This window comes from Janthinobacterium lividum (genome assembly GCF_034424625.1).
Taxonomy (GTDB): Bacteria; Pseudomonadota; Gammaproteobacteria; order Burkholderiales; family Burkholderiaceae_D; genus Janthinobacterium; species Janthinobacterium lividum.
In genome coordinates this window covers 4,914,533-4,971,760 of the sequence record NZ_CP139976.1, presented here as the reverse complement: position 1 = coordinate 4,971,760, position 57,228 = coordinate 4,914,533, and the positions used below count along the sequence as shown (strand labels likewise).

The 57,228-nt window shown below is 64.1% G+C and carries 49 protein-coding genes, 1 tRNA gene and 1 pseudogene (2 of these 51 only partly in view); 37 read left to right on the top strand and 14 right to left on the bottom strand.

The annotated features are described in order from the left end of the window. Positions 1–1,457, bottom strand: the 5' portion of a protein-coding gene (locus U0004_RS22505; protein WP_115057558.1) for a sensor histidine kinase. 49 nt of this gene lie to the left of the window's left edge; the window shows 1,457 of its 1,506 coding nt (coding positions 1–1,457); the start codon lies at positions 1,455–1,457; its stop codon lies off the left edge, out of view. Then, positions 1,454–2,176, bottom strand: coding sequence for a response regulator (locus U0004_RS22500; protein WP_070260636.1), 723 nt, complete (start codon positions 2,174–2,176; stop codon positions 1,454–1,456). The genes U0004_RS22505 and U0004_RS22500 overlap by 4 nt, the downstream gene beginning before the upstream one ends. A gap of 214 nt (positions 2,177–2,390) precedes the next feature. Here U0004_RS22500 and U0004_RS22495 point away from each other — a divergent pair, with 214 nt between their 5' ends. The 5 genes from U0004_RS22495 (at position 2,391) to U0004_RS22475 (ending at position 8,560) form a co-directional block, all read left to right on the top strand. Beyond that, positions 2,391–3,452 carry a porin gene (locus U0004_RS22495; RefSeq protein ID WP_034785482.1) on the top strand — a complete coding sequence of 354 codons (1,062 nt, stop codon included), beginning with the start codon at positions 2,391–2,393 and terminating at the stop codon, positions 3,450–3,452. A gap of 3 nt (positions 3,453–3,455) precedes the next feature. Then, positions 3,456–4,451: a Bug family tripartite tricarboxylate transporter substrate binding protein gene (locus U0004_RS22490; RefSeq protein ID WP_070260558.1), complete on the top strand. Its 996-nt coding sequence runs from the start codon at positions 3,456–3,458 to the stop codon at positions 4,449–4,451. Between the two features lie 43 nt (positions 4,452–4,494). Continuing rightward, complete coding sequence (locus tag U0004_RS22485) at positions 4,495–5,592, top strand: ABC transporter substrate-binding protein (RefSeq protein ID WP_070260560.1); 1,098 nt, start codon at positions 4,495–4,497, stop codon at positions 5,590–5,592. A 68-nt stretch (positions 5,593–5,660) separates the two neighbouring features. Further along, positions 5,661–7,451 carry an ABC transporter permease gene (locus tag U0004_RS22480; RefSeq protein WP_070260562.1) on the top strand — a complete coding sequence of 597 codons (1,791 nt, stop codon included), beginning with the start codon at positions 5,661–5,663 and terminating at the stop codon, positions 7,449–7,451. Positions 7,452–7,486: 35 nt separating this feature from the next. Beyond that, complete coding sequence (locus U0004_RS22475) at positions 7,487–8,560, top strand: ABC transporter ATP-binding protein (protein WP_034785487.1); 1,074 nt, start codon at positions 7,487–7,489, stop codon at positions 8,558–8,560. Positions 8,561–8,608: 48 nt separating this feature from the next. Here the strand turns inward: U0004_RS22475 and U0004_RS22470 are convergent, their stop codons facing one another. Genes U0004_RS22470 through U0004_RS22460 form a run of 3 tightly spaced genes read right to left on the bottom strand, consistent with a single transcriptional unit; the run spans position 8,609 to position 10,260 of the window. Then, complete coding sequence (locus U0004_RS22470; protein ID WP_034785488.1) at positions 8,609–9,394, bottom strand: DUF2145 domain-containing protein; 786 nt, start codon at positions 9,392–9,394, stop codon at positions 8,609–8,611. Positions 9,395–9,399: 5 nt separating this feature from the next. Continuing rightward, positions 9,400–9,813 (bottom strand): hypothetical protein, encoded by a 414-nt coding sequence (locus U0004_RS22465; RefSeq protein ID WP_070260564.1) that lies wholly within the window; start codon positions 9,811–9,813, stop codon positions 9,400–9,402. A 24-nt stretch (positions 9,814–9,837) separates the two neighbouring features. Then, complete coding sequence (locus U0004_RS22460) at positions 9,838–10,260, bottom strand: hypothetical protein (RefSeq protein ID WP_052140399.1); 423 nt, start codon at positions 10,258–10,260, stop codon at positions 9,838–9,840. 160 nt (positions 10,261–10,420) lie between these two features. On the opposite strand from U0004_RS22460, the gene U0004_RS22455 reads away from it, so the two are divergent. Continuing rightward, positions 10,421–11,164, top strand: coding sequence for a helix-turn-helix domain-containing protein (locus U0004_RS22455; RefSeq protein ID WP_034785491.1), 744 nt, complete (start codon positions 10,421–10,423; stop codon positions 11,162–11,164). Positions 11,165–11,188: 24 nt separating this feature from the next. Here U0004_RS22455 and U0004_RS22450 read toward each other — a convergent pair whose 3' ends face one another. Continuing rightward, positions 11,189–12,646, bottom strand: a complete 1,458-nt coding sequence (locus U0004_RS22450) for a DUF3999 family protein (RefSeq protein ID WP_070260566.1) — start codon at positions 12,644–12,646, stop codon at positions 11,189–11,191. Then, complete coding sequence (locus U0004_RS22445) at positions 12,643–15,849, bottom strand: DUF2339 domain-containing protein (RefSeq protein WP_081345925.1); 3,207 nt, start codon at positions 15,847–15,849, stop codon at positions 12,643–12,645. The genes U0004_RS22450 and U0004_RS22445 overlap by 4 nt, the downstream gene beginning before the upstream one ends. A 245-nt stretch (positions 15,850–16,094) precedes the next feature. On the opposite strand from U0004_RS22445, the gene U0004_RS22440 reads away from it, so the two are divergent. Then, complete coding sequence (locus U0004_RS22440) at positions 16,095–17,981, top strand: MFS transporter (RefSeq protein WP_070260569.1); 1,887 nt, start codon at positions 16,095–16,097, stop codon at positions 17,979–17,981. 3 nt (positions 17,982–17,984) lie between these two features. On the opposite strand, the gene U0004_RS22435 is transcribed toward U0004_RS22440, so the two are convergent. Next, a complete protein-coding gene (locus U0004_RS22435; protein WP_070260572.1) occupies positions 17,985–19,526 on the bottom strand; it encodes a hybrid sensor histidine kinase/response regulator in 1,542 nt (513 codons plus the stop codon). A gap of 7 nt (positions 19,527–19,533) precedes the next feature. Further along, positions 19,534–21,045 carry an ATPase domain-containing protein gene (locus U0004_RS22430; RefSeq protein WP_081345926.1) on the bottom strand — a complete coding sequence of 504 codons (1,512 nt, stop codon included), beginning with the start codon at positions 21,043–21,045 and terminating at the stop codon, positions 19,534–19,536. An 86-nt stretch (positions 21,046–21,131) separates the two neighbouring features. Between U0004_RS22430 and U0004_RS22425 the strand changes: the two genes are divergently transcribed. The 7 genes and pseudogenes from U0004_RS22425 to U0004_RS22395 form a co-directional block, all read left to right on the top strand. Beyond that, positions 21,132–21,365 (top strand): hypothetical protein, encoded by a 234-nt coding sequence (locus U0004_RS22425; RefSeq protein WP_139144300.1) that lies wholly within the window; start codon positions 21,132–21,134, stop codon positions 21,363–21,365. Positions 21,366–21,600: 235 nt separating this feature from the next. Continuing rightward, positions 21,601–22,677, top strand: coding sequence for an efflux RND transporter periplasmic adaptor subunit (locus U0004_RS22420; RefSeq protein WP_275527819.1), 1,077 nt, complete (start codon positions 21,601–21,603; stop codon positions 22,675–22,677). 15 nt (positions 22,678–22,692) lie between these two features. Beyond that, the gene (locus U0004_RS22415) at positions 22,693–25,857 is read left to right on the top strand and encodes an efflux RND transporter permease subunit (protein WP_070260574.1); all 3,165 of its coding nucleotides are present in this window, start codon (positions 22,693–22,695) and stop codon (positions 25,855–25,857) included. A gap of 1 nt (position 25,858) precedes the next feature. Continuing rightward, the gene (gene adeC, locus U0004_RS22410; protein ID WP_070260576.1) at positions 25,859–27,307 is read left to right on the top strand and encodes an AdeC/AdeK/OprM family multidrug efflux complex outer membrane factor; all 1,449 of its coding nucleotides are present in this window, start codon (positions 25,859–25,861) and stop codon (positions 27,305–27,307) included. 62 nt (positions 27,308–27,369) lie between these two features. Further along, a complete protein-coding gene (locus U0004_RS22405) occupies positions 27,370–27,984 on the top strand; it encodes a TetR/AcrR family transcriptional regulator (RefSeq protein WP_070260578.1) in 615 nt (204 codons plus the stop codon). A gap of 102 nt (positions 27,985–28,086) precedes the next feature. Continuing rightward, positions 28,087–28,163 (top strand) — tRNA-Pro (locus U0004_RS22400). Between the two features lie 499 nt (positions 28,164–28,662). After that, positions 28,663–28,989: pseudogene (locus U0004_RS22395) on the top strand (helix-turn-helix domain-containing protein); the annotation flags it as partial. Positions 28,990–29,185: 196 nt separating this feature from the next. Here the strand turns inward: U0004_RS22395 and U0004_RS22390 are convergent. Then, positions 29,186–30,232, bottom strand: a complete 1,047-nt coding sequence (locus tag U0004_RS22390) for a CDP-6-deoxy-delta-3,4-glucoseen reductase (protein ID WP_070260580.1) — start codon at positions 30,230–30,232, stop codon at positions 29,186–29,188. A gap of 124 nt (positions 30,233–30,356) precedes the next feature. Next, positions 30,357–31,067 carry a LuxR family transcriptional regulator gene (locus U0004_RS22385; protein WP_070260582.1) on the bottom strand — a complete coding sequence of 237 codons (711 nt, stop codon included), beginning with the start codon at positions 31,065–31,067 and terminating at the stop codon, positions 30,357–30,359. 456 nt (positions 31,068–31,523) lie between these two features. On the opposite strand from U0004_RS22385, the gene U0004_RS22380 reads away from it, so the two are divergent. Both U0004_RS22380 and U0004_RS22375 read left to right on the top strand, forming a co-directional pair. Then, the gene (locus U0004_RS22380) at positions 31,524–32,366 is read left to right on the top strand and encodes a helix-turn-helix transcriptional regulator (protein ID WP_070260584.1); all 843 of its coding nucleotides are present in this window, start codon (positions 31,524–31,526) and stop codon (positions 32,364–32,366) included. Between the two features lie 82 nt (positions 32,367–32,448). Continuing rightward, positions 32,449–32,988 carry a YbhB/YbcL family Raf kinase inhibitor-like protein gene (locus U0004_RS22375; protein ID WP_070260586.1) on the top strand — a complete coding sequence of 180 codons (540 nt, stop codon included), beginning with the start codon at positions 32,449–32,451 and terminating at the stop codon, positions 32,986–32,988. 46 nt (positions 32,989–33,034) lie between these two features. On the opposite strand, the gene U0004_RS22370 is transcribed toward U0004_RS22375, so the two are convergent. Beyond that, positions 33,035–34,144 (bottom strand): citrate/2-methylcitrate synthase, encoded by a 1,110-nt coding sequence (locus U0004_RS22370; RefSeq protein WP_070260588.1) that lies wholly within the window; start codon positions 34,142–34,144, stop codon positions 33,035–33,037. Positions 34,145–34,505: 361 nt separating this feature from the next. On the opposite strand from U0004_RS22370, the gene U0004_RS22365 reads away from it, so the two are divergent. From U0004_RS22365 to leuB, 19 genes are all read left to right on the top strand, one after another. Then, a complete protein-coding gene (locus tag U0004_RS22365; protein WP_167468690.1) occupies positions 34,506–35,729 on the top strand; it encodes a homocitrate synthase/isopropylmalate synthase family protein in 1,224 nt (407 codons plus the stop codon). Between the two features lie 32 nt (positions 35,730–35,761). After that, complete coding sequence (locus tag U0004_RS22360; protein WP_081345929.1) at positions 35,762–36,454, top strand: Sua5/YciO/YrdC/YwlC family protein; 693 nt, start codon at positions 35,762–35,764, stop codon at positions 36,452–36,454. Between the two features lie 27 nt (positions 36,455–36,481). Continuing rightward, the gene (locus U0004_RS22355) at positions 36,482–37,690 is read left to right on the top strand and encodes an amidohydrolase family protein (RefSeq protein ID WP_070260595.1); all 1,209 of its coding nucleotides are present in this window, start codon (positions 36,482–36,484) and stop codon (positions 37,688–37,690) included. A 1-nt stretch (position 37,691) separates the two neighbouring features. After that, entirely contained in the window at positions 37,692–38,435 is a 744-nt protein-coding gene (locus U0004_RS22350) for a TenA family transcriptional regulator (RefSeq protein WP_070260597.1), read from the top strand. A gap of 20 nt (positions 38,436–38,455) precedes the next feature. Next, positions 38,456–39,172 (top strand): L-threonylcarbamoyladenylate synthase, encoded by a 717-nt coding sequence (locus U0004_RS22345; RefSeq protein WP_070260599.1) that lies wholly within the window; start codon positions 38,456–38,458, stop codon positions 39,170–39,172. Then, positions 39,169–40,362, top strand: a complete 1,194-nt coding sequence (locus U0004_RS22340; protein ID WP_070260601.1) for an MFS transporter — start codon at positions 39,169–39,171, stop codon at positions 40,360–40,362. Before U0004_RS22345 ends, U0004_RS22340 begins: the two co-directional genes overlap by 4 nt. Next, positions 40,359–42,461 (top strand): 3-isopropylmalate dehydratase large subunit, encoded by a 2,103-nt coding sequence (locus tag U0004_RS22335; protein ID WP_070260603.1) that lies wholly within the window; start codon positions 40,359–40,361, stop codon positions 42,459–42,461. The genes U0004_RS22340 and U0004_RS22335 overlap by 4 nt, the downstream gene beginning before the upstream one ends. 14 nt (positions 42,462–42,475) lie before the next feature. Continuing rightward, on the top strand, positions 42,476–43,147 hold the full coding sequence (gene leuD, locus U0004_RS22330; protein WP_070260605.1) for a 3-isopropylmalate dehydratase small subunit: 672 nt from the start codon (positions 42,476–42,478) through the stop codon (positions 43,145–43,147). After that, on the top strand, positions 43,144–43,452 hold the full coding sequence (locus U0004_RS22325; protein ID WP_070260607.1) for a (2Fe-2S) ferredoxin domain-containing protein: 309 nt from the start codon (positions 43,144–43,146) through the stop codon (positions 43,450–43,452). The genes leuD (U0004_RS22330) and U0004_RS22325 overlap by 4 nt, the downstream gene beginning before the upstream one ends. A 53-nt stretch (positions 43,453–43,505) precedes the next feature. Further along, on the top strand, positions 43,506–44,579 hold the full coding sequence (locus tag U0004_RS22320; RefSeq protein ID WP_070260610.1) for an ABC transporter substrate-binding protein: 1,074 nt from the start codon (positions 43,506–43,508) through the stop codon (positions 44,577–44,579). Positions 44,580–44,593: 14 nt separating this feature from the next. Beyond that, positions 44,594–46,777 carry an ABC transporter permease gene (locus U0004_RS22315; RefSeq protein ID WP_167468689.1) on the top strand — a complete coding sequence of 728 codons (2,184 nt, stop codon included), beginning with the start codon at positions 44,594–44,596 and terminating at the stop codon, positions 46,775–46,777. Positions 46,778–46,788: 11 nt separating this feature from the next. Beyond that, on the top strand, positions 46,789–47,841 hold the full coding sequence (locus U0004_RS22310) for an ABC transporter ATP-binding protein (RefSeq protein WP_070260613.1): 1,053 nt from the start codon (positions 46,789–46,791) through the stop codon (positions 47,839–47,841). 36 nt (positions 47,842–47,877) lie between these two features. Beyond that, positions 47,878–48,930: an ABC transporter substrate-binding protein gene (locus tag U0004_RS22305; protein ID WP_081345932.1), complete on the top strand. Its 1,053-nt coding sequence runs from the start codon at positions 47,878–47,880 to the stop codon at positions 48,928–48,930. After that, positions 48,923–49,780: an ABC transporter ATP-binding protein gene (locus tag U0004_RS22300; RefSeq protein WP_115057557.1), complete on the top strand. Its 858-nt coding sequence runs from the start codon at positions 48,923–48,925 to the stop codon at positions 49,778–49,780. Before U0004_RS22305 ends, U0004_RS22300 begins: the two co-directional genes overlap by 8 nt. Continuing rightward, positions 49,777–50,637 carry an ABC transporter permease gene (locus tag U0004_RS22295; RefSeq protein WP_070260619.1) on the top strand — a complete coding sequence of 287 codons (861 nt, stop codon included), beginning with the start codon at positions 49,777–49,779 and terminating at the stop codon, positions 50,635–50,637. Before U0004_RS22300 ends, U0004_RS22295 begins: the two co-directional genes overlap by 4 nt. A gap of 56 nt (positions 50,638–50,693) precedes the next feature. Further along, positions 50,694–51,686, top strand: coding sequence for a porin (locus U0004_RS22290; RefSeq protein WP_070260622.1), 993 nt, complete (start codon positions 50,694–50,696; stop codon positions 51,684–51,686). Between the two features lie 51 nt (positions 51,687–51,737). Continuing rightward, positions 51,738–53,138 carry a 3-isopropylmalate dehydratase large subunit gene (leuC, locus tag U0004_RS22285; protein WP_070260624.1) on the top strand — a complete coding sequence of 467 codons (1,401 nt, stop codon included), beginning with the start codon at positions 51,738–51,740 and terminating at the stop codon, positions 53,136–53,138. A gap of 80 nt (positions 53,139–53,218) precedes the next feature. Then, entirely contained in the window at positions 53,219–53,866 is a 648-nt protein-coding gene (leuD, locus tag U0004_RS22280) for a 3-isopropylmalate dehydratase small subunit (RefSeq protein ID WP_070260626.1), read from the top strand. A 10-nt stretch (positions 53,867–53,876) separates the two neighbouring features. Further along, positions 53,877–54,953, top strand: coding sequence for a 3-isopropylmalate dehydrogenase (gene leuB, locus U0004_RS22275; RefSeq protein WP_115057556.1), 1,077 nt, complete (start codon positions 53,877–53,879; stop codon positions 54,951–54,953). A 13-nt stretch (positions 54,954–54,966) separates the two neighbouring features. On the opposite strand, the gene U0004_RS22270 is transcribed toward leuB, so the two are convergent. Then, complete coding sequence (locus U0004_RS22270; RefSeq protein WP_070260280.1) at positions 54,967–55,608, bottom strand: acyl-homoserine-lactone synthase; 642 nt, start codon at positions 55,606–55,608, stop codon at positions 54,967–54,969. 198 nt (positions 55,609–55,806) lie between these two features. Here U0004_RS22270 and U0004_RS22265 point away from each other — a divergent pair, with 198 nt between their 5' ends. Beyond that, positions 55,807–56,103, top strand: coding sequence for a hypothetical protein (locus U0004_RS22265; RefSeq protein WP_070260281.1), 297 nt, complete (start codon positions 55,807–55,809; stop codon positions 56,101–56,103). 50 nt (positions 56,104–56,153) lie between these two features. Here U0004_RS22265 and U0004_RS22260 read toward each other — a convergent pair whose 3' ends face one another. Continuing rightward, on the bottom strand, positions 56,154–56,663 hold the full coding sequence (locus U0004_RS22260) for a DinB family protein (protein ID WP_256608857.1): 510 nt from the start codon (positions 56,661–56,663) through the stop codon (positions 56,154–56,156). 340 nt (positions 56,664–57,003) lie between these two features. Here U0004_RS22260 and U0004_RS22255 point away from each other — a divergent pair, with 340 nt between their 5' ends. Further along, a protein-coding gene (locus tag U0004_RS22255) for a S9 family peptidase (RefSeq protein ID WP_070260283.1) crosses the window boundary here: on the top strand, positions 57,004–57,228 show its 5' portion. It continues 1,788 nt past the right edge of the window; 225 of the gene's 2,013 nt are visible here — the first part of the coding sequence; the start codon lies at positions 57,004–57,006; its stop codon lies off the right edge, out of view.

Here is a 57,228-nt window from a genome sequence, read left to right as displayed (position 1 = left end):
GCCGCCGTCGCCAGTTCCAGCCGGGCGCCGTGCAGGGCCGCGATGTCGCGCACGATGGCCAGGCCCAGCCCGGCGCCGCCAGGATTGCTCTCGAGCGCCGCGCCGACCCGGTAGAACGGCGTCAACACGCGCTCGCGCTCGGCCGGCGGGATGCCCTTGCCGCTGTCTTCCACTTCCAGCACGGCGCCGTGTTCGTGTCCGATCCCCGTCTGCGCCGCGCGCACGCGCAGGATCACGCTGCCGCCCTGCGGCGTGTAGCGCAGGGCGTTGTCGACCAGGTTGGCCACCAGTTCATGCAGCAGCAGGGCCTGGCCATGCACGGGTGCCTCGTCGGGCGCTTCCAGCGACAGGTCGATATGTTTGGCGACCGCGGTCATGGCCATTTCCAGTCCCACCTGCTGCGCCACGTCGCGCAGCGCGACGGTATCCATCGCCAGATTCTCGCCGCCATGCTCGATGCGCGCCAGGGTCAGGAGGCGGTTGGCCAGTAGCACGGTCGAATCGGTGGTGGCGGCGATCGAACGCACGATGTCGCGCAGGGCGGCGATGTCCGGCGGCGCGCCCGCCTGGCGGTCGCACTCGCGCATGGCCAGTTCGGCCTGGGTTTTCAGCACCGTCAATGGCGTGCGCAGCTGGTGCGAGGCGTCGGCGATGAAGCGGCGCTGGCTGGCGATCAGCTGCTGCAGGCGCGACATGGAGCCGTTCATGGCACTGACCAGCGGGCGCATTTCCTTGTGTACCAGCGTGGGATCGACGTCGGACAAATCGGACAGGGTGCGCGTCTCGACTTCCGTTTTCAGGCGCATCAGCGGGCGCAGCACCAGGCGCACGGCAAACCACACGAGGGCGCCCATCACCAGTATCATTGCCGCCTGCCAGATCAGGGTGTCGAACAGGATCTGGTTCGACAGGCCGCGCCGCGCGTCCAGCGTCTCGGCCACCTGGATCAGGGCGATGCCGCGCATCGAGTCGTCATACACGGGTTGCAGCAGGGCGGCGATGCGGATCGGCTTGCCGTGGTAGTCGGCGTGGTAGAAGCGCACCAGGGCCGGATAGTTCTGCGAGCGGGGCACGTTTTTCGGCACGGGCGGCAAGTCGCCATAGCCTGACACCAGCTCGCCATTGATGCCCGTCACCTTGTAGTAGATGCGGCCCAGGGTGTCGGTCTCGAAGCTGTCGAGCGCCACGTAAGGCACTTCGGCGACGACCTTGCCGCCGACGATGGAGACGCGCTCGGCCAGCGCCCGCGTCGATGCCAGCAAGGAGCGGTCGTAGGCCATGTCGGCCGCGTCGAGCGCGTTGCGGTAGACAAAAACGGCATCGAGCAGCACCAGCATCACCAGCGGAATGAGCAGCCAGCGCAGCAGCTGGCTGCGCAGGCTGCCCAGCGGCCGGCTCTGCGCCCAGCGCCGGCGCAGGCGTTCGAGCAGCGGCAGGCGGGGGGCGCGCACGGTCATTTTGGCGCGGCCGGCGCCATCGCGCTGCGCGGCTGCAGCAGGTAGCCGATGCCGCGCAGGGTGGTGATGACGGCGCCGTCGGGCGAGCCGCTTTCCACGCCGTTCTCGAGTTTTTTGCGTACGCGGTGGATATACAGTTCGATGGCGTCCAGGTTGGCGTCGTCGGCCAGCGCAAAGACTTCGTCAAACAGCTTTTCCTTCGACACGGCCCGCCCCGAGCGCGTGATCAGCGCTTCGAGCACCGCGTGTTCGCGCGGCGTCAGCGCCAGCGCCGCTCCGCGATAGCTGAACATGCGCGTGACGGTGTCGAAACTGAGGGCGCCGCAGGTGTGCACGAGTGCCTCGTTGCCCTGGCTGCGGCGCAGCAGGGCTTTCACGCGCGCTTCCAGTTCGGCCAGCTCGAACGGCTTGGCCATGTAGTCGTCCGCGCCCAGGTTCAGGCCCTGCACTTTTTCATCGAGGCCGCCGCGCGCCGTGAGTATCATGACGGGAGTCTTGCCGCGCGTGCCGCCGCGCGCGCGCAGGCGGCGCAGCACGTCCAGGCCATCCATCTTCGGCAGGGTCAGGTCGAGCAGCACCAGGGAATATTCCTGCGTATGCAGCAGGGCGTCGGCATCGGCGCCGTTGTGGGCGGTCTCCACCGTCAGGTGCGCGTCGCGCAGGGCCTTTGCCAGCCAGTGCGACAGCTCCAGATGGTCTTCCACTAATAATATGCGCATGGTCTCCGCCATTCGTTTGAATTGGTGCAGTGTAAGCCTGCCGGCGCCGCGCCGACAGGGGCGGCGATGAATATGTTTGCCCGCCTTGTGGCTGGCGGACGACACCTGTCAGTCTGAAAGCGAATTGAAAGGATCGCGCTCATATAGTGTGATCCTGATTCATGAAAATGATCAGGCATATCACTAATAACTATATCTAAGGGAGACACTCTACATGAAGAAAACTGCATTCTCGCTGGCCGCCATGGCGCTACTCGCCGCAGCCGGCAGCGCCCACGCCCAGTCGAACGTCACCCTGTACGGTCGCCTGGACGCCGGCATCAGCAACACCAGCAACGCCGGTCCGAACAAAAGCTCGATGACGCAAGTCAGCTCGGGCGGCATGAACACCTCGCGCTGGGGCATCCTGGGCAGCGAAGACCTGGGCGGCGGCCTGAAGGCCGTCTTCAATCTGGAAGGCGGCATCCTGGTCGACACGGGCGCGGCCGACGGAGCGCTGTTCAAGCGCCAGGCCAACGTGGGCCTGGAAGGCGCGTTTGGCCGCGTCGTGCTGGGACGCTCGTTCACCACCGTGTATGACTTCGTGCTGCCATTCGATCCGATGGCCTATGCGCCGTTCTACTCGTGGGCCACTTCGGCCCACGCGACGGGTCCGAGCAAATACGGCATGACGACGGCCTTCGACAATATGGTCAAGTATTCGGGCAAGACGGGCGACTTCAGCTACGGCGCATCGTACGGCTTCGGTGAACAGTCGACGGGTAATTCGGACAGCGCCAAGCTGTCTACGGCCGTCACCTACAAGACGGGTCCTGTCAGCCTGCTCGCTACATATGAACAGGTGAACGGCAACACCATCGCCGGCGGCGCGCGCGACAAGACCACCGTCTACCACCTGGGCGCCATGTATGACGACGGCCCGTGGAAAGTGCAGGCGGCGGCGCGCGACTACAAGCTCGATCCGGCTGCCGCCGGCAAGGCCGACGTGCGCGGCACCCTGTACTGGGGCGGCGTCAGCTACAAGACCACGCCGGTCGTCACCCTGACGGGCGTGATCTACTACCAGGACGTGAAGAACGTGGCCGCCAACCTCGATGCCGATCCGATCATGTACGTGGCGCGCGTGCGCTATGCCCTGTCCAAGCGCACAGACCTGTACGTGGCCGGCGCCTACGCCAAGGCCAAGCACAAGCAGCTGGTCAGCCTGTCGCGTGACGATGCCGGTTTTGGCGACACGCAGCGCGGCCTGATTGCCGGCATCCAGCACCGCTTCTAAGGCATGACCATGCTGCGCACCGTGTTCCTGTCGCTGCTGCTGTTGTCCGCGCTGCTGCCCGCGCTGGCAAATGCTGCCGCGCCTGAAGTTGACTGCGTGGTGCCGTCCAAACCGGGCGGCGCCATGGACCTGACCTGCAAGCTGGCGCAGAAAGGCTTGCTGCAGCCCGATCCCACGGCGGCGGCACCGTTCGCGTCCTCGGTGCGCATCAGCTATCTGCCAGGCGGCATCGGCGCGGTGGCGTGGCGCTCGATGGGCTCGCAGCGCCGGCGTGCCGAAGCAAACACCCTGGTGGTGTTTTCGGGCGGCTCGCTGCTGAACCTGGCGCAAGGCAAGTTCGGCAACGCCAAGACGGGCGACGTGCGCTGGGTGGCGGCGCTGGGCGCCGACTACGGCATGATCGCCGTGCGCAGCGACTCGCCCTACAAGACCCTGGCCGACCTGATCGCCGCGCTCAAGCGCCACCCCGACAAGGTGCTGATCGGCGTGTCCGGCACCATCGGCAGCCAGGACTGGGTGAAGATGGCGCTGGTGGCGCGCCGGGCCGGCATCGACCCGAAAGTGCTGCGCTTCGTCGCGCTGGAAGGCGGCGGCGAGATCTTCACGGCGATGCAGGCCAATTATGTGCAGGTGATGTCGGGCGACACGTCGGAAGCGACCTTGAACGCGGGCGACAGCCATGCGCGCGTGCTGGCGGTGCTGTCGGAAAAGCGCCTGCCCGGCGTGCTGGCCAGCGTGCCGACGGCGCGCGAGCAGGGCATCGATGTGGTGTGGCCCATCATCCGCGGCTTGTGGATGGGGCCGCAGGTGCCGGAACAGGATTACCAGCGCTGGGTGGCCACGTTCGACCGTGCCATGGCCACGCCGCAGTTTGCCCAGTGGCGCACGCAGGCGGGCATGTATCCGTTCGCGCTGACGGGCGACAAATTGACGCAGTACGTGAACCAGGCGGTCGAACGCTACTCCAGGCAGGCGGCCGAATTGGGCCTGATGCGCTGAATCCATTAGCCAACCATACAACAATCACAGACGGAGACAAACCATGCAAACCAAGACCATTCTCGCCATCGCCCTGGCCGCCGCTTTCGCCGGTACCAGCGGCGCCGCTTTCGCCCAGGTACCGGCAGGTTATCCGGCCGACTACCAGAAGATCATCGACGCGGCCAAGAAGGAAGGCAAGGTGGTGATCTACAGCGCCACCGACAGCAAGGCCGCCGCGCCGCTGATCAAGGATTTCAGCGCCCTGTATCCCGGCATCTCGGTCGAATACAACGACATGAATTCCACCGAAGTGTACAACCGCTTCATTTCCGAAGTGGCCGCCGGCGGCAACACGGCCGACGTGATGTGGTCGTCGGCGATGGACTTGCAGATGCGCCTGGCCTCGGACGGCTATGCGCTCAAGTACAAATCCGTGGAAGCGTCCAAGATCCCCGGCTGGGCCATGTGGGACGACCAGGCTTACGGCACCACGTTCGAGCCGGCCGCCATCGTCTATAACAAGCGTTTGCTCGATCCGAAGGAAGTGCCGAAGAACCACGACGACTTCGCCAAGCTGATCGCCACGCCGAAATTCAAGGACAAGGTCACCACCTACGACATTGAAAAGTCGGGCGTGGGTTTCATGTTCATGTCGCAGGACGCCAAGGAGTATCCGAAATTCCTGGCGCTGCAAAACGCGTTTGGCGTGGCCAAGGTGCGCGTGCAGTCGTCGACGGGCACCATGATGGAGCGCATTTCGTCGGGTGAAAACCTGATCGGCTATAACGTGCTGGGTTCCTACGCCCTGGTGCGCGCCAAGACCGACCCGTCGATCGGCGTGGTGCTGCCCAAGGACTACACCCTGATCCTGTCGCGCGTGCAGTTCATCAACAAGAACGCGAAGAACGTCAACGCCAGCAAGCTGTGGCTCGACTACATCCTGTCGCACCGCGGCCAGACCATCATCGCCAACGGCGCCAAGCTGTACGCGATTCGCGCCGACGTCACGGGCGAGACCACCTCGGCGGACCTGATCAAGGAAATCGGCGCGGCCAACGTCAAGCCGATTCCCGTGCATCCGATCATCCTGCAATTTTTGGGACCTGCCAAGCGCATGGCCTTCTTAAAACAATGGAAAGAAACAGCCGGCAAGAAATAACGCCGACTTAGCCGCCCGCGAGCCTGGCTCGCGGGCGCACGCCGCACCCTTCATTCATTGGATTCATCATGCAAACTGCTATCTTGCCGCTGCCTGCACGGTCGCGCTCTCCCTTGTCGCGCCTGAACTGGTCGCGCGGCGTGGTCGTGGCGATTACCCTGGTCGCCATTTTCCTGCCGCTGTTCCTGATTTTTTACCAGAGCTTTTTGAACGCGCCCTTCTTCATGCCCGTGCGCGAATTCGGCTTTGACTCCTACCGTTTCATCTTCGATGATCCCGATTTCGCCATGGCCTTCAAGAATGGCCTGATGCTGGCCTGCGGCCTGACCGTGATCGCCGTGCCGCTGGGCGGCATGCTGGCCTTCCTGATGGTGCGCACGGATTTGCCGGGCCGCGGCTGGGTGGCGCCCATGCTGCTGGTGCCGATCTTTGTGTCGCCGATGGTGATGGGCTTTGGCTACGTTGTGTCGATGGGGCCCGTGGGCTTCTATTCGATCTGGGCCAAGGAGCTGTTCGGCTTCGTGCCCTGGAATATCTATTCCTTCACCAGCATCGTCATCATCGCCGGCCTGACGCACGTGCCGCACGTCTACCTGTATGCCTCGTCGGCCCTGAAAAGCCTGGGCTCGGACGTGGAAGAAGCGGCCCGCGTTGCCGGCGCTTCGCCGATCCAGGTGATGCTGAACGTGTCGCTGCCGATGATCATGCCGGCGCTCGCATATGCGGGCGTGCTGGTGTTCTTCCTCGGCTTCGAAGTGTTCGGCCTGGTGCTGGTGCTCGGCGATCCGGAAGGCCACCTGGTGCTGCCGACCTATCTGTACAAGCTGACGAACAAGCTGGGCACGCCGTCGTACCACCTGATGGCCGCCGTCGCCGTCTGCCTGGTGATGGTGACCATGCCGCTGGTGATGATACAGCGCTGGCTGCTGAAATCGGCGAACAAGTATGTGTCGATCAAGGGCAAGGGCGCGCGCAGCAAGGCCATGCCGCTGGGCCGCTGGAAGTGGCTGGCGTTTGCCTTGCTGGCCGGCTGGCTGATCTTCACCATCATCCTGCCGTTGACAGGCATCGTGCTGCGCTCCTTCGTGCAGTACTGGGGCGAAGGCGTGCACCTGGCCGACGTGCTGACACTGCAGCATTTCCGCGACATTTTTGACCAGCCATCGCTGGTGCGCGGCATCGTCAACACCATCCTGATCGGCGTCGTCGGCGGCGCGCTGGCCGTGGGCTGCTACAGCTTCATCGCGCTGGCCATGCACCGCAAGCAGGACGGCATCACGCGCCTGCTCGATTACAGCGTGCTGGTGCCGCGCGCCGTGCCGGGTCTGCTGGCCGGCCTGTCGTTCCTGTGGGTGTTCCTGTTCGTGCCGGCCTGGCTCGACGGCATATTGAAAGGCATGGACAACGGCGTGGCCTTGTGGCTGAGCGGCCATGTGATTCCCGTGCTGCGTGAAGTGCGCTCGACGATCTTCGCCCTGTGGCTCGCGTATTCGGTGGTGTGGATGGCCTACGGCATGCGCCTCATTTCCACGGCGCTGCTGCAGGTGGGACCGGAACTGGAAGAGGCGGCGCGCGCCGTCGGCGCCAGCCGCGGCCAGGTGACGCGCGACGTGACCCTGCCGCTGATCAAATACGGCTTGCTGGGCGCCTGGCTGATGGTGTTCCTGATCTTCGAGCGCGAATATTCGACGGGCGTGTACCTGCTCTCGCCGGGCACGGAAGTGATCGGCGCCATGCTGGTATCGCTGTGGGCAGGCGGCTCGACCGACCTGGTGGCGGCGCTGTCCTTCATCAATATCACCCTGGTGGCCATCGGCCTGGGCATCGCGCTGCGCTTCGGCGTCAAGTTACACAACTGAGTTGCATAACTAAATACAAGAACTGAGACCACATCATGAATGAATTGACCGTCAATGAGCTGTACCTGGACTACGGCACCGGCGCCGCCGCCAACCAGATCCTGAAGGGTGTCTCGATGCACCTGAAAAAAGGCGAAGTGGTCGCCTTGCTGGGGCCTTCGGGCAGCGGCAAGACCACCTTGCTGCGCGCCGTCGCCGGGCTGGAAAGCCCGAAGGCGGGCACCATCCAGATCGGCGAGCGCAATGTCTTCGACGGCGCGCAGCACTTCGAGATGCCGGCCGAGCATCGCAACCTGGGACTGGTGTTCCAGTCGTATGCGCTGTGGCCGCACAAGACCGTGTTCGACAACGTCGCCTATGGCCTCAAATTGCGCAAGATGGGCAGCACGGAAATCGCCGCGCGCATCAAGGAAGTGCTGACGCAGCTGGGCCTGGGGCACCTGGGCGAACGCTATCCGCATCAGCTGTCCGGCGGCCAGCAGCAGCGCGTGGCGATCGCCCGTGCGCTGGTGTACAACCCGCCCGTGATCCTGCTCGACGAACCGCTGTCGAACCTGGACGCCAAGCTGCGCGAGGAAGCGCGCGCCTTCCTGCGCGAGCTGATCGTGCGCCTGGGCCTGTCCGCGCTGATGGTGACGCATGACCAGGGTGAGGCGATGGCCATTTCCGACCGCATCCTGCTGCTCAATAACGGCAAGATCGAGCAGCAGGGCACGCCGCAAAGCATGTATGAAACGCCGGACACCCTGTTCACGGCTGAATTCATGGGCAGTAACAACCGCCTGCCCGGCAAGGTGGTGCAGCGCGAAGGCAATCAGGTGCGCCTGCTGGTCGATGGCGCGTCCATGCAGGGCGTGGCGCGCGGCGCCAACGTGGGCACGGAAGTGACCACCATGATCCGCGTCGAGGAAGTGAAGATCAGCGCCACGCAGGTCGACAACGCCATCGAGCTGCCGCTGCTGACGTGCATGTACCTGGGCGACCGCTGGGAATGCCTGTTCGAGCGCGGTGGCGCCGAGAACATCAGCCTGCGCGCGTACTCGCGCCACAAGCTCGAGGCGGGCAAGTACTGGCTGCACATGCCGGCCGATAAGCTCTGGGTGTTTTAACGATGACGAGGTGGCCATGCTGGCCACCTCGTCCGTGCTGCCGCGTCCTTAATTCCCCCGCACGACGATTTCCTGCACCTTCGGTTCGCGCTGGCGCATGAAGCGCACGATGGAGTCGACGGTGACGACATCGATCTGGCGCGTCATGCGGCGTTCGAACGGGTGATCGTCAAAAGCGATATTGGCGCGGAACATGCGCGCGCCCAGGCGCGTGGCGGCGGGTATGCTGAGCGTTTGCGGCGCGTAGCTGGCGCTGCGCAGCCAGCCTTGCGCTTCGGCGCGCGTTTCGATCTTGCCCGGCTCGTTGCTGGCGGCGGCCAGGGTTTCCAGCACCCACTGATTCGAATTCTGGTACTTGGTGGAAAACGGGTAGGCCAGCATATTGTAGTGCGGCTCATGCAGACGCTTGGGCGTGTTCGACGTCAGCAGGCGCACCAGTTGCTGCTGCGTATCCTGGCCGGGAATCAGGATCAGGGTTTCATACATGAACACATCATCCATGAAGAAATTGCCCAAGCCTTCGTTGTACAGCGACGATTGCGCCGTGCCGCATTCATTGAGTTCATGCACCACCAGCCAGCGGCCCTTCGGGTGGTCGCGCCAGGCCAGCGCCATGTGCGAATAGCGCAAATTGTACTTCGACAGGTCTTGCCCGGCGCGCGCCACCAGCGCCACCTGCGCGCCCGAGCCATCGAGCGCCTGCAGGGTCTTTTGCGCCAGGTCCATCGATTTGACGAGGGTGCTCGCATCTGTTTGCTTTTCCTCGCACGAGCGTCCCGCATGGGCGGCGCCGGCCAGGGCCAGGCTGATGACAATCACGGTCAGGCGTTTCATGGGATTCACGCTTTCGAATGGTAGAGGATGGCGTGGCCGGCGGCGTTCGGCACATAGGCGATGGCCTTGCCCGACAGCACCAGCATGTGGCCCGTCGAGACGGCCACCACGTTGACGACCGTGCCGGCCGCCAGCGACAGGCCTTGCGTGGCCTTCTGGCTCAGCTTGACGGAGGCCGTGGCTGCCTGCGAGGCACCCTTAGCCGTGCTTTTCAGTACGAGGACGCTGCCGTCGGCCACGTCTTCCACCTTGTCGATGACAATTTCACCGGCGGCGGCCAGCACCGACATGGAGCCGACCAGGACGATGGCCGAGGCCATACTGGCGTTGTCGGACGCGTTGGTGGTGTCGGAATTGGCGGCCTGGGCCAGCGGCGCCATGGCGGCGCACAGCAGGGCGATGGCGAGCAAGTGTTTCATGGGATGTCCTTTCTTCATTGGTGCTTACGCTTTGGAGTGGTGCAGCAGCGCCTTGCCCAGTTCGTTCGGGATGAAGGCGATGGCCTTGCCGGACATGACCAGCATGTGGCCGGTGGACAGCGCCACCACGTTGACCACGGTGCCGGCTGCCAGCGACAGGCCCTTGGCCGCTTGCGCGCTCATCTGGATGGAAGCGCCGCCCGCTTCGGACGCGCCTTTCAGCACGATGACGATGCCTTCGCCCACCGTTTCCACGCTGGCGACGACCACCTGGCCGGAGGCGACCAGCATCGACATGGAACCCGCGACGACCACGGCGGAACCCTGGCTGAGGTTTTGCGAGCCTTTCGACAGGTTCTCGGAGGCGGCGGCGTGGACCAGGCCGGGAGCGGCCACGGAGAGCGTCAACAGCGACAGGGACAGGCAGAGGGGCAGCAGGCGTTTCATGTGTTTCTCCTTCAAGTGTGCCAAGTGGCAACGCCATCATTGTAGACTGTGGGCAATTGGTCAATGAAAACGCTACTCGTAGCGGGCAGGCATACCGCAGGTAGCGTATTGCGCTACTTTTTTGCCGCTGGAACCGATGCTATTTATATAAAGGAAGTGCATGCCGCAAACCCACGCCTTGATCGAAGCCTTGAAACGCCTGTTGAAAGCGCGTTCCGTCACGTATGCCGAGCTGGCCCAGCGCATCGGCGTATCCGAAGCCAGCGTCAAGCGGATGTTTTCGCAGAAGCAATTTACCCTGCAGCGGCTGGATCAGATCCTGGTGGCCATCGGCAGCGATTTCCAGCAGCTGGCGCTGGCCGTGCAGTCAGCCCAGGCCGCGCCCACCCTGATCACGGGGCTGACGTATGCGCAGGAAAAGGAAATCATCGAGGACACCCGGCTGTTCGTGGTGGCCGTGTCCGCCCTGAACCTGTTACCGCTGGAACAGATCGTCGCCATCTACGACATCAGCGAAGCGCAAGCCGTGAAATACCTGCTGCGCCTCGACAAGATCGGTTTTCTGGAACTGCTGCCGAATAACCGGGTCAAACTGCTGGTGGCGCGCACGTTTGCGTGGATACCGAACGGTCCCATCCATACGTATTTCAAAAAGGAAGCCTATGGCGACTATTTGAATTCGCAATTCGATGGCGAAACGGAATTGCTGCGCCTGGTGAATGTGATGCTGTCGAAAAAGTCCACGGCGGCCTTGCTGGAGCGCCTGAAGCAAGTCGCGGTGGAATTCTCGCAGCAACACCAGGAAGACGCGCGCCTGCCTGGTGAGGAGCGCCTGGCCATCAGCTTCATGCTGGCGGCGCGGCCGTGGATGCCGCAGACGTTCAAGGCGCTGCTGCGGCAGTAAGGCAGCGATATCGCGGCCAACCGGCTAATGTTGCTGCTTGTCGGTACTGCCTTGTTCCTCTTTCATCTGCGTCAGCAAACGCCAGGCAAAAAAGCCCAGCACGGACACGCCCAGCAGCAGGGCCGCCCATAGCGCGGCCAGGCGCCATGGCGCACTGGTGCCAGCCGGTGCCGGCGCGGCGTCGCTTGCGCCAGCGCGCGCCGTCAACGCACCCAATGTGGCAATCGGCAGCGCCTGCAGTTCGCCGTCGCGATAGCCTGGTGCCACCTGCGACAGCGGCTGCGCCACCGGTTGCGCGTCGGCTTTGCCGAACACCAGATGATATGGTCCCTTGCCGCCGGCCAGGAACACCAGCGTTTCCGGCGTCCAGCCAAGGCGCAACAGCGGCGCGCTGGTCGGCATCGCCGTACTTTGCGACTCGGGCCGCAGCACCCATTGCGTGGTCTGCACCACGGGCATGGCCAGGTCGCCGGAGACGCGTTCCTTGCCAGCCTCGCTGATACGGTAAAAGCTGGTGGTCAGCAGCGGCTCAAAATATTCGCCATTTGCCGGTCGCGTTTGCCGGTGCAGGGACAGGCGGCGCTGCGGCACATAATGACTTTGGCGATACACGCCCAGCGTGACGGGCAGCACCACATTGCGCTCCTTGAATTGCAGCGCAATGCTGTCGGCGGGAATGGCGATCGGCGTGGCATACGCCCAATCGCCAGCAAGTTTGCCTGGCGCACCGCGCAGCACGATGTTCGCGCGTGGCGGCGCCGCCTCGGTTTCGCTGACGGCTTGCGCCGCAATCGATGCAAACACCAGCGGCTGGCCTTCCTGCCAGCTCAGGCGCGCGTAGCGGAAAGCGCGTGGCGCAAAAGCGATGCTGTCGTTGGCCAGCGTTTGCGTGTCACTGTTGCTGAGCCAATTCAAGGTGGTGGTGCCGATGGCGTCCCATTGCTTCAGGTCGTCGCTCACTTCCAGCAGCACTTGCGCACTGTAATTTTGCGTGCGCTCCGGTGGCGTGAAGCGCAAGGCGGCGATGCGCCTGTCTTGCGTCTGCTTGCCCAGGTCGAGGATCAGCGCTTGCAGCGCCGCCGTGGCCGCTGCCGTGCCGGCGCGGGTGCTGACCGACAGCAAGCGGCCATCGTCCGCCGTGCGGATGTCGATGCCTTGCAAGCCGTCGCCAGTTGCCGGCGCGCCCGTCACGGGGAAAATGCGGACGGGAATGGCTGTCCGCTGCGTCGCCGATGGGGCGGGCGGCGCGCCGATGGCATAGGCCAGGCGCTTGCCGTCGGCATCGAACAGCCGCACGTCGGCCAGGCTGGCCGAGCTGGCGTGCAGGTAGACTTCGCTGGGCAATGCCAGCTTGACGATGCCCGCGCCGGCCGGCACGGTCACCGGCATGCTCCAGCCGTAGTCCTGTGGCCTGTCCTGGCCAGGTGCGGCCAGCGCGGCGCCTGCCAGCAGCAGGCTGCAGCAGATCAATGAGTGTTTCATGCTGCTCCTTGTTGCGGTTCGGCTGGCGCTGGCGCGGCAGCCTTGGGGAAGGGCGCCAGGTAGCCGATCAAGACCATCAGCAAGCCGACACCGACAAAGGAGATGATGCGTTCGATGCCGCCCACGTTCGACAGGTCGATCAGGAACAGTTTCAAGACAACCAGTCCCAACAGCACAGCGCCCATGCTCCATTGCTGGCGCCGTTGATGGCGCGCCGCGTGGCGCATCAGCAGCAGGGCCGTGATGCTCCATACCAGCGACAGCATCGCTTGGACGAATTGCGAGGCCAGCATGGCGTCAAAGGTATACGGCACGCCGACATAGTGCGATACCGTGCGCAGCAGCATCAGGTTGAACCACAGATACACGCAGCAGGCGGCCACGGCAGGCAGACGTGCTTGCCACAGGGCAGGCAGGGGCAACTGCTTCGCCGGCAGCAGGCGGTAGCTGGCAATGGCCAGCAGGATGGCAAAGCCCGTGCTCAAGTCCAGCGGATTGAGCAGCGGCAAGTAGGGCAGCGGGGCCATGGCGCCATCGTCGACAATATTCCAGGCGGCAATCAGCAGCAGCGACCAGAGTGCGCCCAGCGGTATCAAGGTGCGCTGGTACCACTCTGCAATCGGCGCCACCGGCCAGGCGCCCGCGCGGCAGCGGCGGATCAGCAAGGCCAGCACCAGCATCATGGCCCAGGCTGGCAAGTAGCGGGCCCAGGCCGGGCTGACGCTGTCTTCATGCTGTGCCAGCCAGGCGTTGACATGCATGGCGCCGACCGGCCACAGCATCAGCCATGGCGCGGCAGTGCGCAGCGTATGCAGCAGGCGCTGCGCCCGCAGGCCGAGTTGCCAGCCCGCTTGCGGCCAGGCCAGCAGCAGGTATTCGCCGGCCGCCAGGGCGCTGGCCAGCGCCAGCCAGCTCAAGCCGGTCGGCAGGTAATCGCGCAGATACAGCGCCAGCAGCATGTTGGCGCTCCACAGGCCCAGACCGAGCCAGGCGGCGACGGTGAACCAGCGCAGCTGCGGCCAATCGAGGCGCCGCGCCAGGAGGGCGAACACGGGCGTCGTGACGGACACGGCGATCAGGTACAGCGCCAGCCAGTGCTCGCCCGCATGCGGCTGCAGCTCCAGGTTACCGTCGATCAGGCGCAGCAGCCAGCTGACGAGCGGCACGAGGATGGCGGCAAACCACAGCAAGCCGCTCCAGACCAGCAGGGGGCGCGCTGCCAGGGCCAGCAGTTCGTCGCCGCCGCGCGCGCGCAGCGCAAGGAAGCGGGCGCTGGCAAAGGCGGCGGCGCCCAGCAGCAGCGCGCTGAGGAAGGAACCGTCGAACAGGCTGGCCGGGTGCTGGTCCCAGGCCCAGCTGGCGCGGCTGAGCATGACCATGCCGGCCAGCACCTGCACGGCCAGCAGCAGCGCGCGCGGTGCATGCCATTGTTCGCGCCGCGCCAGCACCGCCAGCAAGGCGGCCACAGCCAGCGCGCTGACGGTGAGCAGGTTCAATTGCGTGGTGGCATCCGTGCGCAGCAGAATTTCGCTCCAGATGCCGCCCAGCAGCCAGGCTGCGGCGGCCGTCAGGAAGAGCACGGACAGGCTGCTCATGAACTCCGGATGCAAATGGCTGGCGTGGCGGCGGAAATTGTAGGCCATCACCAGCGCGGCGGCGGCCAGCAGCGCGCAGCCGAGCCAGATGTTGGCGTGCAGGGCCGCGGCCGTATCGAGTTCCTGCATGGCGATCAGGAAGGCAATCCAGGCGGCCCCCTGCACCAGCAGGCCGAAGGCCCAGGCCAGTGTCTGGCGCTGGCGCAAGCCGACCCAGACGATGCCCGCGCCTTCCAGCGCCCAGGCGGCGGACGTCCACCGGCCATCGAGGGCGAACGGAATGGCCAGGGTGCCGAAGACGATGCCCAGCGCGAGGAAGGCTTCGGCCAGCAGTTTGAAACCTGCGCGGCGCCACAGTGCCACGGCCAGTCCCGTGTAGCCCAGGCCGGCAATCAGCGCGGAAAAGGCCAGGCCGAAGTGAAAGTGCTGGACCAGGCCGTATTGCAAGCCCATGGCCGCCAGCGGCGTGCCAAAGACGAGGGTGCCATCCACGTAATGCTTGAGGCGCGGCGTCTGGCGCGCGCAATAGGCGATGGCGATGCCGACGTAGAACAGCACGAAGAGGATCAAGAACAGCTGCGTCGACAGGTAGTGCTCGGGCGTGTAGCGCAGCAGGCCCCAGGTGGTGGCGACGACGAAGGTAAAGCCAAAGCTCAGCACATTCAGGACGCGCCAGGCGCGTTTCAGGGCGATGGCGAAGACGCCCGCATTGAGCAGCGCGTAATAGCTGAACAGGCCGATATGGTTGCCGCTGCCCGTCGACACGAGCAGGGGCACGGCAAAACCGCCGACGATGCCGAAGACGGCCAGCCAGACGGCGTTTTGCAGCACGGCCAGCAGACACGTGAACGCCGTCAGCACGAACAGCACGGCAAACGCCAGGCCGGCCGGGATCAGTTCATACAGGCGGAAGGCGCCAAACGTCACCAGCATCAATATCGCCAGCGCCGTGCCCTGCAGCGGCAGGCTGATGCCGGGACGGCTGAGGCGGATGCGCCAGGCCCAGGCCAGCAGGGCGATATCGGCCAGCGCGATGCCGGCCAGGCGCAGTTCGATGGGCAGCGTGACCTGCGCCGACACGTACTTGAGCAGGAAGCTGACGCCGAGGAAGAGGATCAGCAAGCCCAGCTTGGCAACCAGGTTGCCGGTGAATAGCCAGTTCTTTGCCTTGGCAACGAGGCCGTCCGGGTGCGCGATCCAGGAAGGGGTGTTGGGGACGGCAGGAGCGGGCCGGGCTGGAATCGGCGGGGCTGGTTTTGGGGGCACGGGCGCGGCGGGTGCGGGAGCTGCTGCCGGCGCGGCCTGCGCCACTTCGGCCACCTTGAGCGCTGCCGCCTGCGGCACGGGGCTGGGCGTCGGTAGGGGCGCCGGCACGGCCACCGGCGCCACGTTGGCGGGCTCGGCGGGTGCTACGGCAACGACGGACGTAGCCGCAGGCGCTTCGGCCTGGCCTTCCAGCGCCCGCAGGCGCTGCTGGATACTGTCGACTTCCTTGCGCAAACGCGCCGTCAGCAACTCCAGATCCGCTACTTTCCTGCGGTGCTGCAGCACCAGCACGAAGGCGGTGACCAGCAAGGCCAGGATGGTCAATGATGTGAATCCAGACATGTCGGGAGCTTTCCGGGAGGGGCGGGCAAGGGCGCCAGCGGTATGCGCACATTACCTTATTATCAAGAAACAAGCGATTTCTGTTGTGTCAGGGTAAGTGCCAGCCAGCGCATGGAGCGGCAAGGCGAGCATGACGCGGCATGCCGTTTTCCATATTGACGCCAAGCAAGATGTCGACATTCAGATTGTCGTGCGCAAGATAGTGCTGTATTTTAGCAATTCCTTAATTGCCAGTTCCCCATGCCATGAGTCAAAGCAGCCAGTTTTCCTTATTGTCGCAGCGCCGTTTCGGGCCCTTCTTCTGGACCCAGTTCTTTGGCGCCTTCAACGACAATCTGTTCAAGACGGCCTTGATGGTGATCCTCGCCTACGATGCGCTGAGCTGGACCACGCTCGATCCGTCCACCATCACCAACCTGATTCCCGGCCTGTTCATCCTGCCCTACGTCGTGTTTTCAGCCACGGCGGGCCAGCTGGCCGACAAGTTTGAAAAGGCGGGCCTGGCCCGTTTTGTGAAATGGATGGAACTGGCCATCATGGCCGTGGCCGCCGCCGGCTGGATGACGCATACGCTGTGGCTGCTGGTGGCGGCCGTGGTGGGCATGGGCGTGCATTCGACCCTGTTCGGCCCCGTCAAGTATGCGTACCTGCCGCAGCAGCTCAAACCCGAGGAACTGGTTGGCGGCAATGGCTTGATAGAGATGGGCACGTTTGTCGGCATCTTATTGGGCGAAATCCTTGGCGCCGTGCTGATCGTGCACAAGCCGCTGGGCGTGGAACTGGTGGCCGGCGCGACCATCGCCGTGGCTGTGTTCGGCCTGGTCGCCAGCTACCGCGTGCCGCGCACGCCGGCGCCGGAGCCGGACTTGAAGGTGAGTTTGAACTTTGTTGCCGAATCGTTCCGCAACCTGAATTTTTCGCGCAAGAACCGTCCCGTCTTCCTGGCCATGCTGGGCAATTCCTGGTTCTGGTTCTATGGCGCCCTGATCCTGGCGCAGTTCCCCGTGTACTCGAAGGATTTCCTGCATGGCGACCACAGCGTCTTCGTGCTGCTGCTGACCGTGTTTTCCGTCGGCATCGGCACGGGTTCCTTGCTGTGTGAACGCCTGTCCGGCCACAAGATCGAGATCGGCCTGGTGCCGTTCGGCTCCATCGGCCTGTCGCTGTTCGGCATCGACCTGTATTTCGCCAGCAATGCGTATGCGAATACGCAAGTGGTCGACGCGCTGGCTTTTGTGGGCCAGGCGGGCGTGCCGCGCATCTTGATCGACATCGTCATGATCGGCGTCTTCGGCGGCTTCTTCATCGTGCCCCTGTTCGCCCTGATCCAGACGCGCTGCGACCCGAAACACATTTCGCGCACGATCGCCGGCATGAATATCCTCAACGCGCTGTTCATGGTGGCGGCGGCCGGCGTGGCCATCGTGCTGCTGGGACAAGGATTTACGATTCCCCAGCTGTTCCTCGTCACGGCCATCCTGAACGCGCTGGTGGCCGCCTACATCTTTTCGCTGGTGCCGGAATTCCTCATGCGTTTCCTCGCGTGGATACTCATCCAGACCGTGCACCGCGTCAAAGTGGTCGATGGCGAACGCATCCCTACGGAAGGGGCGGCCGTGCTGGTATGCAACCACGTCAGCTATGTGGACGCCATCGTCATCATGGCGGCCAGTCCGCGCCCCATCCGTTTCGTCATGGACCACCGCATCTTCAAGATGCCGCTGATGGGCTGGATCTTCCGCACGGCCAAGGCCATCCCCATCGCGCCGGCCAAGGAAGACCCGTTCCTCATGGAAAAGGCTTTCATCGATATCGCGCAAGCGCTGCATGAAGGCGAGCTGGTGTGCATCTTCCCGGAAGGCAAGCTGACGCGCACGGGCCAGATCAGCGAATTCAAGGGCGGCATCGCCAAGATCGTCGAGCGCAGCAAGGTACCCGTGATTCCGCTGGCGCTGCGCGGCTTGTGGGGGCATCTGCTGAGCCATCGCAATGGCCATTTGTTCGAGCGCGCTTTCAAGGCGGGCTTGCGCTCGCGTTTGTCGCTGGCCGTGGGCATGCCCGTGGCGCCCGAGGCCGCCACGCCGGAATTGCTGCAGCAAAAGGTGCAGGAATTGCGCGGCAAGTGGAAATAAACGCTATTTTGTCCGCGTAGCTGTCCCCGTCCGCCGCGCCAGGTGCTGTTCCAGCAGGGCGGCGATGGCGGCGAAATCCACCGGTTTCGTCAGGTGATGGTCGAAGCCGGCTTGTTCCGTGCGTGAGCGCGCCTCGCCCTGGCCCCAGCCCGTCAGGGCGACCAGCAGCACCTCGCGTCCCTGCGCACGCTGGCGTATCTGGCGTGCCGCCTCATAACCATCCATGTCCGGCATGCCCAGGTCCATCACGATCAGTTGTGGCCACGCCATATCGACGGCCGCCAGCGCCTGCGCGCCGCCATACGCGACCTTGGCGGCATAACCTTCGAGCTGGAACAGGCTTTGCAAGGAATCGGCCGCATCGAGGTTGTCATCCACCACCAGCACTTGCACGGGCGGATCCGCGCCGGTGGGCGCCTCGCCGCTGGCCGCCGCCGGGGTGGCTGTCTGGGCGTCGCCGGCGCTGGCCGGCAAGGTGACGATGAAGCGGCTGCCGCGGCCGGGGCCGTCGCTGTACGCGTCGATGCTGCCGCCATGCATCTCGGCAAATTGGCGCGCCAGGCTCAAGCCGATGCCCAGGCCGCTGGCCATCTGGCCTTCCACCGTGCGTCCCTGTTCGAACATGGAAAAGATGCGCGGGATGGCGTCCGGCTCGATGCCGATGCCATTGTCTTCGATCGTCACCTGCAGTTGCCCCTGCGCCAGGCGCACCGTGATGTGGATGCGGCCGCCCTCCGGCGTGAACTTCACGGCATTCAAAACGATATTGGCAAAGATCTGCACCACCCTGGCATAGTCGGCGTGCAGCGTGATGGCAAGCGTCGGCAACGCCTGCGTGATGCTGATGTGCCGGCTGTCGGCAGCGGGCTGGCACAGTTCGATTACATGGTCGAGTACTTGCTGTAATTCAATATTTTCGCGCTGCAGCAGTACCTTGCCGCTGGTGATGCGCGCCACGTTGAGCAAGTCATCCACCAGCCGCGTCAGATGCGTCACCTGGCGCTCAATCACGCCGCTGACCTTGCTGACCTGCTCCGAGGCCGGATACAGGTGCTTGAGCAGGGCCACCGAAGTCTTGATGGGCGCCAGCGGATTGCGCAGTTCATGTCCGAGGCTGGCAAGGAATTCGTCCTTGCGCCGCTGCGTCTCGCGCACCTGGTACTGGCGCTGGCGCGCGCGCAGCATGGCGTGGGCCGAGGTGATCAGGGTCAATATGTGCACGGGGCGTTCCAGCAAGGTCAGGTTGCCCAGGGTGGCGACGGCTTGCCGCAAGGGCAAGGAATCGAGTCCCGCATGCGTCAGCAGGATGATGGGCAAATCGGACCAGTCCGGCTGCTGGCGGGTGTAGGTGTCGAGCACGGCGTAGACGCCTGCATGCAAGACCTCGTCCACCGTCAGCACGCCGCCGGCGCCCAGCGCCAGCTGCTCGGCCAGCTCGCCGGCGGAGCGGCAGGCGTGGCTGGCGATGGCTACGCTGGCGAGTACCCTGGTGGTCAGGGAGGCGTCCTGGCCGCCAGGCGCGTAGATCAGAATACGCTGCTCCATGGCATTCCTAGGGGAAGGGCGTGCCGCCGACGGTGGGCAAGCCGGACAGGATGCCGTGAAAACCGGCCAGGGCCGGGCCGATGCGGATGCCCTGCGGGCTGATCTCGAAGCGGCGGATGCTGCGCTCGTGCGCGCTGCCGCGCTTCTTGAAGACGGAAATGGCTTGCCGCACCTCGCCTTCCGTTTCGTAGTAGCGCAGCATGATGACGCCGTCGGCCAGGTAGCTGGCGTCGGCCGAGGTCGTCATTGCGGTGCCCAGCATGTTTTGCTGCACGCCGACGAGCAGGGTGGCCACGCCGCGCTGGCCCAGGTAATTGAGCAGTTCATGCAGGTAGGTGCTCTGGAAGCGCTCGTCGGGCACCGCGTGCATGTAGCCGTTCAGGCTATCGATGACGATGACCCGGGCGCCCCGTTCTGCCGCGTCGACCACGGCCTGGGCGAATTCTCCCGGGGTCAGCTCGGCCGGATCGATCTGCTGTGCGCTCAGGAGGCCGGAGTCGAGCGCCGCCTGCAGGCGCATGCCCACGTTGTCGGCCCGGTTCAGCAGCTTGCTGCGCGCTTCCTCGAACAGGAACATGGCGCACGATTCGCCGCGCTTTGTTGCCGCGTGCACGAATTGCGCCGCCAGGGTGGACTTGCCGCTGCCGGCCGGGCCGGAAATGAGCGTGCTCATGCCTTCTTCCAGGCCGCCCCCTATCATGGTGTCGAGTTCGGGCACGCCGCTCGACAGGCGCCGATGGTCGCCATCGCGGCGCGTGTCGGCCGCCACCAGGCGCGGAAAGACGAGCAGGCCGTCATGGGCGATCTTGTAGTCGTGGGTGCCGCTGCGAAACGGCACGCCCCGGTATTTCACCACCCGCACGCGGCGCCGGTCATTGCCATAATCCTGGTTTTGCAGCTCCAGGGAAATGACGCAGTGGGCCACGCTACGCACTTGCAAGCCGTCGTCCACTGCGGAACGGTCATCGATCAGCAGGGTGGTGCAGTGCCGGCTGGCCAGGTATTGTTTCAATGCCACGACCTGGCGCCGGTAGCGCAGGGGGTTTTCCGCCAGTAGTTGCAGTTCGGACAGCGAGTCGAGCACCAGGCGGGCAGGGCGGTGCTTTTCGATGGCGGCGAGGATGCGCTGGTTGGTCGATGCCAGTTCGATTTCCGACGGGTGGAAGATGGTGTACTGGCGCTCGGGGTCGAGGATGTCGTCGTTGGGCGCCACTTCTTCGATGGCGATGCCGGCCAGGTCCCAGCCATGCGACAGGGCCGCGCCGCGCAGTTCGATCTCGGATTCCGCCAGGGCGATATACAGCACGGGCACGCCGCTGCGCGCGCCTTCGGCCAGAAATTGCAGCGCCAGGGTGGTCTTGCCCGTGCCGGGGACGCCTTCGACCAAGTACAGGCGCTCGGCCAGCAAGCCGCCCGAGAGGATGGCATCGAGGCCGTCGACGCCGGTCGACAGCAGTGGCGGCGTGTCCGGGCCGCTGGCGCCATCCTGCCGCCGTGTTTTTCGCGCCTGTGCTGTCATCGTTGCGCCCCCGCTTTGCCACGCTGTGGAGACTATACTAGCGCGTTCGCCGCGGCATGTCTTTTCGATACCATTGGTAAATATTCATGGCGGCCAGCGGCCGCGCGTGGGGCAGTGTTGCGCGCGCGATCAAGGCTTCAGCAAAAAACGCATTACCCTGCTACAGTATTCATTCAATCCAACTTTCCCGCATTGCCGTTTTGCCGCCGTCCGCCAGCTTCCTGTTCCAATTGGCTGACGTGCAGACGCTGTCGCTGTCCTCATTTTATTGCTTCATTGATAATTTAATTCGCTTGATAGTTACTATGTTTCAATTGTAACGATGCTTGACGATTTTAGAATGATCGTTCATTCTTTGATCTGCGTTAATAAATTTAGTCATTTCTAACGACACTAGCCAGCTTCTTTTTCAGAAAGTCCAAGATGCAACCAACTTTTTCCCTGACGTCGCCGCGTACGAGCGGCGCTATTGCCGTTCTGTGCGCCACTGTAATCATGGCCGGCTGCAGTAAAAAATAGGAAGCACCTCACGCGCAGCAAGCGCCACAGGTGGTCGTGTTTACTGTTAATCCGGCCGCGTTGCCGATGAGCGCCGAACTGCCCGGCCGCACGAATGCCTACCAGGTCGCCGATGTGCGCCCGCAAGTCGGTGGTTTGATCCAGAAGCGCCTGTTCGTCGAAGGTAGCGATGTGAAAGCAGGCACGGCCCTGTACCAGATCGATTCGGCCACCTACCAGGCGGCCTACAATTCGGCCAAGGCCGCCTTGTCGAAAGCCAAGGCCAACCTGCTGACGGCTGGTCCGAAAGCGTCGCGCTACAAGGAACTGGTCGCCATCGAAGGCGTGAGCCGCCAGGAATACGATGACGCCGTCGCGGCGTTCGAGCAAGCGAAGGCAGACGTCGAGTCCGCCACAGCGGCGCTGGAATCGGCGAATATCAACCTGAAATACAGCACCGTGACGGCGCCGATCAGCGGCCGCACTAGCCGCTCGACCGTGACGGCCGGCGCGCTGGTCACGGCGGGCCAGGCGGAAGCACTGACCACCGTGCAGCAACTCGATCCGATCTATGTCGACGTGACACAGTCGAGCACGGATTTGCTGCGCCTGAAGCGCCAGATGGCCGACGGTTCGCTGAAAAAAGTGGGCGAAGGCCAGGCCAAGGTCGACCTGATCTTGCCGGATGGCAGCAAGTACAGCGAACCGGGCAAGCTGCAGTTCGCTGGCGTGACGGTCGATCCGACCACCGGCAACGTGGTCTTGCGCGCGCTGTTCCCGAACCCGAAAGGCGAATTGCTGCCAGGTATGTACGTACGTGCCCAGTTGGAAACGGGCGTCGATGAAAAAGCCATCACCGTGCCGCAAGTGGGCGTGACGCGCAACCAGAAGGGCCAGGCAACGGCCCTGATCCTGAACAAGGAAAATAAGGTCGAGCAACGCGTGCTGACCACCAGCGGTACGGTCGGCAACGACTGGCTGGTGACGTCCGGCCTGGCCGCAGGCGATCGCGTGATCGTGGAAGGCTTGCAAAAAGTCAAGCCAGGCGCACCAGCCGTTGCCGTGCCGGCCAAGGCGCCTGCCGCGCCTGCCGCTGCCGCCTCTGCCGCAGCATCGGCTGCCAGCGCCCACTAATTCAGGAGAATATTAATGGCCCGTTTTTTCATTGACCGCCCGATTTTTGCCTGGGTGGTCGCGATCGTCATCATGCTTGCCGGCGTGATTTCGATCCTCAGCCTGCCGATCGCGCAGTACCCGAGTATTGCTCCGCCGTCGATTTCGATCAGCGGCTCCTATCCTGGCGCCTCCGCCAAGACCGTGGAAGACGCCGTCACCCAGGTCATCGAACAAAAGATGAAGGGTATCGACGGCTTGCGCTACATGGCTTCGTCGAGTGACGCCACTGGCGGCATCAGCATTACGCTGACGTTTACCAGCGGCACCAATCCCGACATCGCCCAGGTGCAGGTACAGAACAAGCTGCAGCTGGCCACGCCACTGCTGCCGACGGCTGTCACGCAACAGGGTCTCGTCGTGTCGAAGGCCACCAAGAACTTCCTGATGGTGTTCGGCTTCATTTCCGAAAACGGCAAGATGGACCAGACCGACTTGAGCGACTATGTGGCCGCCAACGTCGTCGACCCACTGAGCCGTGTTGCCGGCGTGGGCGATGTGACGCTGTTCGGTTCGCAGTACGCCATGCGTATCTGGCTCAATCCGGCCAAGCTGCAAAGTTTCAACCTGACCCCGGCGGACGTGATCACGGCCGTGCAGGCGCAGAATGCGGAAGTGTCGGCCGGTGAACTGGGCGGCACGCCGTCCATCAAGGGCCAGCAGCTGAACGCTACCGTGTCGGCGCAAAGCCGTTTGCAAACGGTGGAGCAGTTCGGTGCCATCTTGCTGAAAACCACGACCGACGGCGCCATGGTGCACCTGAAGGATGTGGCCACCATGGAGCTGGGCCGCGAGAACTACAACACCGTGGCCCGCTATAACGGCCATGCGGCAACCGGCGTGGCGATCAAGCTGGCGACGGGCGCCAACGCGCTCGATACGGCCAATGCGGCGAAAGCCATGCTGGGCAACCTGAGCAAGCAATTCCCTGAAGGCATGAGCTACCAGGTGGCGTTCGACACGACCCCGTTCGTGAAACTGTCCATCGAAGAAGTGGTCAAAACCCTGGTCGAAGCGGTCATCCTGGTCTTCCTGGTGATGTATCTGTTCCTGCAGAACTTCCGCGCTACCCTGATCCCGACCATGGCCGTGCCGGTCGTGCTGCTGGGTACCTTCGGCATCCTGAATGCATTCGGTTACTCGATCAATACCCTCACCATGTTCGCCATGGTGCTGGCCATCGGTTTGCTGGTCGATGATGCGATCGTGGTGGTGGAAAACGTCGAGCGCGTGATGAGCGAAGAGGGCTTGTCGCCGCTGGAAGCGACGCGCAAGTCCATGACGCAGATCACGGGCGCGCTGGTCGGTATCGCCATGGTGCTGTCGGCCGTGTTCGTGCCGATGGCCTTCTTTGGCGGTTCGACGGGCGTGATTTACCGCCAGTTCTCGATCACGATCGTCTCGTCGATGGTGCTGTCCGTCGTCGTCGCGCTGGTCTTTACGCCAGCCTTGTGCGCCACCTTGCTGAAACCGGTCGAAAAGGGCCATCACGCGACCAACAAGGGTTTCTTCGGCTGGTTCAACCGAAGCTTCGATAGCAGCAGCAACAAGTACCAGGGCATGGTTGGCGCCATGATTACGCACCGCGCCCGCTCGATGCTGTTGTATGTGCTGTTGCTGGCCGGCCTGGTGTTCATCTTCATGCGCTTGCCAACGTCGTTCCTGCCGGAAGAAGACCAGGGCATCCTGTTTACGCAGATTCAATTGCCGACGGGCGCCACGCAAGAGCGCACCCTGAAAGTGATCGAACAGGTCGAAGACCACTTCATGAACAGCGAGAAAGATAACGTCGCTTCCGTGTTTGCCGTGGCCGGTTTCAGCTTCGGCGGTAACGGCCAGAATACGGGTATCGCCTTCGTGCGCCTGAAAGACTGGTCGCTGCGCAAGGACGTGGCGCAAAAAGCGCCGGCAGTAGCGGGCCGCGCCATGGGCAAGTTGTTGCAGATCAAGGATGCGATGGTGTTTACGTTTGCACCGCCTGCCGTGCTGGAACTGGGTAACGCCACCGGTTTCGACATGCAGCTGCAGGATATCGGCGGTGTCGGCCATGACGCCCTGATGGCGGCGCGTAACCAGTTGCTGGGCATGGCGTCGCAGAATCCGGCCATGGTCGGCGTGCGCCCGAACGGCCAGGAAGATACGCCGCAGTACAAGATCGACATCGACCAGCAGAAAGCCACGGCGCTGGGCTTGCAGATCTCGGAAATCAACCGCGTGCTGAGCGTCGGCTGGGGTAGTTCGTATGTGAACGACTTCCTCGACCGTGGCCGCGTGAAGAAAGTGTTCATCCAGGGTGACGCCAGTTCGCGCATGCTGCCGGAAGACTTGAACAAGTGGTTCGTGCGCAATACCGCTGGCCAGATGGTGCCGTTCTCGGCCTTCGCTACCGGCAAGTGGATTTACGCGTCGCCACGCCTGGAACGCTACAACGGCTTGCCGTCGGTAGAGATCCTGGGTACGCCGGCGCCGGGCCAAAGCACGGGCGCCGCCATGAACGCGATGGAAGAAATGGTGGCCAAGCTGCCGCCTGGCATCGGCTTCAGCTGGACCGGCGTGTCGCTGGAAGAGCGCGAATCCGGTTCGCAGACGCCGCAGCTGTACGCGCTGTCCCTGCTGATCGTCTTCCTGTGCCTGGCCGCGCTGTATGAAAGCTGGTCGATTCCATTCTCCGTGCTGCTGGTGGTACCGCTGGGCGTGATCGGCGCCGTGCTCGGTACGTGGATGTTCGGCCTGTCGAACGACGTGTACTTCCAGGTGGGCTTGCTCACGGTGGTGGGCCTGTCGGCGAAGAATGCGATTCTGATCGTCGAATTCGCCAAGGAAATGCAGGAATCGGGCATGTCGCTGCTGGACGCGACCTTGCATGCGGTGCGTCTGCGTCTGCGTCCGATTCTGATGACCTCGATTGCCTTCGGCCTGGGCGTGTTGCCACTGGCCATTTCCAGCGGCGCCGGTTCCGGCAGCCAGAACGCCATCGGTATCGGCGTGCTGGGCGGTATGTTGACGGCCACGTTCCTCGGTATCTTCTTCGTGCCGGTGTTCTTCGTGCTGGTGCGCGGCTTCTTCTCGAAGTCGGACGCGCCAACCACGCCGGCGGCGCCTGGTTCGCCAGCCGTCACGCTTTCCAAGGATGCACATTAATATGAAAAAATCGCTACTCTCCATGGCGGCACTGGCCTTGCTGGCCGGTTGCAGCCTGGCCCCTACGTATGAGCGTCCGGCAGCGCCGGCGCCCACAAGCTGGCCGACCGGTCCTTCCTACAAGGCCGACACGGCCGCCGCCGACGCCAAGCCGGTGGCGGACGTCGCCTGGCGCGAGTTCTTTGCCGATGCGCGCCTGCGCCAGGTACTGGAACTGGCGCTGGCCAACAACCGCGACCTGCGCGTCTCGATCCTCAACATCGAGAAGGCGCGCGCCACCTACGGCATCGAACGCGCCGCGCTGATCCCGACCCTGTCGGCGTCCGGCGGCCAGTCGGCCAGCCGCGTGCCGAAGAACGCCAGCGCCAACGGCGAAGCGTCCATCAACCGCCAGTACACGGCGAACCTGGGCGTGTCGGCGTACGAGCTGGACTTCTTCGGCCGCGTGCGCAGCCTGTCCGACAGCGCGCTGGAACAATACCTGGGCACGGAAGAAGCACGCCGTGCACAGCAGATCAGCCTGGTGGCCGAAGTGGCCAGCACCTATCTGAACCTGGTGGCCGACCAGCAGCGCCTGCGCGTGGCGCAAGATACCTTGAAGAGCCAGCAGTCGTCGTATGACCTGGCCGTGCGCCGCTTCAGTGCCGGTGCGACTTCCGGCCTGGACAAGTACGATGCCCAGACCAGCGTCGAATCGGCCCGTTCCGACGTGGCTGTCTACACGAGCCAGGTTGCGCTGGATCAGAATGCGCTGGTCTTGCTGGTGGGCGGCCCCGTGCCGGCCGAGCTGCTGCCGCAAGGCGAGTTCGGCGCCGTCACGGCCCTGGCGGACATTCCGTCCGGCTTGCCGTCGGACGTGCTGCAACGCCGTCCCGACGTGCTGGCGGCCGAGCGCACCTTGCGCGCGGCCAACGCCAACATCGGCGCGGCGCGCGCGGCCTTCTTCCCGCGCATTTCGCTGACGGCCACGGCCGGCTCGCTGAGCGACAACCTGTCGGGTCTGTTCAAGGCGGGCAGCGGCACGTGGAGCTTCATTCCGCAGATCAGCTTGCCGATCTTCGATGGCGGCGTGAACCGCGCCAACCTCGATATCGCCAAGGTGCAGCGTGAAATCTCCGTGGCGCAATACGAAAAGGCGATCCAGGTCGCCTTCCGTGAAGTGTCCGATGCGCTGGCCCAGCGCGGCACCATCGACGAGCGCCTGCAATCGCAGGTCTCGCTGGTCGAAGCGTCGACGAAGAGCTACACCATCCACGACGCGCGCTACAAGCAGGGCGCCGAGTCCTACCTGAACGCCCTGGTGGCCCAGCGCGCGCTGTACACGGCGCAGCAGAGCCTGATCACGGCGCGCCTGGCCAAATCGACCAACCTGGTGACCTTGTACAAGGTGCTGGGCGGCGGTTGGCAGCCTGAGCAGACAGCCGTCGCGGCGGCTGGCGGCGCCCAATAATCACGGGGACGCCGACGCCGGCCTTGCCCGCAAGGGCAGGGCCGGCGCGCTACTGGAAAATCATGAACCAAGTTGAAAAGAAGCATCCGGATCCCGAGCGCGCCAACACGCGGCGCAAGCAGGTGCTCGATGCGGCCGAAAGCTGTTTCAGCCGCCGCGGCGTCCACGGCGCCAGCATGGCCGAGATCTCGAAAGCGGCCGGCATGAGCGCGGGCCACATCTATAACTATTTTGACAGCAAGGATGCGATCATCGCCGCCTTCGTCATGCAGAATACGGAGCGGGTGTCGAACCTGATGCAGGACCTGGCGCAGCGCGAAGACCCGCTGCAGGCCGTGATCGACAATGCGGGCGAGCATGTGCTTGAAGCGCTGGACCCGAAAACGTGGATGATGCCGCTGGAAATTTTTGCGGAAGCATCGCGCAATCCGGTGATCGCGGAAATGCTGCAATGCTCGGACCAGCGTTCGCGGCAGTTGTTTCTCTCCATCATCCGCGATGCGCGCATCAAGCGCGGCTTGCCGGCCGATGAAGAGATGCTGCAAGGCCGCCTGAACGCCCTTGTCGCCATGTACCAGGGCTTGCCCGTGCGCTTCATTCACAATCCGGACGTGAAAGTCGAGCCGTTGATCGCGGGCTTCCGCATCGTCCTGACGGCGCTGCTGCTGAGCGAATAGGGCAGTTGGCTGAGCCGTGTAAAAAAGTTTGCGCAGTTTGATATGAATCATGCGCAAAGCATGGCAAAAACCTAAAAGGCTCTGCTATAATTCCCACCTCGTCGGGGCGTAGCGCAGCCTGGTAGCGTACATGCATGGGGTGCATGGGGTCGGAAGTTCGAATCTTCTCGCCCCGACCATTAGATTCAAGGACTTAGGCCACTCTTCGGAGTGGCCTTTTTCTTTGGTGAGAGTTTTTATCCCTGCATTTACCCCTACGAAAACATGGGCTTGTTTGCAATCATTTGGCATGGGTTGAAACAGGTTTTTCCTACTGACGATTCTTTCCCAGGCCCGAGCATGTTTGTTTGCTGGCCGAATTGACCAGGCCTACTTGACGCCCCTCCATGTCCTCGCGAACGCCGCGACCCTGTCGTAAGCCCCCCATCGAACCCCAACTTTTTTAAGTCCTCGTGGAGCCCCGCCTTTCGGCACATCCTGGTTCATGTCACCGGCGAGTGAGATTTCGTGTATTTTCCAGCTAGACAAAATGTTATTCTCTGGGCAGGCCAAATTCGGAAAATAGAGACATTCTGTTAAGTTGCACTGAAAATTGATCCACTTTCCCCACGAATTTGCAACGGAATCCGACCCACGTCAGTAGCACAATTCCACCTGTCTTATCGGCAGGAGATCGGAGTGATCAACGTGGCTCTACGCGGTATCATTCGACGCTGGCACCTTCGTGACCAGATCCCAATACGAGAAATCGCCAGGCGACTGGATATCTCACGCAATACCGTCCGACGCTATCTGCGCTCGGAAACCACTGAGCCCTCCTATGTGGAGCGGCGATCAGTTAGCGGATTAGACAAATACTCGGTGCAGCTATCCGGGTGGCTCAAGGCCGAGACGACTAAGCCGCGTAAGCAGCGGCGCAATTTGAAGCAGATCCATGAGGACCTGAAAGAGCTGGGCTATGCAGGGTCATACGACCGCGTGGCAGCGTTTGCCAGGCGGTGGAAGGCGGGTCAAACAGAGTGGGTCAATTCTGCGAGCAAACGAACAAACAGCTCGACTCAAGCCCTCGCAAAAGGAAGGAAAACCCGGCTCCGATCCGCCTGACCGTTACATACCTGAGCGGGTCGGAATTCAATGCAAATTCCCGGTCAGAGTTCGGTGCAACCTAACAGTGCGCATCTTTTCGCCGCGCGCATTGGATTCAAGGGCGCAGGCCACTCTGCGGAGTGGCCTGTTTCTTTTCTTGCGGCGAAACAAAGATGTCGGCATAGAACTCGTCTTCCGGCAGCTGGCACAACCGCACGCAATCGCGGCGCGCGCTTTCCACCATGGCGGGCGCGCCGCAGGCGTACACCTGGTGAGCGGACAGGTCGGGAAAGTCGGCGATCGCGGCACGGTCCGCATGGCCGACGCGGCCTTGCCAGCCATCCTCGGCGAGAGGCGCGGAGAGCACCGGCACATAGCGGAAATGCGGCAGCCGCGCAGCCCATTCGCGGCACAAGCCATCCATATACAGGTCATGCGGCCGCCGTCCACCCCAGTACAGCACCATCGGACGTGGCAATTCGAGCGCGATCAACTGTTCGACCATGGCCTTGAGCGGGGCAAAGCCGGTGCCCGTCGCCAGCAGCAGCATCGGTTTGTCCGAATCCTCGTGCAGGAAAAAGCTGCCATGCGGACCTTCAAGGCGCAGGATGTCGCGTTCCTGCATCGCGCGAAACACTTGTTCGCTGAACCGGCCGCCGGAGATGTGGCGGATATGCAGGGTCAGCGCGCCTGTCTGGTCGGGCGCATTGGCCACGCTGTAACTGCGCCGTGTCCCGTCACGCAACATGAAATCGACGTACTGGCCCGCGCGGTATTGCAGGCCGGCCGCCAGCTGCAGCGTGAGCTGCATGACGTCCGGCGCGAGCTTTTGCATCGCGCTGACGCGGCAAGGCATTTTGCGTACCGGAAAGTCGCCATTGCCGGCCACCTCGCTGGCCTCAAGCAGCACATCGGTGCAGGCAATGGCGCAGCAGGGCAGGCAGACGCCGCGCGCGGCCTGCTCCGGCGTCAGCGCGCGCGGTGCCGCGCCCGGGTACGCTACGGTTCCGCCCGCGATGGTTGCCGCGCAGGCGCCGCAGCTGCCATTTCTGCAGCTGTAAGGCAGGCCGACCCCCGCACGCAGTGCCGCCTCCAGAATGGTTTCCTCTGCTTCGCAAGGAAAGTGCTGGCCGCTGGGCTGGAGATGTACTTGAAAATTCATACGCGCCTTGAAGTGAAAGTGTAGGGGAGCTCTTGTTAACAGCGGACCTGCCGTTCCGCTCGCCGCATGGCGAGGGGGATCACGTTGCCGGCGCGCTGCGCCATGCCGGCCCGTGAGCGATGGCTCAGATCAGTCCCAGCGCCATGCCTTTGGCGATCGCCTGTTGCCGATTGACGACATTCAATTTGGCCATCACATTGCAGATGTGGAAGTAGATGGTGCGTTCCGACGTCTTCAGGATGCATGAGATTTCCCACGTCGATTTGCCGGCTGCGGCCCAGCGTATGCATTCATGCTCGCGCGGCGTGAGGGTGGGGGAGAGGACGTTGAGCTGTTTTGCGGCAATTTTTTGTACGGCTTCGTACAGGAAGCTGGCCAGCAGCTGGCTTTGGCCCAGGATCTGTTCCGTGTAGCCATCGATGCAGGCATCGTCGGAAGCCAGGCTGAGCAGGCCGAATTCGCGGCGCACGCTGCCGTGCAAAGGCACGCTGACGCCGCTGCGGATGCCAAACATGGCGGCTTCTTCAAACATGGCCGCCGCATACGCATTCGAATACTGTTCGCGTTCCCACAGCAACGGGCGGTGGCTGGTCTTACAGTGCGCGACGATGGGATCGATGCGGTCGAAATCATGCTCCTGGTAGGCTTCCCACCACCGCTCGGGGTAGCCGCTCAGCACGAAGTCTTCCGTTGGCTGTCCGACTATTTCCATGCGCAAGCCAAACAGAAAATGCTCAAATCCCAGTTCTTGCACGATACCCGAGGTTTTCTTGTGTAAATCGGCAAAGCTTTTGCATTGCAACAAATTTTCAAATTTACTCAGAGGCTGAAGCATATAGAAACTCTTTCTCAATAAATATAATATTTAATTATTAACTATCTTGACATCCATTTGCTCTATTTGATACGCAACGATATTGTTCAAAAGCGTGATGTCGCTGTGCTTCTGATTTATCTTGCTGTAATTTATCAAATTTTAGATGTTGTTCTTTTCAAAATTCAATATTTTGTATCGGAATTTATGTTATTAAATAAAACACTGTATTTATTTCGGTTTCCACGGGAGTGGCGCATGTGGCTGTGCGCGAATATCTTTCCCTGCGGGGCTGGCAATATAATGGGCGGCATCGGCTAATACCAATTTGCGCAGCGACTGGCCGTGGCGTATATAGGGATAATATTTCCTTATTGTGATATTTCGTGTAAATTGCAATGCATGCAATGGCGGCGCATTTCCGATGGTGCGCATTCCCGCCGGGGAAATCGCCCGCATATTTCATCAGGGAGGCACGTGCATTCCGATCTGTCCTGGCTGTTATCGCAGCCCCTCGATCCCCTGGCGGCGCGTTTTGACGGCGCTGCCAGTGCTACCGTCACCATCGTGGCGGTGCATGCTTACCGCCTGCAGGCCGTGGCGTGCGACATGCCGTTGCTGCTGGTGCCGCTGCAAGGCAAAAAAGGCCTGCGCTGCGGCGATGTGCAGCTCGACTGCGGAGCCGGCGATTTCCTGCTGGTCCACCGCGCCTTGCAATTTGACGTGGAAAACACGCCGGATCGCGATGGCCCCTACCGCGCCCTGGCATTGGCGTTTCCCTGGCATGTGGTGGAATTGGCGCGCAGCCTGCTCGGTCCGCACGCCGGCGCCGGTAGCGGGCCCGCGCACGCCGCCAGCATCTCGGTCGGCGCGCTCGAAGCCATCGTGATGCCCCTGCGCGCCTATCTGGAAGCGGATGCGCAAGACCCGCTGATGACCGATTACCTGGCGCTGGGCCTGCTGGTGGCGCTGGCGCGCCTGGGCCACAGGGCTTTTCTCATGGCCCACGATCCGTCCACCGCCGCGCGCGTGCGCCTGATGATCGCCGCGGCGCCCGCGCAGGACTGGAAGTCGGCACACGTGGAACAGCAGCTGCAGATGAGCAGTGCCACCTTGCGACGCCACTTGCACGAGGAAGGCACCTCGTTCCGCGCGCTGCTGCTCGATGTGCGCCTGCATGCGGGCCTGGCGCTGCTGCAGACCACGCGCCGCCCCGTCAAGGCAGTGGCGGGCGCCTGCGGCTATCGTTCCGTGCCCAGCTTTTCGCGCGCCTTCGCCAGGCGCTTCGGCGTCGACCCTTCCGCCGTGGCGGGCGCCTGAGCGATTGGCGATGCATATCGAGCGTTTCGGCTTGCTGGCCTGGCCTACACTTCCTGCGTTGTTTAACATAACCGGAGGTAAGATGCGCAAGCTGCTATTCATGATGTTGTTCTCCGCAGGTGTGTGTTCGGGCACGCAGGCATTCGAGTTGAAAAGCCGGGACTTGCAGGCCGGCGCACCGCTCGGCAATGCCCAGGTCTACGCCGGTTTCGGCTGCAGCGGCGGCAACCGCTCGCCGGAACTGTCCTGGGCCGACGCGCCCGCAGGCACCAAGAGCTTTGCCGTCACCGTTTTTGATCCCGATGCGCCGACCGGCAGCGGCTGGTGGCACTGGGTCATCTACGACATTCCGGCTGGCGCGACAGGCTTGCCGGCTGGCATCGGCAAGCAGGCGAGCCTGGCCGACGGCAGCAAGCAGGCCCGCAACGATTTCGGCAGCAACGATTTCGGCGGCGCCTGCCCGCCACCAGGCGACAAGCCGCACCAGTACATCTTCACGCTGCATGCCTTGAAGACGGACAAACTGGGCGTGCCCGCCGATGCCTCGCCGGCCATGATCGGTTTCATGCTTGGCGCCAATCGTCTTGGCACGGCTGTCTTACGCACCAGCTATAGCCGTTAAGGCCGCACCTGGCGGTGCGCCGCACCGCCAGGTCGCCGCGGCTGCCTCAGTCCAGCTGCGCCGGTGCGGCCGGACGTCCGCCAATGTAGACGGCTTTGGGCCGGATCAGGCGGTTGTCCTGCGCCTGTTCCAGCACATGTGCGCACCAGCCGGCGATGCGGGTACAGCAAAAGGTCGGCGTGTACAAGGTCTTCGGCACGCCGACGGCGCGCAGCACGGCGGCGGCCCAGAACTCCACGTTCGGGTACAGGTTGCGCCCCGGCTTGTGCTGTTCCAGCAAGGCCACGGCGGTCTTTTCCACGGCCAGGCTCAGGTCGAGCAGGGGGTCCTTGCCGTGCAGGCTGGTGGCCACTTTCTTCAGCACCGCCGCGCGCGGATCCCAGGTCTTGTAGACGCGGTGTCCGAAACCCATCAGGCGTTCGCCTCTTTCCAGCTTGCCGCTGATGACCCGCTGCGCCTGGTCCGCGCTGCCGATCTCGTCGAGCAGGTCGTCGACCTTGGACGGCGCGCCGCCATGTAGCGGGCCAATCAGCGCACCGATCGCGGCGCAGACCGCCGAGACGATATCGGCCTGGGTCGAGGCCACCACCCGCGCCGCGAACGTGGACGCGTTGGTGTCGTGGTCGATGCACAGGATCAGATAGGCGGACAGCGCGCGCGCGAAGTCCGGATCCGGTACTTTGCCGCTCAGCATGTACAAATAGTTTTCAATGTGCGACAGGCCGGCGCGCGGGGCCACCGGCGCCAGCTTCTGGCTCAGGCGGTAGCGGTGCGCGATCACCGTCGGCGCGATGGCAAAGATGGCCAGCGCCTGGTCCAGCGTCGGCGGCCAGTCGGCGCCGGCAATGGGCTGGCAGGACAGCACGGCGCGCAGGGCGGCCATGTCGCTGGCCTGCGCCGGCAGGGCCGCGATCATCGCAGTCGTTGCACTGTCGAGCACGCGCAGCGCTTCGAGCCTGGCGCGCAGCTGCGCCAGCTCGGCGGCATCCGGCAGGGTACCGAACAGTATCAGGTGCAGCACTTCTTCATACGATTTATCCAGTGCCAGTTCGCCGGCCCAGTAGCCGCGGTAGATCAATTCACCCTTTTCACCGTTCGCATAGCTGATTGCGCTGTTGGCAATCGCGATGTTTTCCAATCCTATGTGCAGCTCCATATCGCTCCCTTGTTAAGAATTACCGGTCTCGCCGGCCTCGTGCGAAAGCGCTTCCTGCCGCCCGCGTTGCGCTGTTGACCTCAGTCAGCCATGCCACCTTAGCAAGCGGCAGGCGCCGACACTAGCTGTTCCTCTCAACAGCTGCGGGCGCCCACAGGTGAGGAGGCGGACAGGTTTCGCGCCTGCATGATTCCGGTAGTCTTTATCGCAAGGAAACGTTTGTGCCAGGTCAAATCCAGGCGTCGCGCTTCCCGCAGAACGGTCTTGCAAGCTCGCTGGTGTGCCGTGGCCGACAGCCAAGGCGGCGGTCCCCGAGTGGCAGCGCCACCCTTAGTGTTTTTTCATAGGACAGACGATGGACATGAATCTATTAAGGCATGTGAACATTTTCGACACCACGCTGCGCGACGGTGAACAGGCGCCGGGCTACGCCCTGGCGATCGACCAGAAGATCAAGATCGCCGAAGCGAGCGAGCACCTGGGCGTCAATACCATCGAGACGGGCTTCCCGGCCTCGTCGCCGGTCGATTTCGAAGCGACCCGCGAGATCTGCCGCATCCTGTCGCGCGCCACGCCGTGCGGCTTTGCGCGGGCCGTCAAGGAGGACATCGATGCCTGCGCCAAGTCGATGAGCGATGCCAGCCATCCGCAGATCGAACTGGCCTCGGTCGGTTCGGATATTCATATCAAGTACAAGCGCGGCGTCACCCGCGAACAGATCATCCGTGAAGCGATCGAGGCCATCGAACATGCGAAGGCCGTCGGCTTCCGCGACATCTCGCTGGCGCTGGAAGACGCCACCCGCGGCGACATGGCCTTCATGAAGCAGCTGATCAGCGAAGGCATTGCGCACGGCATCACGGCCATCGCCGTGCCCGACACCGTCGGCTGCTGCCTGCCGGCGGAATACTATGCGCTGGTGCGCCAGCTGCGCGAATTTGTCGGTCCGGACCTGCGCATTTCATCGCATTGCCACAACGATCTGGGCCTGGCCGTCGCCAACTCCCTGGCCGGCATCGAAGCGGGCGCCGACGAGGTGCAAACGACCATGTGCGGCATCGGCGAACGCGCCGGCAATGCCAGCATGGAAGAACTGGTCGCCGCGCTGACCTACAAGAGCGACCAGCTGCACTGTACCCACGATATCGTCACCCACCGGCTGCTCGACAGCTGCCTGCTGGTGGCCGACTACCTGCAGTTGAGCGTGCCGCTGCACAAGCCCATCATCGGCCGCAACGCCTTCGCCACGGAGGCCGGCATGCACCAGCAAGGCGTGATGAAGTACCGCTTCACGTATGAATTCATGCGCGCGGAGAACTTCGGCGCCGAGTCGAAGACCGTGATCGGCCGCCACAGCGGCCGCAATATCCTGCGCCAGCGCCTGATGCGCGCCGGTGTCAAGCAGGTCAGTTCTGCGGTGCTCGACGCGGTGTACACGGCCATCATGAGCGAAGACGACGTGGCCAGCTACAACGACGCCCAGCTGCTGGTGGAGAAATACCGGCTGCTGTCCGAAGTGTCCACCCGCCCGGCCCCCCGTGGTGGCGAGCGCAGCGACGCCGAATCCCCGCTGGCCGTGCTGTAGGCCGGCAGCCTCCTAGCGAAATCCTCCACACCATGAATGCACATTCCATGCACTATGAAGACAGCGGCACGGCCCACACCGAGCACGACGTGCGGGCCAGCTGCGATGCCTTTGCCGCCGGCAGCCTGGTCTTGCTCAAGGGCGACATCGGCTACGGCCTGCTGGGCCACTCGGAGCGCGCCATCCGCAAGATGTACGACGCCAAGGGCAGGGTCCACACCAATCCCTGCATCGTCATCGGCAACCTCGACATCCTGCGCGAAGTCGCCCTGGTACCCAACGACGTCATCGGCGACTGGATCGCCGCCACCGCCGCCGAGACGACGCTGGCGGTGGTGTTGCCCGTCAATCCGCACAGCAAGCTGCTGGGCAAGCTGTCGCCGTGGGTCTACGGCCAGACTGTTACCAACGGCACCATTGCCGTGTTCCTCAACGTCGGGCCCTTCCTGGAAGACGTGATTGCCCGCCTGCGCACGGCCGGCTTGCTGGTCGTGGGATCGTCGGCCAATCCCTCGTCGCAAGGCAATATCTACCAGTTCGAGGACATTCCCGCCACATTGCGCGAGGCGGCCGACTTCGCCATCGACCATGGCCGTTCCAAGTACGCCAATCCGGAGCGCAACGCCACCACCATCGTCAACTTCACCAACTGGTCGCTCAAGCGGCGCGGCGTGAACTGGGAAGCTATCGAACCCGGTTTCCTGGCCCTGCAAGCACAGTCTTAAATCCCACTCAACCCTTTGGAGCCGTACATGAGCACGATACTGAACAGTCCACATCCGCTTCCCTCCGCCGCCGCGCCAGCGCAGCAGCAATGGAAGAAATACACCTCGCCCTTCGATTTCAAGCAATTCGATTCCGATTCCCACGTGCAGGAAGTGGGTGACAGCTGGGAGCTCTACCTGCCAGAGGAGTTTGCGCACCGGCGCCCGCATGTGATCGACAATCCCCATGTGTCGCTGCGCCCGAGCCGCAACAAGACCTGGTATATCGACGGGCGCCTGGTGCCGAAGAACCAGGGCAATGGCGGCGTCGTCATGAGCACACCGGCCGAGATGGACTTTGCCAAGCGCAAGCCGGTGCCCGTGCCGATCCAGGCTTGCACCGACCCGGTGGCGCGCGCGCAGCTGATGCGCGACCAGGGCCTGGACCGCACCGTGCTGTTTTCCACGCTGTTCCTGGAAACCCTGACCGACGACCTGGTCTACGAGGCGGCGCTGATGCGTGCCTGGAATGACTGGATGGCGGAAATGCGCTCGAAGGCGCCGGACATGATCGAATTCGCCGCCCTGGTGCCGATCCGCTCGCCCGAGCTGGCGGTGCAGGAAATGCGCCATGCCAAGGAGAAGGGCGCCACGGCGGTGATGATCTTGCCGACGGCCGGCGAACGCATGCTGCACGATCCGCTGTTCGACCCGTTCTGGAGCGAAGCGCAAAACATGAACATGCCGGTCTGCGTGCATATCGGCTGGCCCAATCCGCGCCAGACCTTCGAGTGCACGACGCCGTCCAGCATTTTCCTCGGCGCCTTCGACCTGTCCGTCTGGTGGGCGTATATCAGTATCTTTACGGGCGGCATCTATGACCGCTTCCCGCGCCTGAAAGTATCGTTCGTCGAACACGATGCCCGCTTTTTCAGCCTGTTTCTGGAGCGGGCGATGCACTGGTGGCCGACGGCCGCATGCAAGCCATGGCCCGGCAAGAAGTCGCCCGAGGCGGTGCTGCGCGAACATGCCGTGTATTTCGGCTTCGAGGGCGATTACGACTACATGCCGGAATTTATGAAGCTCGTCGGCGATGACCGCGTGCTCGGCGCCTTCGACTTCCCCCACACGCATTACGGCGAAGCGAGCCTGAGCCAGTCATTCGATTTCATGCGTGACCACGTGGGCCTGAGCTTGCTGCAAAAGCGCCAGGTATTGCACGACAACGCCGCCGCCTTCTATGGCCTCAAGGATTGATATGGACTTGCACGCAAACGCCGGCCACAGCGGGGTGCGCCCCCCGCTGCCGGTCGAAGATGTCATCGCGCAATGCAATCAGATCGTGCATGAAAAACGCTACAGCCGCCACCAGTTCGTCGGCAGCGTGCAGCGCGGCTTGCCGGACAGGGCGGCGCTGGCCGCCTGGGCGCTGCAGAAATACCACCAGGTCTACACGCAGAACTTGATCTTCAGCATTATTCATTCGAAGACCCAGTTCGAGGATGTGCGCCATTTCATGATCGAACAGCTGGTGGCCGAGGAAACGGGCATTAATTGCGGCAGCGACAGCCATTACAACCTGATGCGCCGCTTTGCCGAGGCTTCCGGCGTCGGCGCCGACCAGTTCGGCCCGGCCACGCAGGCTGAACCCGTGCGGCGCTATGTCGACACACTGCTCGGCATCATGCGCGACGAGCATTTCGCCGTCGGCCTGCTGGCGATCTACGCCATTGAGTCGCAGTCGGGCGAGAGCGTGGGCAAGATGCTGGCCGCGCTGCGCGAAGCATATGGCTACAGCGAAGCCGAGCTCGAATGGTTCACCGTGCACAGCGATGCCGACGACGACCATGCCGAGGAAGGCGTGCGGCTGGTGCGCAAGTATGCGCCGCAGGTAGCCGGTTTTGGCCAGCGCGCGCTGGCCGTGACCGAGCGTATCTGCGATGCCTGGCTGCAGCTGCATGACTACTATGCCTCGCTGCTCAACCGCAGCGCGGTCCGCTAAGCCCGTCACTGGAGACTGCCATGATAGCTCCCATCGTCAAGTCGGACGAAGACTTCCTGCCGCGCGCCATCGAAGTGCTCAAGCGCGGCGGGCTGGTGATTTCGCCAACGACGACCAACTATAACCTGATCTGCGACGCCACCAACGCCGCTGCCGTCAGTCGTATCTTCGCCGTCAAGCAGCGTGTCAAGTTCGGCCCGCTGCCGGTGAGCCTGCCGCATCCTGCCGTGGCGGGCCGCTATGTCGAATTGCCCGAGTGGTTCAACCACGCCGTGCTCGACGACTTGCTGCCGGGGGAGATCTCATTCGTCTTCAAGCAGAAGTATCCGTTTCCGGACCAGCTTACCTGTGGCTTGCACAGTGTGGCCATCAGCTGCACCACGCATCCGATCTTCCGCATGCTGACGCAGGGGATCGACGGGCCCATCGCGGCCACCTCGGCCAATCTGTCCGGGCAGGGCAATATCTTCGTGCCCCTGGCCAAGGCCATCGAAGATATCGGCCATCTGGTCGACCTGATCATCGATGCCGGGCCGACGGCCGCGGAGCTGGCCGGCAGCGGGGACCGCGTCAACACCATCATCGACCTCACGTTCGACCGCCCCTACCTGGTGCGGGCCGGCTGGGTGGGGCTCGACAAGGTGAAGCCGTACTTCCCCGACCTGGTGACGGATACCGCGCGCTACCAGCAGGTGCTGGCGCAGCGCGTGGCCGAGCGCGGGGAACGCGCCGCATGAACCGGCACAAGGAGGCATGGCGCTTTCCCGCGCTGCTGCTGCTGACGGTACTGGCCAACATCGGCATGGGCATCGTCATGCCGGTGTTGCCCATCTACTTCAAGCAGTACGACGTCAGCGTCGCCGCCCTCAGCGTGCCGTACGCCACGCTGGTGCTGGGGCGGCTGTGCTCGCGCGCCTTCAGCCCGGCGGCGATCATGCGCTGGGGGCACCGGCGCTCGGTGATGGCCGCCTTTCTGCTGTACGCGCTGGTGTTCGCCGCCTACCTGGGGGCTGGCTCGCTGGCGCAGTTCGGCGTGCTGCGCTTCATCGAGGGCCTGGTCGAGGGCGTGCTGGCGATCGCCCTGAACGACCTGGCGATAGGCTATGCGCGGGGCGTCGATTCGCAGCAGCGGGTGCGGCTGATGGGCCGCTTCGGTTCCGCCTTCGGCCTGGGTTTTCTGCTTGGGCCGCTGGCCGGCGCCGCCATCGCGCACTGGCTGGGCTTGCAGGCGATCTTCGTCGCCGGTGCGCTGGTCGGGCTGCTTGCCATGCTGCTGGCCGGCGTGGCGCTGGCGCCGGTGGCGGCACGTGCGGGCCATGCCGGGCCACGTCCGGCGCTGGGTATGCTGCTGGCCCTGTACAGCCCGCAAAGCCTGCGGCGCGTGCTGTTTTTCTCGCTGATGATTCTGCTGCCGTTGCATGTGACGGGTGCGCTGGGGATGGAAGCGTCGCGGGTCGGCATGTTTTTCGCGGTCTCGGCGGTACTGACCACGCTGCTGATGCCGCTGGCCGGCCATGTCAGCCAGCGCGTCGGCCAGGCCGCGCTGATCGACGGCGGCCTGTGGTTCATGGGCGCTGCGCTTCTGCTGATGGGCCTGGTGCAAGCGCCGCTCGGCTTTGCCGCGCTGTTCGTGCTTGAAACGGTGGCTTTCGCGCTGATGCTGCCGCCAGCCATGGCCTTGTTCAGCACCGCCGTCGAGGACCATCCCGAGCGCGCCAGGGTCATGGGATCGATGGCCTTTGCCACCGAGCTGCTGTCCCTGCCGCCGGCCTTCCTGCTGCCCGCGCTGTATGCGTACCTGCCGGCACTGGGCTGGGCCGCCGTGGCCGTGCTTTGCCTGGCGACACTGTGGGCCAGCCGGCGCGCCCGCCACCACCTGGCGCCGGCCTTCAGCGCCGCCCGCCTCACCAAGGAAGAACGCATATGAGCCTGACTTTGTTCGACAAGATATGGGCGCGCCACGTGATCACCCATTTCGACGATGGCAACGACCTGCTGTTCATCGACCGCCACCTGCTGCACGAGGTGACCAGCCCGCAGGCCTTCAGCAGCCTGCTGGAGCAGCAGCGCGACATGCCGTTTCCCCAGCTGACCGTATCGACCGAGGACCACGTGGTATCGACGGCGCCGGAGCGCAGCGGCGCCAGCTTTGCGCAGGGCCAGCAGCTGCTCGAGCATGCGCGGACCAATACCCGCCACTTCGGCGTGCGCCATTTCCCCGTCGACCATGCGCGCCAGGGCATCGTGCATGTGATGGCGCCGGAACAGGGGCTGGTGCTGCCCGGCATGACGGCCGTGTGCGGTGATTCGCATACCTGTACCCTGGGCGCGCTCGGATGCGTCGCCTTTGGCATCGGCACGAGCGAAGTCGAGCACGTGATGGCGACACAGAGCCTGGTGCAGAAAAAGCCTGCCAATCTGCGCGTGGTGCTCGAAGGCGCGCTGGCGCCGGGGGTGTATGCGAAGGATGTGATCCTCAAGCTGTGCCAGCTGCTGACGGTCAGCGGCGCCACCGGCCACGCGATCGAATTTGCCGGCGGCTTCGTGCGGCAATTGCCGATGGATGGCCGCTTCACCCTGTGCAATATGGCCATCGAGATGGGGGCGCGCATCGGCCTGATCGCACCGGACGGCATCACCTTCGAGTATGTGCGCACGGCGCTGGGCCGGCCCGCTGGCGATGCCGCCCTGGCGGCGGCGCTGGCGCAATGGTCGGCGCTGTCCAGCGATGCGGGGGCGCATTTCGAGCGCGAGCTGCTGCTCGACGTGTCGGACCTGCAGCCGCAGATCACCTGGGGCACCAATCCGGATCAGGTGATCGACATCGGCGCGGTCATCGGCGCCGACGATTCGGCGCGCGCCGGCGTGGCCTTCGACTACATGGGCTTGCAGGCGGGCGAACGCCTGCTGGCGCGTCCGGTCGATGTGGTGTTCATCGGCTCCTGCACGAATGGCCGCCTGTCGGACCTGCGCGTGGTGGCCGAGCTGGCCAGGGGACGCCAGGTGGCACCCGGCGTGCGCGCCTTTGTGGTGCCCGGCTCTCAGCAGGTGCGCCGTGCCGCCGAGCGCGAGGGACTCGATGCGATCCTGAGCGCGGCCGGTTTTCGCTGGGGCCAGCCCGGCTGCTCGATGTGCGCCAGCGTGAACCAGGAATTCGTCGGCGCCGGACAGCGCTGCCTGTCGACCTCCAACCGCAATTTCATCGGCCGCCAGGGCGCCGGCGCACGCACGCACCTCGTGAGCCCGGCGGTTGCCGCCGCTTCGGCGCTGACGGGCAAGGTGACGGATCCGCGCCAGCTGGGGCCACTTGGCCGTGTGGCCGCCTGGGCCGTGCTGCTGCTGGCGCTGGGCGGCAACGCGCCCGAGGCCACTGCCGCCGATGCCACGCCGCCATCCGTGGGACGGGTGCAGCTGGCCTACCTTGACGGCGGTGTCGCGCGCGCCTCGCAATCGCATTTCGTCGCCTGGCCGTCGCAGCTGTTCCTGCTCGAAGCGTTCGACTACAACTACAAGCTGGGCCGGCATGCGCTGGAAACGGCGCGGCTGCAGGTCTTCGTCGGCGGGCCGGTACCGCTGCGCGAGGCGCCTCAGCTGCTGGGCTGGGTGGCGCGCCTCGACTACCTGAAACTGGGCGCGCCCGCAGGCGGGGCGCATGACCACTTGGCTGACGCGCGCCTGGGCGTACAGCTGACGCTGCACCGCATCGCGCCGTGGAATGCCTGGTTCAAGCGCCATCAGGCGGAATTGTTCGTGCAGGTGTTTCCCGTGCATGGCAACGAGGATTTTGGCCGCTACGACACGTTCACGCGTTTTTCCAAGCGTTTCACGCCGCAGCTGGTGGCGCGTGGCGTCGTGCGCAGCTACCACTTTTCCGGGCTGGCCGTCGTCACGGCCGAGATGGACATGATTTATGAACTGAGCCGCCGTCAGGACATGTATGTGCGTCTGGGAAAGTCCAGCCGCGATTACGCCGGCCTGGCCGACAAGAGCGCGTCGCTGGGCGTCGGCAGCCGCATCAATTTCTGAGAAAAGGAGCATCGATGAACCGCAGCTTTCTGATCGAATCCGGACATGCCGCCCTGCTGGCGGTGCCGAATATCGACACCGACATCATCATTCCGCAAACCGAACTGGTGACCACTTCCCGGCGTGGCCTGGGCCAGGGCCTGTTCGCCCGCTGGCGCTACCTGGAGGGGCGCGTGCCCGACCCTGCCTTCGTGCTGAACCAGCCGCAGCACCGCCATGCCACGTTCCTGATCGCCGCCGATAATTTCGGCTGCGGCAGCTCGCGCGAGCATGCGGCCTGGGCCCTGGCCGACTTCGGCATCCGCGCCGTCGTGGCGCCCGGGTTTGGCGAAATATTCCAGCGCAACTGCGTGCGCAACGGCATCTTGCCGGCGCGTGTCAGCGCGGACGGCTATGCGCGCCTGGCAGAGGCGGCACGGCTGGCAGGCGGCGGCTTGCGCCTGAGCATAGACCTGCACCATCAGCGCATCAACTGCGCGCAATTTTCGCTGACCTTCGACATCGAGCCGGACGATGCGGCGCGCCTGCTGCGCGGGACCGATGAAATCGCCGAAACGCTGGCGCATGCGGGTGCCATCGCCCGTTTCGCCGCCGCCGACCGGACGCGCCGGCCATGGGTGTACGAGCCGGGCTGGGAGCAGGGCGAAGCGTGCGTGGCCGACGCGCTGGCGCAGGAGGCGACATGAGCCATTTTCGCCACCACGTCTTTTTCTGCTGCAACCAGCGCGACGGCGGGCGCGATTGCTGCGCCAACCACGGTGCCGACCAACTGCGCCAGCATGCCAAGGAGCGCCTGGCCGCGCTGGGCATGCTGGGCCAGGAGCAGGTGCGCATCAACCAGGCCGGTTGCCTGGACCGCTGCGAGCTGGGCCCGGTGCTGGTGATTTATCCGGAAGCGACCTGGTACACCTATCTCGATGCCAGCGACATTGACGAGATCATCGATGAACACCTGATCCATCACCGCGTCGTCGAGCGCCTGCTGGTGTGACGCGCCGCGTCGCGCATGCATTTCCATTCACCTATCTTAGCGAGGCAATTGCAATGATATTTCCGAACTTGGCAGTAAGCCGGGCGGCGCGCCTGCGCCGCGTACTGGGCGCGGCGGCAGTGGCGCTGGCGGCATGCATGGCGTGGGCGCTGCCGGCGGTCGCGCAGGCGGCAGGGCAACTGAACCTGTATTGCGCCTACCCGGACGCGGCCATGTGCCAGGCGCTGGCGAATGGTTTCGGCGCGCGCCACGGCGTCAAGGTGAGCGTGGTGCAAAAGCCCACCGGCGAGCTGTATGCGCAGATTAAGGGCGAGGCCCGCAATCCGAAGGGCGACCTGTGGTGGGGCGGCTCAGGCGATTCCTTCCTGCAGGCGGCGCAGGACGGCTTGCTGGAAACCTACCGCTCGCCGCAGCTCGCGCAGCTGGCCGCCTGGTCCCTGATCCAGGCGGAGCAGTCGGCCTACCGCAGCGTCGGCGTGTACCGCGCCGTGATGGTGCTGGCGTATAACACCGAATTGCTGAAGAAGAAAAAACTCGCGCCGCCGCAGTGCTGGCGGAACCTGGTCGACCCCATCTACAAGGGGGAGATCGAACTTTCCAATCCCGCCTCGTCAGGCACTGCCTACATGATGCTGGCCACGATGGCCCAACTGTTCGGCGAAGACGGCGCCTTTCGCTACCTGCAGCAGCTGCATCCTTCGGTCACCAGCTATTCGCGCAGCGGTGCCGGTCCGCTGAAGGCTGTCGCGCGCGGCGAGGCCAGCATCGGCGTGGCGATGCTGCATGGCGTCATGACGGAACGCGAAAACGGCTTTCCCGTCGCCTATACGCTGCCCTGCGAGGGCACGGGGGCCGAGGCGGGCTCCATGGCGATCCTGCGCAATGCGCGCAACCTGGCAAATGCCAGGCTGTTCTATGACTGGGCCCTGGGGGCGGAGGCGCAGGCCCTGCCATATTCGCTCAGGCAGTATCCACTGCCAGCCAACCGTGGCATCAAGCTGCCACCCGGGATGCCGGACCTGGCCAAGGCGAAGTTCCTCGACTACGACTACGCCAAATTCGGCTCCCGCGAACAGCATGCCTTGCTGCTGGGACGCTGGAATAAAGATGTTGCCAGTGCCCAATGACAGGATATCGCGCCATGGCTGTTTCTGATGTGAACACGGCGAGCGCCACGGCCGGCGGCGCCGGCCGGCACCGCATTGCGTCCTGCTGGTACTGGGTTCTGCTCGGTCTGCTAGGTGCCTGTCTGTTGCCCTGGCATGCGCAGTCCGATGGACGCTGGCTGCTACCCCCGGCCTTGCTGTTGGGCGAGCCGGCCAGCATGGCCGGCGCGGTGCTGCTGTTGCAGTCGCGTGATGGCGGCGCGCTGCCGTCGCTGCTGCTGCCATTGCTGCTGGGCTGGGCCGCGTGGCGTCGTCGTCCGCCCGCCGTGGCACTGCTGTTGGCGGGCGCTGCCGGCTTGCTGTGGCTTGGCCTGTGCGCTTTTGCCGCCAGCGGGGCCAGCATGGGGCCTGGCCAGCTGGCGTGCGCGGCCAGTCTGCTGTCCTGCCTGGCGCTGGGCCTGAGCCAGCGCGGCTATTTCGGCGGCGACGCGTTCGTGGCCGGCACGGTATTGTCGATCAGCCTGCTCGTAGGGGTGTTTACGCTGGTGCCGACCGCCGCCATGCTCTCGCATGCATTCGATGATGGCCGTGGCGGGCATGCCTGGACCGCGCCGCTGCGACTGCTCTACAGCGGCTATCTGTGGAGCGGCGCCTGCCTGACCGGCGCGGGACGCTGCGGCACGGTCTGGACCACGCTGTTCATCGCCGCCGTGTCTGCACTGCTGTGTACGCTTGTCGGCTTCGCGCTGGCGCTGCAGATGGCCCGCGTGCGCGGACCGCTGGCGCGCGTGGTGCAATGGCTGTCGGTCCTGCCGCTGATCGCCCCGCCTTTCGTGGTCGGCCTGGCATTCATCCTGCTGTTTGGCCGTTCCGGGCTGTTCAACACCCTGCTGGAAAGCTGGTTCGGCATCGTGCCCGGGCGCTGGATCTATGGCGTACAGGGCATCTTGCTGGCGCAGTTGTTCACGTTCACACCGGTTGCCTGCCTGGTCCTGCGCGGCGTGGTCGAGGGTATTTCGCCGGCGCTCGACGAGGCGGCGCAGACCTTGCGGGCGGGGCCGTATCAGCGCTTCTTCAGCATTACCTTGCCGCTGGCCAAGCCGGGTCTGACCAGCGCCTTCCTGATCTGCTTCGTCGAATCGCTGACCGATTTCGGCAATCCCATCCTGCTTGGTGGCAATACTGAAGTGTTGGCCACCGATATCTTTTTTGCCATCGTTGGCGCGCAGCAGGATGTCGGCCGCGCGGCCAGCCTGTCGGCATTGCTCCTGGGATTGACGCTGGTGGCGCTGTGGCTGCAGCGGCGCGTGCTGGGCAAGGCTTCCTACGCCACCATCAGCGGCAAGGGCGCCGCCACGCGCCATGCGCCGCTACCGGTGAGCCTGCAACGGGCCTGCGGGAGCGCTGCCATCCTGTGGAGCGCGCTGACGCTGCTGGTTTTCATGCTGGTGCTGGTGGGCGGTTTTGTCGTCAACTGGGGGCGCGACTACCGGCCCAGCATGGTGCATTACCTGAACGCGTTCGGCGTGACCCCTGGCGCGGCCGATCCCCTGACGGGCGTGGCCTGGGAAAGCTTGCTCGGCACGCTGGGCATGGCATTGCTGGTGGCACCGCTGGGCGCGGTGCTGGGCCTGCTGGCCGGCTGGGTCATCAGCCGCCAGCAGTTTCCCGGCAAGCGCCTGTTCGAGGCATTCAGTTTCCTGCCGCTGGCGGTGCCGGGCACGGTGATCGGCGTGGCGTATGTGCTGAGCTTTAACGGCCCGCCCCTGGAGCTGACGGGCGGCGCGGCCATCATCGTCATCTGCCTGCTGTGCCGCAACCTGCCCGTGCTGGTGCAGACCACGGTGGCGGCACTGGCGCAGGTCGAACGCAGCCTGGGCGAGGCGTCGCTGACCCTCGGCGCCAGCAATTGGCAGACCCTGCTGCGCATCGAGCTGCCCTTGCTGCGCCAGGCGCTCACCGGCAGCCTGATCTATGGCTTCGTGCGCGCCATGACCACCATCACGGCCGTCATTTTCCTGGTCTCGGCCGGCCACGAGCTGGCGACCACGTTCATCATCAATCGCGTCATCAATGGCGATTACGGACTGGCGGTGGCCTACAGCACGCTGCTGATCGGACTCAGCCTGGTGGTCGTGGCCGTGGTGCAGCGCCTGGCCGGCCGCCGCCGCGCGGGGCCGGCTGCCGGCCCCGGTGGTATCCCTATCCATGTTTCCTGAGGAGCAGCACGATGGCAGCAGCACAGATTCAATTGCAGGGCGTCTCGAAGCGCTACGGCACGGTCACCGCCGTGGATGACGTGTCGTTGACGATCGAGGCCGGATCGCTGACGACCTTGCTGGGGCCATCGGGCTGCGGCAAGACCACGATGCTGCGCATGCTGGCGGGGCTGGAACTCGCCTCGGCAGGCCGGATTCTCATCGGTGGCCGCGATGTCACGCATGTCGGCGCGGCCGGGCGCAACGTCACCATGGTGTTCCAGAGCTACGCCCTGTTCCCGCACATGAGCGTGTTCGACAACGTCGCCTACGGCTTGCGCCTGGCGGGGCGTCCCAAGGCCGAGGTGCAGGAGCGCGCCATGGCCGGCCTGGCGCTGACGGGACTCGATGCGTATGCGCGGCGCTGGCCGTCCGAGCTGTCCGGCGGCCAGCAGCAGCGCGTGGCCATCGCCCGCGCGCTGGTGCTCGAGCCGGAGGTGCTGCTGTTCGACGAACCGCTGTCGAATCTGGATACGCAGCTGCGCCGCATGCTGCGCAAGGAAATCCGCGAATTGCAGCAGCGCTTGCAGCTGACCGTGGTGTACGTCACCCACGATCAGGCCGAGGCGCTGGCCATTTCGGACCAGGTGGTGCTCATGCATCGCGGCAAGGTGGCGCAGGCCAGCACGCCGCAGGGCATCTACCGCGCACCGCGCGACGCTTTCGTCGCCACCTTTCTGGGCGACTGCAACCTTGCGCCGGGTCGCCTGATGGCCATCGAAGGTGCGCTGGGAAGAGTCTGCATGGGCGGCCTGGAGCTGCGCCTGCCCCATTGCGGCCAGGCGCCGGGGCCGGTGCAACTGGCCATGCGGCCGCAGGCGCTGCGTCTTGCGGGCGCGGGCCAGGCGGGTGGCGTGGCTGCCGAGATCACCAGCGTCACCTTTCTCGGTGGCTTGCTGGAGATCGAATTGCGCACCGCGTTCGGCCCGTGGCTGGTGCATGCGGCGCCGCAAGCCGGCCTGGCGCCGGGCATGCCGGTCACGGTCATGCTCGACACGAGTTCCATGGCGCTGCTGGCCGCGTAGGCAGCGTCCCCCCCAATTTCAGAGAAGGACTTTCGCATGATGAACCGACGAACGATGCTTGCCCGGCTGGGCCTGTTGGCAGGCGGTGCCGCCGCCTGGCCGGCGCGCACGGCCGCGGCGGCGCCGCTGGCCCCCGTGCTGGCCGGGCACCCTGCCTACATCGTGAACTACCTGCCGCACATGGTCGCCTTGACCCAGCAGTACATGCGCGAGGAGGGCCTCGATTTTCGCCTCATGTCGTCCGATGGCGGGACCAAGCTGCGCGACATCGTCGCCGGTGGCCAGGTCAGCTTCGGCCTGGGCGACAGCACGCATCCGATCCAGCTGGCCAACCGGGGCCGCCCGGCCAAGATACTGCTGGCGATCGACCGCCGCTGTCCGTATACCAACGTGGTGGTGCGCAGCGACCTGTACGAGAAAGGCATCACCACCTTGCAGGCGCTGGCCGACTACCGCCGGCCGGACCGCGCGCGTCCCATCGTGGCCGTGGCGACCCTGGGTGGCGGCCAGTATGTGTATGCCAGCTACCTGTTCGAGCAGATCGGCGCCGCCAACAAGCTGAACCTGGTGTCCGGCGGCGTCACGCTGACCATGCTCGGCGGCCTGCGCAGCGGCCAGTTCGACGCCATCGTCGCGCCGGCCGCCTGGCAGATCGAGGCCGAGCGCGGCGGTTTTGGCAAGACCATCTTTGACGTGTCCGACGACGCCAGCTGGAACCGCTATTTCGGCGGCCCCCTGCCGGTGACATGCGCCTATGCGCTGCAATCGACGATCGACCGGTATCCGCAACTGGTGCAGGCATATGTCAATGGCATGGTGCGGGCGCTGCACTGGATACGCCGCAGCAGCAGCGCGCAGATATGGCAGGAAGTCGGCGTCAGGCAGCTGCGTGAAACGCGCGCCGATACGGCCGTGCTGGAACTCGATGCCTTCAAGCGCACGGCCAGCTACGACGGTGAAACCGATGCCGCCGCCTTTGCCAACGGCGCGCCCATCTGGTTCCGTCCAGGCACTGGCATCAAGCCGATCCGCTACGCGGACGTCACCGACCTGTCTTTCCTTCACCTGAGTAGGCGCAAATATGGCTAGCACATTACAACCCCTGCATGAAGCGCCGCCCGGACCGCAGTTGCGGCTGGTGCCCGAAACGGCGCAGCCGCGCCTGGAATTGCGCGGACTGACGCGCGACTTCACCCTCAACGCGCGGCCCGTGCGCGTCGTCGACAACCTCTCGCTATCGATCGCCAAGGGCGAGTTCGTCTCGCTGATCGGCCCGTCCGGCTCGGGCAAAAGCACCATCCTGAACATGCTGTCGGGCGTGCTCGAGCGGACGGCAGGCGACGTGCTGGTCGACGGTGTCAGCCTGTCGTCGAGCGACATGATGCGCGAGCTGGGCTATGTCTTCCAGAGCGATAACTGCTACCCCTGGCGCAGCGTCGCCGACAATATCGGCCTGGGTCTGGAGCTGGCCGGCATTCCCAAGCCGGAACGGCGCAGGCGGGTGGCCGAGGCCATCGAACGCATCGGCCTGCAGGGATTTGAACGCGCCTTTCCCAAGATGCTGTCGGGCGGCATGCGCCAGCGCGTGTCCCTGATGCGTACGCTGATCATGCGTCCCAGCATCCTCCTCATGGACGAGCCATTTGGCGCGCTCGATACGCATACCAAGTTCGAGATGCACAAGCTGCTGCTCGAACTTTGGCAAGCCGAGCAGCAGACGGTGGTTTTCATCACGCATGATCTGGGCGAGGCCATTACGCTGTCGGACCGTATCGTCGTGCTGTCGGCGCGGCCCGGCCGCATCAAGGAAATCTTCGACGTCAGGCTGCCACGCCCGCGCGACGCGCTATCGGTGCGCGAATTGCCGGAATACAGCGCCCTGTTCGCACGCATCTGGCATTCGCTGGGCGAGGAATTCAACAAGGGAGAGGCGACATGACACTGAGCCGCTATACCTGGCATTCCGTCTGGTTCTGGCGCATTGCCGTGCTGCTGATCCTGCTGACAGTGTGGCAGTGGGGCTTCAGCCTGCAGCCGAAGCTGCCGTGGCTGGTGCCCAGCTTCATCGATCCCTACTTCATTTCCACGCCCACGGGCGTGCTGGACAAGCTGAGCCACATGGCGTGCATGACGGACGAGGAAGGCCAGCTGCTGCTGGGGCGTGCCGGGGCGGTGGCGGCCTGCTTCAGCGCTACCGACAATAATCTGCTGGCCGCCATTTCCGCCACGCTGCGCAATACCTTCTGGGGCTTTGCGCTGGGCGTGAGCACGGGATTCGTCGTCGGCCTGCTGCTGGGCCGCTCGCCTTTCTGGGCCAGCGTCTTCGACCCTTACATCGTCGGCTTCAACTCGGTGCCGCGCATCGCGCTGGTGCCGCTGATCGTGCTCATTTTTGGCCTGGGCGATGCATCCAAGATACTCACGGCCTGGCTGATCGTCTTCTTCGTGGTGTTCTTTAATACCTTCGGCGGCGCGCGGCAGGTGCAGCGCGACCTGGTCCATGTGGCGCGCGTGCTGGGCGCGACGAACTGGCAGGTGATGACCCGCACTGTCATTCCGTCCACGCTGGAATGGGTCTTCGCCTCGCTGGTGCCCAGCGTGTCGTTTGCGCTGATCGGCGTCATCGTGGGCGAATTCATCGGTTCCGAACGGGGACTGGGGCGTCTGATCATCGAGGCGCAGGGACGGGGCGACGCGGCCGCCATGATGGCGACGCTGAGCGTGCTGGTACTGATCGGCGTCATGTTGTCGGGGCTGATCCACCAGGTGCAGGAGTATTTGCTGCGCTGGCGCTGAAGAGCTGCACAGGCGGTGATCTGATCGATTCATTACATAGGACTGGTAACGATTTCATGAAAAAAAAGACAGGCATCCTGCTGGCGCTGGTGGCGGCGCTGGGCTGGCACAGCGCCGCCGCCAGCGGCGAACTGAAACTCTACGGCCTCATGGACATGGGCCTGAATCTGGAAAATGATGGCAGCGGGGGAGGAACCGTCACGCGCCTGAGCAGCGGCGGCCAGAGCAGCAGCCGCATCGGCATCAAGGGCAGCGAAGCGCTCGGCGGCGGCCTGGTCGCCAGCTTTGTGCTTGAGAACGGTATTCTGGCCGATACCGGCGGCATCGACCAGGGCGGGGTACTCTTCGGGCGCCAGTCCTGGGTCGCCCTGGGGGGCGATTTCGGCATGCTCAAGCTGGGCAGGAAATACACGGTCAGCGCCGAGGTGCTCGACAGTTTTGATCCCTTCCACATCAATATGGCGGGCGACGCCAGCCGTCTGTTCAATGTGAGTGGCAAGCGCGTCAATAACAATCTCAGCTACACGACGCCGGAGCTGGGCGGCATGAGCGCGCAGCTGTCGTGGGGATTCGGCGAACAGCCCGGCAGCCTGGCGGCCGGCCGCCAGCTTGGCGCCAGCGCCAGCTACGCGCGTGGCCCGTTGGCGCTGGCGCTGGCCTATGTCGACCAGGACAGCGCCAGCACGCGCGCCAGTGCCAGCACCATCATGCTGGGTGGCGTGTACGACGCGGGCGCGCTGAAGCTGCACGCGGGCGCGGCGCGCAACACCGACAGCGCTGGCCTGGACACGCGCGACCTGCTGCTCGGCGTAAGCGTGCCGTTCGGCGCCTCGCTGCTGCTGGCCGATTACATCCGCAAATGGGATAGCGGCAAGGCTGGCGGCAATGCCGGCCAGTTCGCCCTTGGCTACAGCTATGCGCTGTCGCGGCGGACCAATCTGTATACCTCGTACTCGCAGACGCACAATGGCCGCGCCGCCAAATACAACGCCGCGCGCAACGGCGACACCGACCGCCTGTTCAATGCCGGCATCCGCCACTTCTTTTGAGGCGGCGCCTGTCTACCTGACCCCTAACGCGGCCTTGCCGCCCTGGACACGATGAAAACGCTCTACGATAAATTATGGGAATCCCACGCGGTGCAAGTTGACGAGGATGGCACCGCCATGCTGTATATCGACCGGCACCTGCTGCATGAAGTCACCAGTCCGCAAGCCTTCGAGGGCTTGCGCGCGGCCGGACGCAAGCCGTGGCGCGTTGGCGCCAACCTGGCGGTGGCCGATCACAACGTGCCGACGGGCGACCGCGCCGGCGGCATCGCCGACCCGGTCGCGCGGCGCCAGGTCCAGACCCTCGATACCAACGCCCGCTTCTACGGCCTGACCTATTTCGACATGCACGACAGGCGCCAGGGCATAGCGCACGTGGTCGGGCCGGAGCAGGGGGCGACCCTGCCGGGCATGACGGTCGTCTGCGGCGATTCGCACACCTCGACGCATGGCGCCTTTGGCTGCCTGGCCTTCGGCATCGGTACTTCCGAAGTCGAGCATGTGCTGGCTACCCAGACCCTGCTGGACCGCAAATCGAAGGCCATGCTGGTGCATATCGACGGCGTGCTCGCATCCGGCGTCACGGCCAAGGATATCGCCCTGGAAGTGATCGGGCGGATCGGCACGGCCGGCGGCACTGGCTACGCCATCGAGTTTGCCGGTCCGGCCATCCGCGCGCTGTCGATGGAAGGGCGCATGATGCTCTGTAACATGGCGATCGAGGCGGGCGCGCGCGCCGGCATGATCGCGGTGGACGAGACGACGATCGCCTATGTCAAGGGGCGGCCGTATGCGCCGGCGGGCGCGCAGTGGAAAAAAGCCGTCGCGTATTGGAAGACGCTGCACACGGATGCGGGCGCCAGTTTCGACCGCGTGGTACTGCTCGATGCCGCGGGCATCAGCCCGCAAGTGACCTGGGGCACCTCGCCGGAAATGGTCGTGGCCGTCGACGGCCGCGTGCCGGATCCCGGCGCGGAGCGGGACGCGGCGCGCCGCGAGGCCATGAGCAAGGCGCTGGCCTATATGGATCTGGCGCCTGACACCCTGATCGCCGACATCCGCATCGACAAGGTGTTCATCGGCTCCTGCACCAATGCGCGCATCGAGGATCTGCGCTCGGCGGCCGAGGTCGTGCGCGGCAAGCGGCGCGCCGCCAGCGTCAAGCTGGCCATGGTGGTGCCCGGCTCTGGCCTGGTGAAGGCGCAGGCCGAGCGGGAGGGGCTGGATCGCGTCTTCAGGGAGGCCGGCTTCGAATGGCGCGAGCCTGGCTGCTCGATGTGCCTGGCCATGAATGCCGACCGCCTGGAACCGGGCGAACGCTGCGCCTCGACCTCGAACCGCAACTTCGAGGGGCGCCAGGGCGCGGGCGGACGCACGCATCTCGTCTCACCGGCGATGGCCGCCGCGGCAGCCATTGCCGGTTGCTTCGTCGATGTGCGCAAGATGAGTTAAGGCCGGCATACGCCGCTTGCATATCAATGCGGCGCCGGCTGGACATCCGGCCGGCGCGCTCTCCAGGGGAGGCTCAAAGCATGGAAAAATTCACACAGCATACCGGCCTGGTCGTACCGCTCGACCGCGCCAACGTCGACACCGACGCGATCTTGCCCAAGCAGTTTCTGACGGCGATCCACCGCACCGGTTTCGGTCCCAATCTGTTCGACCAGTGGCGCTATCTGGACACCGGCGTGCCGGGCCAGGATAACAGCCGTCGTCCGCTGAATCCCGACTTCGTGCTCAACGAGGCGCGCTACCAGGGCGCCTCGATACTGCTGGCGCGCGCCAATTTTGGCTGCGGCTCGTCGCGCGAGCATGCGCCCTGGGCGCTGGGCCAATACGGCTTTCGCGTCATCATTGCTCCATCGTTTGCCGACATTTTCTTCAATAACTGCTGCAAGAACGGCTTGCTGCCCATCGTGCTGGGTGAAGCGCAAGTCCATTACCTGTTCAAGGCGGTCGGCGCCGAACCGGGCTTCCGGCTGGAAGTCGACCTGGCGCGCCAGCGCGTTGCCGCCACCGATGGCAGCTTCGCCTGTTCCTTCTTCATCTCCGCGTTCACGAAGTATTGCCTGCTGAATGGCTTCGACGATATCAGCCTGACCTTGCGCCGTGCCGATGCCATCCGCCGCTTTGAAGAACGCCATTTGACGAAAAATCCCTGGTTGGCCAACGTAATGTAAAGATCATTCCATGAAAATTGCAATCCTGCCCGGCGACGGCATCGGTCCTGAAATCATCACGCAAGCCGTCAAGGTCTTGAATGTGCTGGGCGAATCGTTCGAGCTGGAAACGGCGCCCGTGGGCGGCGCCGGCTATGCGGCCCATGGCCATCCCTTGCCGGAAGGCACCCTGGCCCTGGCGAAAGCGGCCGATGCCGTGCTGTTCGGCGCTGTCGGCGACTACCAGTACGACAATCTGGAGCGCCAGTTCCGTCCCGAGCAGGCGATCCTGGGCTTGCGCAAGAACCTGGGTCTGTTCGCCAACCTGCGTCCGGCCATTCTGTATCCGGAGCTGGCGGGCGCCTCGACCCTGAAGCCGGAAGTGGTGTCCGGCCTGGACATTTTGATCATCCGTGAACTGACGGGCGACATCTATTTCGGCCAGCCCCGCGGCGTGCGCGAGTGCCCGGATGGTCCGTTCAAGGGCCAGCGCGAAGGTTTTGACACCATGCGCTATGCGGAAGGGGAAATCCGCCGCATCGCCCACGTGGCTTTCCAGGCCGCGCAAAAGCGCGACAAGCGCCTCACCAGCGTGGACAAGGCGAACGTGCTGGAAACCTTCCAGTTCTGGAAAGATATCGTCACCGATGTGCACAAGGAATACCCGGATGTGGCGCTCGATCACATGTATGTCGACAACGCGGCCATGCAGTTGGTGCGGGCGCCGAAGAAATTCGACGTCATGGTGACTGGCAACATGTTCGGCGACATTCTGTCGGATGCGGCCGCCATGCTGACGGGCTCGATCGGCATGCTGCCGTCGGCCTCGCTCGACGCCAACAACAAGGGCCTGTATGAGCCGTCGCACGGCTCGGCGCCCGATATCGCGGGCAAGGGCATCGCCAATCCGCTGGCGACGATCTTGTCGGCGGCCATGATGCTGCGCTATTCGCTCAACCGCGAAGAGCAGGCAAGCCGCATCGAGGCTGCTGTCAAGCAAGTGCTGGCGCAGGGCCTGCGCACGGCCGACATCCATGAAGCGGGCACGACTTTGGTCGGTACCGAGGCGATGGGTGATGCCGTGGCGCGTGCCTGCGCCGCTGCCTGAGATGGCGCCGCGTCTATTGCACTACCCGCGCCGCCTGGCTGGCGCGTGCCGGCGGTGCCACATGCTGGGCGGCAAGCAACAGGCTCGAACGTGCCGCCGCCAGTTGCGCCGTCGTGACGTCGATCGAGAACGCCACCGAGCGCTCGTGCCCGACCATCATCGGCGGGCCGAAGCGCTTGACGTGCAAGCCGATCTTGCGCAGCAGTTTTTCAAAGGCGACGGTCGTGACGCCGACGTAGCACGTGATGTTGTTGTCCAGGGCGAATTCCAGTGCCTCGACCACCATGTGCGAACTGGCCAGCGAGAAGCGGTGTTCGCCGCCTTTCGACTGCTCGAAGGCGAACCGGCTGAGCTCCCAGGTATCTTCGGCGTTCGGAATGGGATTGCCTTGCAGCAATTGCGGGAAAACGGACTTGAGCATGTAGTCGCCGGTTGTCGGCAGCAGGCGCGCGCAGCCGAACAGTTTGCCGCTGATATCGCGCGCCAGCATGTACACGGGGAACAAATCATCGTATTCGTCCGATTCCATGCCGTCCGCCGTATGCACGTCCCAGTGCAGCCGTTCGCAGAACACCATGTGGCGCAGCCGGTACATGGCATGGGTGTCTTCGGGTTTCATGTTGTCGCGTGTACAGGCGCTGACAGTGATGACCATGGTTCGCTCTCCATTCAAATTTGATAATGCTTCCATATAAACATTGACTGTAGTTAACTGATACTGTAGGTTCCAACAGGTGTCTGTCCGACAATAGACGTGTCATGACACTGGCCCAGGAAGCAACGGCTGGCATCTGCGAGTAGCAACAAGGTGTTGTGGCGCCGCGCCTGCTGGCGCCGTGATCAGAAAAGAGTAATGCCGATGAAATTTCCAGAAGCGATGACGGATAGAATTTCCGTTTTGAAGTCGAACGGTGTGCGTGTCGATGGCTTGCGTGCACTGGTCAAGAAAAACAGTATCTTGACCCAGCAGGATCTGGTGGTGATCGAGGCAGGCGACTTAATCGTGCGGCAACTTTGCACGGGGCGCGAAGAGACGTATGAAGTGCTAGATCCGGGATTCCACGAGAAATTTTATGATATCCGGGCGGCCTACCATATGGAGGTGCGGCGCTGCGACCGCGCCAGACGCGGCAAGCTGGCCGCGGACTGACGCGGGAAGGCTGGCGGCCGGGGGCGTGCTGCCGCCCGTGCCTGCGCTCGTCAATCTTCGTTGGGAATCAGCATCAGCAGGTCGGTGACGCCGATGTCGATGCTGCTTTGCGACAGCAGGGTGGTGGCCTGGCCCCGGTGATGCGTCTGGTGATTGAAAAAATGCATGATCAGGCTCGAATAGCGCTTGCGCGACACCATGCCTTTCATGTTGGCGTAGCCGAGCGGCTGTTCCAGGTCGCCTGGCGTCAGGTCGGCGGCCCAGCGCTGTATGGTCTGGTCCAGCGTATGGCGCAGCCTGAGCAGGCCCGTCAGGTCTTCGGCCTGCGGCTGGTTCAGCGCCGCCGGGGCGGCTGCCGCGCGGATGGCGTCGAGCGCCGGCTGGCGTGCCGGATGTCCGCAGAAACGCTTGAGCCAGATCGTATCGGCGACGACAAGGTGGTTCATCGTGCCGAAGAGGGAACCAAAAAAAGCCTTGCGGTCGGCAAAGAGCTCCTCCTGAGATAGTTGCCCAGCTGCACTATACAGTTTCTCGTTCATTACTTCATTGTAGGCGGCCATTCGGACGATATGGTCACATGTGCTCATGAGTGCTCTCTCCATGTCAGGGCTGAATTACTGCACGCAGATAGTGTATGGTTTTGCAAGAATTGGCAAGCGTGCTACGTCCGCTCGGGTCGCGCCATCGTGCCATCGTGCCATCGTGCCATCGTGCCATCGTGCCAGCGTCTTGCGCTTGCTCAATTCTCGCCTCCCGCATTTCATTCCCCGCTACAGGCATTCTGTTCCCCCGTTTCCTGATTTGGTCATTGTGATCAGCCTGGCAACAGCCGTTTGGCCTATGATGGCCTGGCACATGCACGTGTGAAGTTTCCCTTCATTCATCAACCATGAGGTGTCCATGATCCGCTATGCCCTGCCTGCCCTGTTGTTTGCCGCCGCCCTGCCGGCGCACGCCCAAGCCCCTGCCAATGACACGCCGCTGATCGAGCGGGCGAAGATTTTTGGCAATCCCAGCAAGTCCGGCGGGCGCATCAGCCCGGATGGCAAGTGGCTGTCGTGGATCGCGCCGCGCGACGGCGTGCTCAATGTGTGGGTGGCGCCGGCCAGCGACCCGGCGCAAGCT

Coding starts and splice junctions, on each gene's coding strand:
- U0004_RS22500 (WP_070260636.1), bottom strand. CDS start 2,176: ATGCGCATATTATTAGTGGAAGACCATCTGGAGCTGTCGCACTGGCTG.
- U0004_RS22495 (WP_034785482.1), top strand. CDS start 2,391: ATGAAGAAAACTGCATTCTCGCTGGCCGCCATGGCGCTACTCGCCGCA.
- U0004_RS22490 (WP_070260558.1), top strand. CDS start 3,456: ATGACCATGCTGCGCACCGTGTTCCTGTCGCTGCTGCTGTTGTCCGCG.
- U0004_RS22485 (WP_070260560.1), top strand. CDS start 4,495: ATGCAAACCAAGACCATTCTCGCCATCGCCCTGGCCGCCGCTTTCGCC.
- U0004_RS22480 (WP_070260562.1), top strand. CDS start 5,661: ATGCAAACTGCTATCTTGCCGCTGCCTGCACGGTCGCGCTCTCCCTTG.
- U0004_RS22475 (WP_034785487.1), top strand. CDS start 7,487: ATGAATGAATTGACCGTCAATGAGCTGTACCTGGACTACGGCACCGGC.
- U0004_RS22470 (WP_034785488.1), bottom strand. CDS start 9,394: ATGAAACGCCTGACCGTGATTGTCATCAGCCTGGCCCTGGCCGGCGCC.
- U0004_RS22465 (WP_070260564.1), bottom strand. CDS start 9,813: ATGAAACACTTGCTCGCCATCGCCCTGCTGTGCGCCGCCATGGCGCCG.
- U0004_RS22460 (WP_052140399.1), bottom strand. CDS start 10,260: ATGAAACGCCTGCTGCCCCTCTGCCTGTCCCTGTCGCTGTTGACGCTC.
- U0004_RS22455 (WP_034785491.1), top strand. CDS start 10,421: ATGCCGCAAACCCACGCCTTGATCGAAGCCTTGAAACGCCTGTTGAAA.
- U0004_RS22450 (WP_070260566.1), bottom strand. CDS start 12,646: ATGAAACACTCATTGATCTGCTGCAGCCTGCTGCTGGCAGGCGCCGCG.
- U0004_RS22445 (WP_081345925.1), bottom strand. CDS start 15,849: ATGTCTGGATTCACATCATTGACCATCCTGGCCTTGCTGGTCACCGCC.
- U0004_RS22440 (WP_070260569.1), top strand. CDS start 16,095: ATGAGTCAAAGCAGCCAGTTTTCCTTATTGTCGCAGCGCCGTTTCGGG.
- U0004_RS22435 (WP_070260572.1), bottom strand. CDS start 19,526: ATGGAGCAGCGTATTCTGATCTACGCGCCTGGCGGCCAGGACGCCTCC.
- U0004_RS22430 (WP_081345926.1), bottom strand. CDS start 21,045: ATGACAGCACAGGCGCGAAAAACACGGCGGCAGGATGGCGCCAGCGGC.
- U0004_RS22425 (WP_139144300.1), top strand. CDS start 21,132: ATGGCGGCCAGCGGCCGCGCGTGGGGCAGTGTTGCGCGCGCGATCAAG.
- U0004_RS22415 (WP_070260574.1), top strand. CDS start 22,693: ATGGCCCGTTTTTTCATTGACCGCCCGATTTTTGCCTGGGTGGTCGCG.
- adeC (WP_070260576.1), top strand. CDS start 25,859: ATGAAAAAATCGCTACTCTCCATGGCGGCACTGGCCTTGCTGGCCGGT.
- U0004_RS22405 (WP_070260578.1), top strand. CDS start 27,370: ATGAACCAAGTTGAAAAGAAGCATCCGGATCCCGAGCGCGCCAACACG.
- U0004_RS22390 (WP_070260580.1), bottom strand. CDS start 30,232: ATGAATTTTCAAGTACATCTCCAGCCCAGCGGCCAGCACTTTCCTTGC.
- U0004_RS22385 (WP_070260582.1), bottom strand. CDS start 31,067: ATGCTTCAGCCTCTGAGTAAATTTGAAAATTTGTTGCAATGCAAAAGC.
- U0004_RS22375 (WP_070260586.1), top strand. CDS start 32,449: ATGCGCAAGCTGCTATTCATGATGTTGTTCTCCGCAGGTGTGTGTTCG.
- U0004_RS22370 (WP_070260588.1), bottom strand. CDS start 34,144: ATGGAGCTGCACATAGGATTGGAAAACATCGCGATTGCCAACAGCGCA.
- U0004_RS22365 (WP_167468690.1), top strand. CDS start 34,506: ATGAATCTATTAAGGCATGTGAACATTTTCGACACCACGCTGCGCGAC.
- U0004_RS22360 (WP_081345929.1), top strand. CDS start 35,762: ATGAATGCACATTCCATGCACTATGAAGACAGCGGCACGGCCCACACC.
- U0004_RS22355 (WP_070260595.1), top strand. CDS start 36,482: ATGAGCACGATACTGAACAGTCCACATCCGCTTCCCTCCGCCGCCGCG.
- U0004_RS22350 (WP_070260597.1), top strand. CDS start 37,692: ATGGACTTGCACGCAAACGCCGGCCACAGCGGGGTGCGCCCCCCGCTG.
- U0004_RS22345 (WP_070260599.1), top strand. CDS start 38,456: ATGATAGCTCCCATCGTCAAGTCGGACGAAGACTTCCTGCCGCGCGCC.
- U0004_RS22340 (WP_070260601.1), top strand. CDS start 39,169: ATGAACCGGCACAAGGAGGCATGGCGCTTTCCCGCGCTGCTGCTGCTG.
- U0004_RS22335 (WP_070260603.1), top strand. CDS start 40,359: ATGAGCCTGACTTTGTTCGACAAGATATGGGCGCGCCACGTGATCACC.
- leuD (WP_070260605.1), top strand. CDS start 42,476: ATGAACCGCAGCTTTCTGATCGAATCCGGACATGCCGCCCTGCTGGCG.
- U0004_RS22325 (WP_070260607.1), top strand. CDS start 43,144: ATGAGCCATTTTCGCCACCACGTCTTTTTCTGCTGCAACCAGCGCGAC.
- U0004_RS22320 (WP_070260610.1), top strand. CDS start 43,506: ATGATATTTCCGAACTTGGCAGTAAGCCGGGCGGCGCGCCTGCGCCGC.
- U0004_RS22315 (WP_167468689.1), top strand. CDS start 44,594: ATGGCTGTTTCTGATGTGAACACGGCGAGCGCCACGGCCGGCGGCGCC.
- U0004_RS22310 (WP_070260613.1), top strand. CDS start 46,789: ATGGCAGCAGCACAGATTCAATTGCAGGGCGTCTCGAAGCGCTACGGC.
- U0004_RS22305 (WP_081345932.1), top strand. CDS start 47,878: ATGATGAACCGACGAACGATGCTTGCCCGGCTGGGCCTGTTGGCAGGC.
- U0004_RS22300 (WP_115057557.1), top strand. CDS start 48,923: ATGGCTAGCACATTACAACCCCTGCATGAAGCGCCGCCCGGACCGCAG.
- U0004_RS22295 (WP_070260619.1), top strand. CDS start 49,777: ATGACACTGAGCCGCTATACCTGGCATTCCGTCTGGTTCTGGCGCATT.
- U0004_RS22290 (WP_070260622.1), top strand. CDS start 50,694: ATGAAAAAAAAGACAGGCATCCTGCTGGCGCTGGTGGCGGCGCTGGGC.
- leuC (WP_070260624.1), top strand. CDS start 51,738: ATGAAAACGCTCTACGATAAATTATGGGAATCCCACGCGGTGCAAGTT.
- leuD (WP_070260626.1), top strand. CDS start 53,219: ATGGAAAAATTCACACAGCATACCGGCCTGGTCGTACCGCTCGACCGC.
- leuB (WP_115057556.1), top strand. CDS start 53,877: ATGAAAATTGCAATCCTGCCCGGCGACGGCATCGGTCCTGAAATCATC.
- U0004_RS22270 (WP_070260280.1), bottom strand. CDS start 55,608: ATGGTCATCACTGTCAGCGCCTGTACACGCGACAACATGAAACCCGAA.
- U0004_RS22265 (WP_070260281.1), top strand. CDS start 55,807: ATGCCGATGAAATTTCCAGAAGCGATGACGGATAGAATTTCCGTTTTG.
- U0004_RS22260 (WP_256608857.1), bottom strand. CDS start 56,663: ATGGCCGCCTACAATGAAGTAATGAACGAGAAACTGTATAGTGCAGCT.